The sequence below is a fragment of the Streptomyces sp. NPDC058279 genome (genome assembly GCF_042881255.1).
Taxonomy (GTDB): domain Bacteria; phylum Actinomycetota; class Actinomycetes; order Streptomycetales; family Streptomycetaceae; genus Streptomyces.
The window spans coordinates 114003-170956 of the sequence record NZ_JBHVYA010000009.1 but is presented as its reverse complement, the minus strand read 5'-3'; the positions used below and the strand labels follow the sequence as shown (position 1 = coordinate 170956).

47 protein-coding genes (2 of these 47 cut by a window edge) are annotated in these 56954 nt (G+C 71.7%); 25 read left to right on the top strand and 22 right to left on the bottom strand.

Annotated elements, in window-relative coordinates:
- Both scy and mce read right to left on the bottom strand, forming a co-directional pair.
- Window positions 1-3021 carry the 5' portion of a polarized growth protein Scy gene (scy, locus tag ACFVXJ_RS19265; protein ID WP_389663070.1) on the bottom strand. 1515 nt of this gene lie to the left of the window's left edge, so the window shows 3021 of its 4536 coding nt (coding positions 1-3021); its start codon is at window positions 3019-3021; the stop codon falls past the left edge of the window.
- 181 nt (window positions 3022-3202) lie between these two features.
- On the bottom strand, window positions 3203-3631 hold the full coding sequence (mce, locus tag ACFVXJ_RS19260; protein ID WP_389663069.1) for a methylmalonyl-CoA epimerase: 429 nt from the start codon (window positions 3629-3631) through the stop codon (window positions 3203-3205).
- Between the two features lie 137 nt (window positions 3632-3768).
- On the opposite strand from mce, the gene ACFVXJ_RS19255 reads away from it, so the two are divergent.
- The 3 genes from ACFVXJ_RS19255 (at window position 3769) to ACFVXJ_RS19245 (ending at window position 6126) form a co-directional block, all read left to right on the top strand.
- Window positions 3769-4983, top strand: coding sequence for an acetyl-CoA C-acetyltransferase (locus tag ACFVXJ_RS19255; protein WP_389663067.1), 1215 nt, complete (start codon window positions 3769-3771; stop codon window positions 4981-4983).
- Window positions 4984-4994: 11 nt separating this feature from the next.
- Complete coding sequence (meaB, locus tag ACFVXJ_RS19250) at window positions 4995-5981, top strand: methylmalonyl Co-A mutase-associated GTPase MeaB (protein ID WP_389663066.1); 987 nt, start codon at window positions 4995-4997, stop codon at window positions 5979-5981.
- A 70-nt stretch (window positions 5982-6051) separates the two neighbouring features.
- On the top strand, window positions 6052-6126 hold the full coding sequence (locus tag ACFVXJ_RS19245) for a 50S ribosomal protein bL37 (protein ID WP_099895366.1): 75 nt from the start codon (window positions 6052-6054) through the stop codon (window positions 6124-6126).
- Between the two features lie 64 nt (window positions 6127-6190).
- Here ACFVXJ_RS19245 and ACFVXJ_RS19240 read toward each other — a convergent pair whose 3' ends face one another.
- The 5 genes from ACFVXJ_RS19240 to ACFVXJ_RS19220 form a co-directional block, all read right to left on the bottom strand.
- Window positions 6191-6748 carry a PepSY domain-containing protein gene (locus ACFVXJ_RS19240; protein ID WP_389663064.1) on the bottom strand — a complete coding sequence of 186 codons (558 nt, stop codon included), beginning with the start codon at window positions 6746-6748 and terminating at the stop codon, window positions 6191-6193.
- A 110-nt stretch (window positions 6749-6858) separates the two neighbouring features.
- Window positions 6859-7335, bottom strand: coding sequence for a MarR family winged helix-turn-helix transcriptional regulator (locus ACFVXJ_RS19235; protein WP_389663254.1), 477 nt, complete (start codon window positions 7333-7335; stop codon window positions 6859-6861).
- A 106-nt stretch (window positions 7336-7441) separates the two neighbouring features.
- Complete coding sequence (locus ACFVXJ_RS19230) at window positions 7442-8245, bottom strand: AIM24 family protein (RefSeq protein WP_389663252.1); 804 nt, start codon at window positions 8243-8245, stop codon at window positions 7442-7444.
- 11 nt (window positions 8246-8256) lie between these two features.
- On the bottom strand, window positions 8257-8907 hold the full coding sequence (locus ACFVXJ_RS19225) for an AIM24 family protein (protein WP_361309304.1): 651 nt from the start codon (window positions 8905-8907) through the stop codon (window positions 8257-8259).
- Window positions 8907-9545: an AIM24 family protein gene (locus tag ACFVXJ_RS19220; protein WP_389663062.1), complete on the bottom strand. Its 639-nt coding sequence runs from the start codon at window positions 9543-9545 to the stop codon at window positions 8907-8909. The genes ACFVXJ_RS19225 and ACFVXJ_RS19220 overlap by 1 nt, the downstream gene beginning before the upstream one ends.
- A gap of 151 nt (window positions 9546-9696) precedes the next feature.
- On the opposite strand from ACFVXJ_RS19220, the gene ACFVXJ_RS19215 reads away from it, so the two are divergent.
- Together ACFVXJ_RS19215 and ACFVXJ_RS19210 are read left to right on the top strand one after the other, a co-directional pair.
- Window positions 9697-10038 (top strand): DUF3817 domain-containing protein, encoded by a 342-nt coding sequence (locus ACFVXJ_RS19215; RefSeq protein WP_389663251.1) that lies wholly within the window; start codon window positions 9697-9699, stop codon window positions 10036-10038.
- Complete coding sequence (locus ACFVXJ_RS19210) at window positions 10035-10331, top strand: MTH1187 family thiamine-binding protein (protein ID WP_361309296.1); 297 nt, start codon at window positions 10035-10037, stop codon at window positions 10329-10331. Before ACFVXJ_RS19215 ends, ACFVXJ_RS19210 begins: the two co-directional genes overlap by 4 nt.
- Window positions 10332-10518: 187 nt before the next feature.
- Here ACFVXJ_RS19210 and ACFVXJ_RS19205 read toward each other — a convergent pair whose 3' ends face one another.
- A complete protein-coding gene (locus ACFVXJ_RS19205; RefSeq protein ID WP_389663060.1) occupies window positions 10519-11505 on the bottom strand; it encodes a DUF5937 family protein in 987 nt (328 codons plus the stop codon).
- Window positions 11506-11602: 97 nt separating this feature from the next.
- Between ACFVXJ_RS19205 and ACFVXJ_RS19200 the strand changes: the two genes are divergently transcribed.
- The 5 genes from ACFVXJ_RS19200 to ACFVXJ_RS19180 all read left to right on the top strand — a co-directional run bounded on the left by ACFVXJ_RS19200 (window position 11603) and on the right by ACFVXJ_RS19180 (window position 16145).
- Window positions 11603-12829, top strand: a complete 1227-nt coding sequence (locus ACFVXJ_RS19200; RefSeq protein ID WP_389663058.1) for an MFS transporter — start codon at window positions 11603-11605, stop codon at window positions 12827-12829.
- A 43-nt stretch (window positions 12830-12872) separates the two neighbouring features.
- Window positions 12873-13382: a MarR family transcriptional regulator gene (locus ACFVXJ_RS19195; RefSeq protein ID WP_361309289.1), complete on the top strand. Its 510-nt coding sequence runs from the start codon at window positions 12873-12875 to the stop codon at window positions 13380-13382.
- Between the two features lie 83 nt (window positions 13383-13465).
- Entirely contained in the window at window positions 13466-13795 is a 330-nt protein-coding gene (locus ACFVXJ_RS19190) for a DUF3817 domain-containing protein (protein ID WP_389663055.1), read from the top strand.
- Between the two features lie 119 nt (window positions 13796-13914).
- Window positions 13915-15615 carry a methylmalonyl-CoA mutase gene (locus tag ACFVXJ_RS19185; RefSeq protein ID WP_389663054.1) on the top strand — a complete coding sequence of 567 codons (1701 nt, stop codon included), beginning with the start codon at window positions 13915-13917 and terminating at the stop codon, window positions 15613-15615.
- A gap of 74 nt (window positions 15616-15689) precedes the next feature.
- The gene (locus tag ACFVXJ_RS19180; RefSeq protein WP_389663052.1) at window positions 15690-16145 is read left to right on the top strand and encodes a hypothetical protein; all 456 of its coding nucleotides are present in this window, start codon (window positions 15690-15692) and stop codon (window positions 16143-16145) included.
- Window positions 16146-16162: 17 nt separating this feature from the next.
- Here the strand turns inward: ACFVXJ_RS19180 and ACFVXJ_RS19175 are convergent, their stop codons facing one another.
- A complete protein-coding gene (locus tag ACFVXJ_RS19175) occupies window positions 16163-16801 on the bottom strand; it encodes a TetR/AcrR family transcriptional regulator (RefSeq protein WP_361309280.1) in 639 nt (212 codons plus the stop codon).
- Between the two features lie 254 nt (window positions 16802-17055).
- On the opposite strand from ACFVXJ_RS19175, the gene ACFVXJ_RS19170 reads away from it, so the two are divergent.
- The 4 genes from ACFVXJ_RS19170 (at window position 17056) to ACFVXJ_RS19155 (ending at window position 21292) form a co-directional block, all read left to right on the top strand.
- On the top strand, window positions 17056-18054 hold the full coding sequence (locus ACFVXJ_RS19170) for a tetratricopeptide repeat protein (protein WP_389663049.1): 999 nt from the start codon (window positions 17056-17058) through the stop codon (window positions 18052-18054).
- A gap of 603 nt (window positions 18055-18657) precedes the next feature.
- Complete coding sequence (locus ACFVXJ_RS19165; RefSeq protein WP_190183474.1) at window positions 18658-19308, top strand: DUF6230 family protein; 651 nt, start codon at window positions 18658-18660, stop codon at window positions 19306-19308.
- A gap of 108 nt (window positions 19309-19416) precedes the next feature.
- A complete protein-coding gene (locus ACFVXJ_RS19160; protein ID WP_389663048.1) occupies window positions 19417-19989 on the top strand; it encodes a DUF6114 domain-containing protein in 573 nt (190 codons plus the stop codon).
- Complete coding sequence (locus ACFVXJ_RS19155) at window positions 19979-21292, top strand: hypothetical protein (protein ID WP_389663046.1); 1314 nt, start codon at window positions 19979-19981, stop codon at window positions 21290-21292. Before ACFVXJ_RS19160 ends, ACFVXJ_RS19155 begins: the two co-directional genes overlap by 11 nt.
- Window positions 21293-21467: 175 nt before the next feature.
- Here ACFVXJ_RS19155 and pyk read toward each other — a convergent pair whose 3' ends face one another.
- The 3 genes from pyk to pta form a co-directional block, all read right to left on the bottom strand.
- Entirely contained in the window at window positions 21468-22898 is a 1431-nt protein-coding gene (pyk, locus tag ACFVXJ_RS19150) for a pyruvate kinase (RefSeq protein ID WP_389663044.1), read from the bottom strand.
- Between the two features lie 62 nt (window positions 22899-22960).
- Window positions 22961-24175 (bottom strand): acetate kinase, encoded by a 1215-nt coding sequence (locus ACFVXJ_RS19145; protein ID WP_389663043.1) that lies wholly within the window; start codon window positions 24173-24175, stop codon window positions 22961-22963.
- A 66-nt stretch (window positions 24176-24241) separates the two neighbouring features.
- Window positions 24242-26332, bottom strand: coding sequence for a phosphate acetyltransferase (gene pta / locus ACFVXJ_RS19140; RefSeq protein ID WP_389663041.1), 2091 nt, complete (start codon window positions 26330-26332; stop codon window positions 24242-24244).
- A gap of 308 nt (window positions 26333-26640) precedes the next feature.
- Here pta and ACFVXJ_RS19135 point away from each other — a divergent pair, with 308 nt between their 5' ends.
- Window positions 26641-27666, top strand: coding sequence for an ATP-dependent 6-phosphofructokinase (locus tag ACFVXJ_RS19135; RefSeq protein WP_136214478.1), 1026 nt, complete (start codon window positions 26641-26643; stop codon window positions 27664-27666).
- A 73-nt stretch (window positions 27667-27739) separates the two neighbouring features.
- Here the strand turns inward: ACFVXJ_RS19135 and ACFVXJ_RS19130 are convergent, their stop codons facing one another.
- Entirely contained in the window at window positions 27740-28468 is a 729-nt protein-coding gene (locus ACFVXJ_RS19130) for an XRE family transcriptional regulator (RefSeq protein WP_389663039.1), read from the bottom strand.
- A gap of 287 nt (window positions 28469-28755) precedes the next feature.
- Between ACFVXJ_RS19130 and ACFVXJ_RS19125 the strand changes: the two genes are divergently transcribed.
- A complete protein-coding gene (locus ACFVXJ_RS19125) occupies window positions 28756-29148 on the top strand; it encodes a MerR family transcriptional regulator (RefSeq protein WP_389663037.1) in 393 nt (130 codons plus the stop codon).
- Between the two features lie 77 nt (window positions 29149-29225).
- Here ACFVXJ_RS19125 and glgB read toward each other — a convergent pair whose 3' ends face one another.
- The 4 genes from glgB to ACFVXJ_RS19105 all read right to left on the bottom strand — a co-directional run bounded on the left by glgB (window position 29226) and on the right by ACFVXJ_RS19105 (window position 36823).
- Window positions 29226-31517 carry a 1,4-alpha-glucan branching enzyme gene (gene glgB / locus ACFVXJ_RS19120; RefSeq protein WP_389663035.1) on the bottom strand — a complete coding sequence of 764 codons (2292 nt, stop codon included), beginning with the start codon at window positions 31515-31517 and terminating at the stop codon, window positions 29226-29228.
- The gene (locus ACFVXJ_RS19115) at window positions 31514-32965 is read right to left on the bottom strand and encodes a maltokinase (protein WP_389663034.1); all 1452 of its coding nucleotides are present in this window, start codon (window positions 32963-32965) and stop codon (window positions 31514-31516) included. Before ACFVXJ_RS19115 ends, glgB begins: the two co-directional genes overlap by 4 nt.
- A 172-nt stretch (window positions 32966-33137) precedes the next feature.
- Window positions 33138-34832 (bottom strand): maltose alpha-D-glucosyltransferase, encoded by a 1695-nt coding sequence (treS, locus tag ACFVXJ_RS19110; protein WP_389663032.1) that lies wholly within the window; start codon window positions 34830-34832, stop codon window positions 33138-33140.
- On the bottom strand, window positions 34829-36823 hold the full coding sequence (locus ACFVXJ_RS19105) for a maltotransferase domain-containing protein (RefSeq protein ID WP_389663030.1): 1995 nt from the start codon (window positions 36821-36823) through the stop codon (window positions 34829-34831). Before ACFVXJ_RS19105 ends, treS begins: the two co-directional genes overlap by 4 nt.
- Window positions 36824-37319: 496 nt before the next feature.
- Here ACFVXJ_RS19105 and glgP point away from each other — a divergent pair, with 496 nt between their 5' ends.
- Window positions 37320-39965 (top strand): alpha-glucan family phosphorylase, encoded by a 2646-nt coding sequence (glgP, locus tag ACFVXJ_RS19100; RefSeq protein WP_389663028.1) that lies wholly within the window; start codon window positions 37320-37322, stop codon window positions 39963-39965.
- A 35-nt stretch (window positions 39966-40000) separates the two neighbouring features.
- On the opposite strand, the gene ACFVXJ_RS19095 is transcribed toward glgP, so the two are convergent.
- Window positions 40001-41002: an Lrp/AsnC family transcriptional regulator gene (locus ACFVXJ_RS19095; protein ID WP_389663027.1), complete on the bottom strand. Its 1002-nt coding sequence runs from the start codon at window positions 41000-41002 to the stop codon at window positions 40001-40003.
- Between the two features lie 127 nt (window positions 41003-41129).
- Here ACFVXJ_RS19095 and ACFVXJ_RS19090 point away from each other — a divergent pair, with 127 nt between their 5' ends.
- On the top strand, window positions 41130-42650 hold the full coding sequence (locus tag ACFVXJ_RS19090) for a DHA2 family efflux MFS transporter permease subunit (RefSeq protein WP_389663026.1): 1521 nt from the start codon (window positions 41130-41132) through the stop codon (window positions 42648-42650).
- A gap of 238 nt (window positions 42651-42888) precedes the next feature.
- Window positions 42889-43875: a hypothetical protein gene (locus ACFVXJ_RS19085; RefSeq protein WP_389663025.1), complete on the top strand. Its 987-nt coding sequence runs from the start codon at window positions 42889-42891 to the stop codon at window positions 43873-43875.
- Window positions 43876-44030: 155 nt separating this feature from the next.
- On the opposite strand, the gene ACFVXJ_RS19080 is transcribed toward ACFVXJ_RS19085, so the two are convergent.
- Window positions 44031-46298, bottom strand: coding sequence for a M4 family metallopeptidase (locus ACFVXJ_RS19080; protein ID WP_389663023.1), 2268 nt, complete (start codon window positions 46296-46298; stop codon window positions 44031-44033).
- Between the two features lie 380 nt (window positions 46299-46678).
- On the opposite strand from ACFVXJ_RS19080, the gene ACFVXJ_RS19075 reads away from it, so the two are divergent.
- Window positions 46679-48163: a sugar transferase gene (locus tag ACFVXJ_RS19075; RefSeq protein ID WP_389663021.1), complete on the top strand. Its 1485-nt coding sequence runs from the start codon at window positions 46679-46681 to the stop codon at window positions 48161-48163.
- A 28-nt stretch (window positions 48164-48191) separates the two neighbouring features.
- On the opposite strand, the gene ACFVXJ_RS19070 is transcribed toward ACFVXJ_RS19075, so the two are convergent.
- A complete protein-coding gene (locus tag ACFVXJ_RS19070; protein ID WP_389663019.1) occupies window positions 48192-49145 on the bottom strand; it encodes a GDP-L-fucose synthase family protein in 954 nt (317 codons plus the stop codon).
- Window positions 49146-49507: 362 nt separating this feature from the next.
- Between ACFVXJ_RS19070 and gmd the strand changes: the two genes are divergently transcribed.
- The 4 genes from gmd (at window position 49508) to ACFVXJ_RS19050 (ending at window position 54664) form a co-directional block, all read left to right on the top strand.
- Window positions 49508-50521, top strand: coding sequence for a GDP-mannose 4,6-dehydratase (gene gmd / locus ACFVXJ_RS19065; protein ID WP_389663017.1), 1014 nt, complete (start codon window positions 49508-49510; stop codon window positions 50519-50521).
- Between the two features lie 246 nt (window positions 50522-50767).
- Window positions 50768-53551 (top strand): LamG-like jellyroll fold domain-containing protein, encoded by a 2784-nt coding sequence (locus tag ACFVXJ_RS19060; RefSeq protein ID WP_389663015.1) that lies wholly within the window; start codon window positions 50768-50770, stop codon window positions 53549-53551.
- 97 nt (window positions 53552-53648) lie between these two features.
- A complete protein-coding gene (locus ACFVXJ_RS19055) occupies window positions 53649-54326 on the top strand; it encodes a hypothetical protein (protein WP_389663013.1) in 678 nt (225 codons plus the stop codon).
- Window positions 54327-54445: 119 nt separating this feature from the next.
- Window positions 54446-54664: a hypothetical protein gene (locus ACFVXJ_RS19050; protein WP_329198438.1), complete on the top strand. Its 219-nt coding sequence runs from the start codon at window positions 54446-54448 to the stop codon at window positions 54662-54664.
- Between the two features lie 21 nt (window positions 54665-54685).
- Here ACFVXJ_RS19050 and ACFVXJ_RS19045 read toward each other — a convergent pair whose 3' ends face one another.
- Together ACFVXJ_RS19045 and ACFVXJ_RS19040 are read right to left on the bottom strand one after the other, a co-directional pair.
- Window positions 54686-55813: a glycosyltransferase gene (locus tag ACFVXJ_RS19045; RefSeq protein WP_389663250.1), complete on the bottom strand. Its 1128-nt coding sequence runs from the start codon at window positions 55811-55813 to the stop codon at window positions 54686-54688.
- Window positions 55814-55821: 8 nt separating this feature from the next.
- Window positions 55822-56361, bottom strand: coding sequence for a WcaF family extracellular polysaccharide biosynthesis acetyltransferase (locus tag ACFVXJ_RS19040; protein ID WP_389663011.1), 540 nt, complete (start codon window positions 56359-56361; stop codon window positions 55822-55824).
- 108 nt (window positions 56362-56469) lie between these two features.
- Here ACFVXJ_RS19040 and ACFVXJ_RS19035 point away from each other — a divergent pair, with 108 nt between their 5' ends.
- Window positions 56470-56954: the 5' portion of a hypothetical protein gene (locus ACFVXJ_RS19035; protein ID WP_389663010.1), read on the top strand. 1027 nt of this gene lie beyond the right edge of the window; the window shows 485 of its 1512 coding nt (coding positions 1-485); the start codon lies at window positions 56470-56472; its stop codon lies beyond the right edge, outside the window.

Genomic DNA, 56954 nt, shown 5'->3' with positions numbered 1-56954 from the left:
TTCCGCCTCGGAGATCGCCTCCGTGACCAGTCGGTCCGCCTGTTCCGCCGCCCCGGTACGCAGCCGGCCGGCCTCCACCCGCGCCTCGTCCAGCGTGCCCGCCGCCTCGGCGCGGATCCGCTCGGCCGCCTCCTCGGCGTCGGCGCGCAGCCGCTCCGCCTCCGCGGTCGCCTCGGTCACCGTCGCCGTGTTGGCCGCGAGGGTCTCCTCGGTGAGCCGCTCGGCCTCGGCCGTCGCCTCGGCGAGGATCCGGGCGCCTTCGGCGCGGGACGCCTCCAGGGACTCCGCCGCCTCGCCGCGGATCCGGTTCGCGTCGTCCCGGGCGTCCGCCCGGGTCCGGGCCGCGTCCCGCTCGGAGGCGGCCAGCGCGTCCGTCGCCTCCGTACGCACCCGCTGCGCGTACTCGGCGGTGTCGGCGCGCAACTGCTCGGCCTCGGCGATCGCCTCGGCCACCGTGCGTTCCGCCAGCGCCTTCGCCGCGTCCGTCTCCACCCGGGCCTCGCCGCGGACGCGGGCGGCGTCCTCCGCGGCCCGCTCCCGCTCCGCGTGCGCGTCGGCGCGGATCCGGTCGGCCTCGGCCTGCGACTCCGTCTTCGTGCGTTCCGCCGCGTGCTCGGCCGCGCTGCGCAGCCCGGCGATCTCCTCCTCGGCCTGCTCGTGCAGCCCGGCCACGGCGTCCCGGACCTGCTGCGCGGTGGTCTCCGCCGCCGCCACCAGCTCCGACGCGCGCCGCTCGGCCTCCTCGGTGAGCCGGGCCGCCTCGGCCTGCGCCTCCTCCGAGCGCTTGCGGGCCTGCGCCAGCAACTCCTCGCTCTGCTCGCGGGCCTGGGCCCGCTCGTTCTCGGCGTCGGTACGGGCCGACGTGAGGGTCTCCTCCGCCTCCCGGCGACGCCGGGCCGCTTCCTCCGCGGCGGCCGACAGCGCCTCCGCGGCCTCCTCGGAGACCCGCTCGGCGGCGGCCTTCGCCTCCGCGCGCAGCCGGTCGGCGGTCTCCTGCGCCTCGGTGCGCACCCGTTCCGCCTCGGCCTCGGCCTCGCCGCGCAGCCGTACCGCGACCTGCTCGGCCTCCGCCCGGACCCGGCCCGCGTCCTGCGCCGCCTCCGTGCGCAGCCGCTCGGCCTCCGCCTCCGACTGCGTCTGCAGGGTGCGGATGCGCTCCGCCGACTCGGCGCGCAGCCGGTCGGTCTCCTCCGTCGTCTCCCGGCGGATGTTCTCCGCCGCCGCCCGGGCGTCGCGCAGCGTCGACTCGGCCGTGGTCAGCCGGTTCTCCGCGTCCGAGTGCAGGCGGACCAGTTCCTCGTCGGCCTCCGCACGCTTCGCGGCGAGCGCCTGATCGGTCTCCTCGCGCCGGGCCAGGGCCGCGGCCTCCGCCTCGGCGCGTACGGCCTCGGCCCGCTCCTCGGCCTCCGCGCGCAGCCGTTCGACCTCCGCGCGGGTGCGCTCCAGGGTCTCCTCGGCCTGCTTGCGCAGCGTGCCGGCCCGCTCCACGGCCTCCGCGCGGACCCGCTCGCTCTCGGCGGCGGCCCCGCCGCGCAGTTCGTCCGCGTCCGCCTTGGCCTTGCCGAGCAGCGCCTCGGCGGTGCGGGCCGCCTCCTCGATCTGCTGGACCGCCTCGCGGCGGGCCTCGCCGCGGATCCGCTCGCCCTCGGCGACGGCCTCCGCGCGCAACTGCTCGGCCTCGCCGCGCAGCCGCCGGGCCTCCTCCTGGAGTTCGACCGTACGGGCCCGGTACTCCTCGGTGTCGTCCTTCGCGGCGCCCTTGAGCTCGTCGGCCGTGGCCGCGGCCTGGGCACGCAGCCGCTCGGCCTCCGCCTCGGCCTCGCGGCGGATCCGCTCGGCCTCCTCGGACGCGGCGCGGGTGGTGGCCCGCGCGTCTTCCGAGGCCTTGTCCAGCACTTCCTCGGCGGTCCGGGCCGCCTTCGCGAGCTGCGCCGCCATCTCCTCGGCGGCGGCCGTACGGGCCTGCGCGCCGGCCTCGGTACGCAGCCGCTCCGCCTCCGCGCGGGCATCGGCGAGGGCCTGCTCGGCCTCCGCCTTGAGGACCTCGGCCTCCTTGGACGCCTCGCCGACCAGCCGGGCGACCTGCTCCTTGGCGGTGCGGGTGCGCTGCTCGTTGACCGACTCCGCCGACGCGAGCTGTCGGGCGGCGCTCTCCTTGGCCTCCGCCAGCACCCTCTCGGCCTCGGCGCGCGCGGTGCGCAGCGCGTTGTCGGCCTCCTGGACCCGGGACTCGGCGACCCGACCCAGGTCGAGGGTCTGCTGCCGGGTCTGCTCGGCCTCGGCGCTGGTGCTCGTACGCAGCCGCTCGGCGTGCTCGGTGGCCTCCTGCGCCTGCGCGGAGGCGGCGGCCAGCAGCCGTTCGGCCTCCTTGCGGGCGCGCAGCAGCGTCGCCTCGGCCTCGGCGCGGGTGGTCTCGGCCTCGGCGGCGAGCCGGCGGGTGGCCTCGGCGGCGAGCCGGGCGGCCTCGGCGCGCGCGGCGTTCAGGGTCTGTTCGGCCTCGGCGCGGGACTCGTCCATGAGCCGGCGGGCCTGGGACTCGGTGCGGGCCCGCAGCTGTTCCGCCCAGGCGACGTTCTCGTTGACGTGCGCCTCGACCGTCTGGCGGCGCTCGTTGAGTTCCTGGTCCAGCCGTTGGCGCCGGTTGACGGCCTCGGCGTGCAGCTCGGCCTGGAGGCGCGCCTGGTGCTCGGCGTGCTCCTGGAGGATGCGCTGGGTCTGCGCCCGGGCATCGCGCAGTTCGCGCTCGGCGTCGGAGCGCATCTGGTCGGCCTGGATCTGGGCATTGCGGAGCAGTTGCTCCGCCTGGTAGCCCATGTCCGCACCGTCGTAGGCGGGGCGGGACGCGAGATTGCGGCGTACCTCATGGAGCTTGGCGCGCAGCACCTCGACCTGGTACCCCAGGTCTTCGGCGTGCTGGACGGCCTTCCCGCGCTCCTTCTTCAGCCGCTCCATCTCGGCCTCGAAGCGCGAGAGATGGTCGGCCTCGGCCTGATGGCTCTCCTGGCTTTCGTAGCCCCGCACAGCGCGGTCCCATCCGTCCCCTGGTCGCAAGCTCACTCCCAATTGAGCATCGCTCGCCCGCTGAACGACGCCCCCGGGGAATGGTGTCAGATACCGGGGCAGGGGTCACAGGCCCCGACCCCGTCTCCGCACCGAACCCCGGCCGAGCCATGGCCACTGTACCGGCCGGGGAAAGGGGCATTCAGTGGTCGGGGTTCGAGGTGACCAGTTCGGTGAGGACGCCGTGGCAGTCCTTGGGGTGCAGGAAGGTGATCCGGGAGCCCATGGAGCCGATGCGGGGCTCGTCGTAGAGGACGCGGACGCCCTTGCCGCGGATGGCCTCGGAGTCCCCGTCGACGTCGGCGGTGCCGAAGGCGATGTGGTGGACGCCCTCGCCGTTCTTGGCCAGCCACTTGCCGACCGCCGAGTCCTCGCGGGTGGGCTCCAGGAGCTGGAGGTAGGAGGCACCGCCGTCCGAGGTCTCGTTGATCTTGAGCATGGCCTCGCGCACCCCCTGCTCCTCGTTGACCTCGGTGTGGAACACCTCGAAGCCGTACGTGGCACGGTAGAACTCGACGGTCTTGTCGAGGTCGAAGCAGGCGATCCCGATGTGGTCGATTCTTGTCAGCATGGGAACAGTGCACAGCCGAGGAGGGTGGTCACGCAACGTGCCAGCGATCACACCGACAGCCCGGTGACGGGGCGGGTACCGCTCAGTACATTCGGGTAAACCCTCGTTCACTCCTCTCATCCAAGGGGCTGTGCCTCATGTCCGGAACGAACAACACCACGTCCGTGATCGTCGCCGGGGCCCGCACGCCCATGGGGCGTCTGCTCGGCTCGCTGAAGTCCTTCTCCGGCGCCGACCTCGGCGGCTTCGCCATCAAGTCCGCGCTGGACCGGGCCGGGATCTCGGGCGACCAGGTCCAGTACGTGATCATGGGCCAGGTGCTCCAGGCCGGCGCGGGCCAGATCCCCGCCCGCCAGGCCGCCGTCAAGGCCGGCATCCCCATGAACGTGCCCGCGCTCACGATCAACAAGGTGTGCCTCTCGGGCCTCGACGCCATCGCCCTCGCGGACCAGCTGATCCGCGCCGGGGAGTTCGACATCGTGGTCGCCGGCGGCCAGGAGTCGATGACCAACGCCCCGCACCTGCTGCCGAAGTCCCGCGAGGGCTTCAAGTACGGCGCCATCGAGATGCTCGACGCCATGGCCTACGACGGCCTCACCGACGCGTTCGAGAACATCGCGATGGGCGAGTCGACCGAGAAGCACAACACCCGCCTGGGCATCGAGCGCGCCCCGCAGGACGAGTTCGCCGCCGCCTCGCACCAGCGGGCCGCGGCCGCGCAGAAGAACGGCGTCTTCGAGGCCGAGATCACCCCGATCGAGATCCCGCAGCGCAAGGGCGACCCGGTGATCTTCGCGCACGACGAGGGCATCCGTCCCGAGACCACCACCGAGTCCCTCGGCAGGCTGCGTCCCGCCTTCGCCAAGGACGGCACGATCACCGCCGGCACCTCCTCGCAGATCAGCGACGGCGCCGCCGCCGTGGTCGTGATGAGCAAGGCCAAGGCCGAGGAGCTGGGCCTGGAGTGGATCGCCGAGATCGGCGCCCACGGCAACGTGGCCGGACCGGACAACTCGCTCCAGTCGCAGCCCTCGAACGCCATCCTGCACGCCCTCAAGAAGGAGGGCCTGGAGGTCTCCGACCTGGACCTGATCGAGATCAACGAGGCGTTCGCGGCGGTCGCCGTGCAGTCAATGAAGGACCTCGGCGTGACCCCGGAAAAGGTGAACGTCAACGGTGGCGCCATTGCCCTGGGGCACCCGATCGGCATGTCCGGCGCCCGTGTGGTGCTGCACCTGGCCCTGGAGCTCGCCCGGCGCGGCGGCGGGGTCGGCGCGGCAGCCCTGTGCGGCGGCGGTGGTCAGGGTGACGCCCTGATCGTCCGCGTGCCCGGCAACGGCACGAAGGCGTAGGTACCGCGAGGATGACGACGGTGGACGTCCCCACGCTCGTGGCCCAGGCCCGCGAAGGCCGCCCGAGGGCCGTGGCCCGGCTGATCTCCCTGGTCGAGGGGGCGTCCCCGCACCTGCGCGAGGTGATGGCCGCCCTGGCCCCGCTGACCGGCGGGGCGTACGTGGTGGGCCTGACGGGCTCCCCGGGCGTGGGGAAGTCCACGTCCACGTCGGCCCTGGTGTCGGCGTACCGCAAGGCCGGCAAGCGGGTCGGCGTGCTCGCCGTGGACCCGTCCTCGCCGTTCAGCGGGGGCGCGCTGCTCGGGGACCGGGTGCGCATGTCGGACCACGCCTCCGACCCGGGGGTCTACATCCGGTCCATGGCCACGCGCGGGCACCTGGGCGGTCTCGCCTGGGCGGCGCCGCAGGCGATCCGGGTGCTGGACGCGGCCGGCTGCGAGGTGATCCTGGTCGAGACGGTCGGGGTCGGGCAGTCGGAGGTGGAGATCGCCGCGCAGGCCGACACCTCGGTGGTGCTGCTGGCGCCGGGCATGGGCGACGGGATCCAGGCCGCGAAGGCGGGCATCCTGGAGATCGGCGACGTGTATGTGGTCAACAAGGCGGACCGGGACGGCGCCGACGCGACCGCCCGCGAGCTGAACCACATGCTCGGCCTCGGGGAATCCCGCGGGCCGGGCGACTGGCGGCCGCCGATCGTCAAGACGGTGGCCGCGCGCGGCCAGGGCATCGACGAGCTGGTCGAGGCGCTGGAGAAGCACCGGGCGTGGATGGACGAGTGCGGGGTGCTGGCCGAGCGCCGGACCGCCCGCGCCGCCCGCGAGGTGGAGACCATCGCGGTGACGGCCCTGCGGGCCCGGATGGCGGATCTGCACGGTGACGCGCACCTCGGGGCCCTCGCCGCCAAGGTCGCCGCCGGCGAGCTCGACCCGTACGCCGCCTCCGACGCCCTGCTGGCCACCCTCACCGAAGCGCAGGCGCCGGACCCGCTGCGCCCCTAAGCTGGCGGCGTCCGGAATGCCTGAAAGGCGCCCCGGCGGTTTCGGGGTGCCCCGCGAAGGGAGTGGCGTCATGGCCAAGCGCGGCAACAAGAAGCGGGCCCGCAAGAAGAAGAAGGCGAACCACGGCAAGCGTCCCAACGCCTGACCGAACGAGGAAGCCGCGCCCCCCGGGAAGGAGGCGCGGCTTCCGCGCGTTCGGCCGAGCGCTGCTAGCCGTTGCCGTTGTCGTCGCCCGAGTCCGCGGGCGCCGTGGTGACCTTGCCCGACGTGGGGTCGACGTGCACGCTCTTGGTGCTGCCGCCGCTCCCCTTGATCTGCACGCTCCAGTACCGGGCGCCGCCGTTGTCGCCGTCGTCCCAGTCGACGGTCGTGACCTTGCCCGGACTGGCGGCCAGGGCCGCCTTCATCGCCTGCTTGGCGTTGACCTTCGCGGCGATCAGCGGCGCGTACTCGTTGCCGTTGTTGTCGTTGTCGGAGTCGCGGGTCGTCGCCTTGCCGGCGCCGGTGACATCGACCTCGGCCTGCTTGCCGTTCTTGGCGACCACACTGACGTGCCACACGGAGCCGTCCTGGTCGAGGGACTCGACGACCCCGGGATAGTGCTTGAGGGCCGCGTCCACGGCGCTGTCGGCGGTCACGTCGGCGCGGGCGGCGACCGTGGTCACGGCTCGGGCCGCGTCGTCCGTCGCCGCGGCGGCCGCGGCGACGGGGCCGCCGGCCATGAGGGCGACGGCTGCGGCTGTGGAGATGATCACGTTGCGCTTCATCGGCAGAACCTCCTCGGGCCGGCCGCGGCGCCCGGGATTGCGCGGCGGGCGGCCGGCGGGCGTCACGGACCATTGTCCGGGCGCCCGCCGGATCCGGCGCGGGGAGCCCCTCAGCCCTTGCCGCGCTGGTCGCGCAGGTGGTCGGCCACCGGGCCCAGGGAGGCGCGCAGCGCCGCCAGGTCCTGCGGGCCGAGCAGGTCGATGAAGTGCTGTCGGACGGACGCCACGTGGTGCGGGGCCACCTTGCGCATGGTCTCCATGCCCTCGTCGGTGAGCACCGCGTACAGGCCGCGACGGTCGGACTCGCAGTTCACCCGGGTGACCAGGCCGGCCGCCTCCATTCGGGTGATCTGGTGGGAGAGCCGGCTCTTCGACTGGAGGGTGGCGGTCGCGAGGTCGCTCATCCGCATCCGGTGGTGCTCCGACTCCGAGAGGTTCACCAGGATCTCGTAGTCGTTGTTGGTGAGTCCGAAAGGCTGGAGATCCTTTTCCAGCTGGTGCATCAGCAGCCTGCTGACGTCCAGATGGGTGCGCCAGGCGCACTGCTCGGCTTCGGTCAGCCAGCGCGTGGCCGTCTCGGTCTCCATGGTCTCCATGATTGAACTCTACCTAAGAAGTTGAATTACGTACAAAAATAGGACGATCGTGGAAGACGGTCCCGGTCGGCTCCCGTCGGGAGGTGCCCCGGGGCCGTCACAGTCCGAGGCGCCGTTGCAGATCACCCAGCTGTCCGGGCATCCGTGGCACGCCCAATTGTCCCAGCGGTCCCTGGCCCGCGCCCGGTACCCCGTTGTTCTGGCCGGCGCCGGCGCCCGTGCCCACCGCCCCGACCGCCTGCTCCGCCATCAGCGTCTCCGAGGACTGCATCAGCACCGTCCCGGCCCCGACGAACTCGAACTGGTGCTCCTCGCCCGAGGAGCCCCCGATGCCCGTCAGCGAGCGCAGGCCCCCGATCACCCCGGACATGTACCGGTGGTCGTAGTGGTGGCACGGTGAGGGGCAGTCCGCCCAGCCCACCAGCGCCTGCGGGTCCACGCGCAGCGGCGGCTCCATGAACACCACCGGCCCGTTGGACGCCGCCACGAACTTCCCCGTCCCGATCAGGGTCAGGAAGCCGGGGACGATCGACTGCTTGAGCGCGAGGGTGGGCTGGAAGGCCAGCAGGTTCCCCGACCGGATCGTCAGGTTCCCGTCGTCCAGGTCGAAGGAGTTCACGTCGAACGCCCGGTCGGCCAGCAACATCTTGCCCTGGCCCTCGGCCACCACCCAGTCGCTCGCGTGCAGGGGCGAGTGGAAGCTCGTGCGCAGCAGCCGGTCGAAGCGGCCGTTGCCGACGCCGGTGAACTCGATGCTCCCGTAGTAGGAGATCATCTTGCCCTTCTGCAGGAACCACTGGCTCCCCTTGAGCTCCACGCAGAAGGTGTACGCGTTCACGTTGTCGTCGGAGGGCAGGGTGTACGGGTCGTGGACCGTTGGACCGCCGGGGCCACCGGTCACGGGGCCGAAGCTCACAGTTTCTCCTCCGAAGCCTGTACGTATACCGCGCCCTGGCCGGACAGCTCCAGCTGGAACGCCTCGCCCGAACCGCGTCCGACCATGTCCCGCCAGCCGAGCGCCGTGGACAGCTTGTTGCGCACGTCCCCGTGGTGGGCGACGTACGCCTGCGGGTCCACGTGGACCGGCCGCTGGGGCGTGATGGGCAGTTCGATGACTCCGCCGTGGGCCATCACGGCGACCGAGCCGTGGCCCTTGAGGGTGGTGGTGAACAGGCCCTGCCCGGTGACCTGGCCGCGCACCATGCCCATGACCCCGCCCTGCGAGCCCATGAACATGGTGCCCTGCTGGAGGGTCCCGTCGAAGGCGAGCAGTCGGTCGGCCTCCACGTAAAGGGTCTCGCCGGACAGGTTGATCACCTGGATGTGGTGGCCGCCGTGGCCGAACATCACGGTGCCGCTGCCCTCGACCGTCATCAGGGGGGTCTGCTCGTTCGCCACCCGGCGCCCGATCATGCCCATGACCCCGCCCTGACCACCGGTCACGCTCGGGGTGAAGGACACCTCACCGCGGTAGGCGAGCATCGCCCCGCGCTGGCTGTACATCGTCTGCCCCGGCACGACCTGCGCCTCGACCATCTTCGAGTTGATCTCGCGGAACGGCATCAGAGGTCGCCCCCGATGGTGTTGCGCTCGCTGGGCTGCACGTAGACCAGGCCCTCGCCCTCGAAGCGGATCTGGAAGGACTCGCCCGAGCCCTCGCCGATCAGGGTCCGGAAGTTGATCCCCGACTGGAACGACTGCCGCAGGTCGCCGGTGTGGGCGATGTACGCCCCCGGGTCCACGGAGAGGGGGTACTGGCCGCTGACGCGCAGCACCACCGCCGGGCCGTCCGACATGATCGCGGCCTGGCCGGAGCCCTCGACGGTGGTGGTGAACAGGCCGTTGCCCGTCGCCCCGCCGCGCAGGCCGGTAAAGGTGGTGCCGGTGCGCAGCCCGGCGTCGGTGCACAGCAGGTTGCTGGCCTCGACGTGCAGTTTCTCGCCGCGCAGGTTGACGAGGTTGATCTCGCTCGCGCGGTCGGCGAAGAAGCAGGTGCCGTGCCCCTGGACCTCCATCACCGTCATCTGTTCGCCGGTCAGCCGGCGGGTCACCATGCCGCGCAACCCTTCACCGCCGCCGGTCATCTTCTTGAAGGCCATCTGGCCGTCGTACGCGACCATGGAGCCGTTCTTCGCTTTCACGGCGTCCCCGGTCAGGTCGACGGCGAGCACCTTGCTGCCTTGGAGTCGGAACTGAGCCACGGGGAGACGTTATCCGTAGCGGGCCTGGCGGAACAGGGCGCCCGGACCGATATGCGCCACACCTCCGGGGCGGCCGGGGGCCCGGTCAAGATCTCCGCGACCGGCTGAGACACTGGTTCGGACCATGGCCTCGACCCCCCGAAGGTTCCTCGTGGACATCAAGACCGCCTCCGCCCTCCACCGGCTGCGCCTCGTCTCCGTACCGGAGGCGCTGTCGTTCCCGGCCCTGCTGATCTTCGGCTCGCTGCTCAGCCGGATCTCGGACATCAACCTGGTGATGCCGCTCGGCGCCCTGCACGGCATCCTCTTCCTCCTGTACCTGGTCTTCCTGCTGGACGTCTGGAACCGGGCCAAGTGGCCGAGGAAGAAGGTCGCGCTGTTCTTCCTGCTGGCCCTGGTGCCCTTCGGCGGTCTCTACGGCGACCGGGTGCTCAAGCGCGACGAGGCCCGAAGCGTGATCGCGGCCCGTGCCCGCGAGGCGGCGAAGGCATGATCGTCGCGTTCTCGGTGACGCCGCTGGGCGTGGGGGAGGAGGTCGGCGAGTACGTCGCCGACGCGGTCCGCGTCGTACGGGAATCCGGGCTGCCGAACCGCACCGACGCGATGTTCACCACCGTCGAGGGGGAGTGGGACGAGGTGATGGACGTGGTCAAGCGGGCGGTCGCGGCCGTCGAGGCGCGTGCGCCCCGGGTCTCCTTCATCCTGAAGGCAGATGTCCGCCCCGGCGTCACCGACGGCATGACCTCGAAGGTGGAGACGGTCGAACGGCACCTCGCCGGAGGCTGATCCCGCCTCCGGCCCCTGCCCGTACCGAACGCCCCCGACCACCGGCCGGGGGCGTTCGCATGCCCTCGGGGCCGCCGCCCCCGCATCCCCGTACGGCCCCGAGCCGGCCGACCGGGCCGAACCGCCCTGTCGGCGGGGCCCCGTTCGACACGGCGCGAGGCCGACGTCGCGACACCTCCGCAGCCGATCAGGTCGGGTCGCCTCCGGTCAGGGCGATGGCCAGGGGGGTGCGTTCGTAGAGCACCTGCCGGCCGTGGCGGGCCGCGATCAGCAGGCCCGCCGCCCGCAGGGTCCCGAGGTGCGCCGAGACGGTGGAGGGCGCCAAGGACAGCCGGGCGGCGAGGGCCGTCGTCGAGGCGGGTTCGGTGAGGGCGCACAGGATGTCGGCCCGCGCCCGGCCGAGCAGGGCGGCCAGGGGGCGCGGCGTGACCTCCGTGGGGGAGGTCCACAGCGCGCCGATCCCCCGGGCGGGGTAGACGAGCGTCGGCTGCCACGGCGGGTCGTAGCCGCCGATCACCTCCGGCCAGACGAACGCGCTCGGCATCAGCAGCAGGCCCTGCCCGTCCAGCCGGCGTTCGTGGTGCCCGGCGCGCTCGACGGTGAGGGTGTCGTCCGCCCAGCTCAGGTCGGGGTGCAGCCCGTCGAACAGCGCCTCCAGGCCGCCCGCCGCCAGCCGCCGCGAGTGGAAGAGGATGTCGGCCTCCAACAGGGCCCGCAGGCGCGGCCAATGGGGGGCGATCAGCGCCTCCCAGGCCCGCTCGTGCAGGTCGGCCAACTCCGCCACGGCCCGCGCGGGATCCTCCAGCATCCGCCGCCCGAGCTCGCTGTCCAGGGCGCCCGGGGTGCAGGCGAGGGAACGCCGCAGTTCTTCGCCCGCCGCCTCGGGGTCGGTGGCGCGGACCCGGGCCAACTCCTCGCCGATGGTGACCGAGGGGCCGAGCGGCGGCGGACTGAGGAAGTCCGGATGGTGTCCCTTGCGGGGCATCAGCAGCCACAGCGGCCGTAGGTCCAACGCGTCCGCCGCCGCCCGGATCCGCCGCAGCCAGGGCAGGTGGTACGCCTGGCGGCGCGCGTCGCGCAGCACCCGCACCGCCTCCTGCGTCTCCCAGCGGGGGGACAGCGAGAACCGGCAGCGCAGCAGGTCCACGGGGTCGAAGCGGAAGCGGTAGGCCATCCGCCCAGTGTCCCGGTTCCCCGCCCGGGACCTCCCAGGGATTCGGACGGGGCCGAATCCCTGTCCGCGCGGGCCCCCTTCGACCAGGGTCCCCGGTATGGCTTCCGTCGACCAGAACACCGCCACCGGCTACCGCTCCGTCCTCGCGGGCGGGGAGTTCCGCGCCGTCTTCGCCGCGCACCTGATGTCCGTACTCGGCCTCGTCGTCGCCGAGATCTCGCTGACCGTCCTCGTCTACCGCGTCACCGGCTCCCCGTTGCTGAGCGCGCTCACCTTCGCGCTCGGCTTCCTGCCCTACGTCCTCGGCGGCACCCTGCTCGCCGGGATCGCCGACCGCCACCCCGCCCGGCGGGTGCTCGTCACCTGCGACCTCGTCTGCGCGGCCTGCGCGGCGGCCATGGTCCTGCCGGGGACCCCGGTCGCGGGACTGCTCGTCCTGCGCTGCGCCATGGCCTTCGTCGCACCGCTGTTCCAGGGCACCCGCAACGCCTCCCTCGCCGATGTCCTCGGCCCCGGCGAGGCGTTCGTCCTCGGCCGCTCGCTGCTGCGCATGGTGGCGCAGAGCGCGCAGCTCGTCGGCTTCGGGCTCGGCGGGCTCCTGCTCACCGTGCTCGCCCCGCGCGGGGCGCTCGCCCTCACCGCCGCCGGACTGCTGGCCTCCGCGCTGCTGCTGCGCTTCGGCACCGCGGACCGGCCCGCCCGCACGGGTGCCGGCACCTCCCGCGGCACGCCGCTCGCCGGACTCGGCGCCGTCTTCGCGGACCGGCGCAGGCGGGTGCTGATCCTGCTGTTCTGGCTGCCGCCGGTCTTCGTCGTCGTGCCCGAGGCGCTGCTCGCCCCCTACGCCGACGGCATCGGCGCCTCCACGGCGCTGCTCGGGCTGATGCTGTGCGCGCTGCCGGTCGGCACCATCGCCGGTGAACTGTGGGCGGGCTCCGCGCTCACCGCCCGAACGCGTTCGCGGATCGTGGCGCCGCTCGCCTCCGTCGGGATGCTGCCGCTGCTCGGGTACGCGCTGCGGCCGGGCGTGGTGGGCGTCCTGGTCGCGCTGCTGTCGGCCGGGCTGGCGCACGCGTACACCCTCGGCCTCGACCGGATGTACCTCGACGCGGTCCCCGAGGAGCTGCGCGGCCGGGCGATGACCCTCCTCAGCACCGGGCTGATGACCCTTCAGGGCGTGGGCATGGCGCTGGCCGGGGTCGCCGCCGAGTTCTGGCCGGTGCACGTCGTCGTGACCGGCTCGGGCGTGCTCGGCACGGCCGTCGTCCTGCTGCTCCTCGCCCGGTTGCGGGCGACGACGGAACCCGTGGCGGCCGAAGCGTGAGACGGGGCTGACCGTCAAATGACCGCCCGGTAGGGTCTGCCGGGTGTCCAAGCCGCTCAGCCTTCCCTTCGACCCCATCGCCCGCGCCGACGAACTGTGGCAGCAGCGCTGGGGGCCGGTGCCCTCGATGGCCGCCATCACCTCGATCATGCGGGCGCACCAGATCCTGCTCGGCGAGGTCGACGCCACGGTGAAGCCGTACGGATTGACCTTCGCCCGCTACGAGGCGCTGGTGCTGCTCACCTTCTCGCAGGCCGGAGAGCTGCCGATGTCGAAGATCGGCGAGCGGCTGATGGTCCACCCGACCTCGGTGACCAACACCGTCGACCGCCTGGTGCGCTCGGGGCTGGTGGACAAGCGCCCCAACCCGAACGACGGTCGCGGCACGCTCGCGTCCATCACGGACAAGGGGCGCGAGGTCGTCGAGGCCGCCACCCGGGACCTGATGGAGATCGACTTCGGGCTCGGCGCGTACGACGCCGAGGAGTGCGCCGAGATCTTCGCGCTGCTGCGCCCGCTGCGGGTGGCGGCCGGGGACTTCGACGAGAAGTGACGCCGGGCGGGGTGCGCGGCGTCACAGCGCCGGCGCCGGGCCCCCGTCAAGATCGCGCATTTCGGACGGCTAGTCTCGATGGCATGAAAAAGAGCGTGCTGACCCGGTACCGGGTGATGGCCTTCGCCACCGCCGTCATGCTGCTGGTGCTCTGCACCTGCATGATCTTCAAGTACGGATTCGACAAGGGCGCGGACCTGACCCTGGTGGTCTCCCAGATCCACGGCGTGCTCTTCATGATCTATCTGGTCTTCGCCTTCGACCTGAGCTCCAAGGCGAAGTGGCCCTTCGGCAAGATGATCTGGGTGCTGGCGAGCGGCACGATCCCGCTGGCCGCGTTCTTCGTCGAGCGCAAGGTCCGCGCGGAGATCGAGCCGCTGGTCACCGACGGTCTGGCCGCCGCCCGCGCCTAGCGCCCCGGCAGGCTCCGCCCGGCGTTCGGCTCGCGCCGCGCCTGATCCATCCGCCCCCGGGAGGACTCCCGGGGGTTTGCCATCGACATTTACTAGGACGTCCTAGTAAATTCATGGGTATGGACGCTGACGCCATCGAGGAGGGCCGCCGTCGCTGGCAGGCCCGGTATGACAAGGCCCGCAAGCGCGAGGCCGATTTCACGACGCTCTCCGGAGATGACGTCGACCCCGTCTACGGGCCCCGGCCCGGCGACACGTACGAGGGATTCGAGCGCATCGGCTGGCCGGGGGAGTACCCCTTCACCCGGGGTCTGCACGCCACCGGCTACCGGGGCCGCACCTGGACCATCCGGCAGTTCGCCGGGTTCGGGAACGCCGAGCAGACCAACGAGCGCTACAAGATGATCCTGGCCGCCGGCGGTGGCGGGCTCTCCGTCGCCTTCGACATGCCCACCCTGATGGGACGCGACTCCGACGACCCCCGCGCGCTCGGCGAGGTCGGCCACTGCGGGGTCGCCATAGACTCCGCCGCCGACATGGAGGTCCTGTTCAGGGACATCCCGCTGGGCGACGTCACCACCTCCATGACCATCAGCGGGCCGGCCGTGCCCGCGTTCTGCATGTACCTGGTCGCCGCCGAGCGGCAGGGCGTCGACCCCGCCGTGCTCAACGGCACGCTCCAGACCGACATCTTCAAGGAGTACATCGCCCAGAAGGAGTGGCTCTTCGAACCGGAGCCGCACCTCCGCCTCATCGGCGACCTCATGGAGTACTGCGCGAACGGCATCCCGGCCTACAAGCCGCTGTCCGTGTCCGGCTACCACATCCGCGAGGCCGGGGCGACGGCCGCGCAGGAACTGGCGTACACCCTCGCCGACGGCTTCGGGTACGTGGAGCTGGGACTCTCCCGCGGGCTCGACGTGGACCACTTCGCGTCCGGGCTCTCCTTCTTCTTCGACGCGCACCTCGACTTCTTCGAGGAGATCGCCAAGTTCCGGGCCGCCCGCCGGATCTGGGCCCGCTGGATGAAGGAGGTGTACGGGGCGAAGTCCGACAAGACGATGTGGCTGCGCTTCCACACCCAGACCGCCGGTGTCTCCCTCACCGCCCAGCAGCCGTACAACAACGTCGTCCGGACCGCCGTCGAAGCCCTCGCGGCCGTCCTCGGCGGTACCAACTCGCTGCACACCAACGCCCTCGACGAGACCCTCGCGCTGCCGAGCGAGCAGGCCGCCGAGATCGCCCTGCGCACGCAGCAGGTGCTGATGGAGGAGACCGGCGTCGCCAACGTGGCCGACCCGCTGGGCGGTTCCTGGTACGTCGAGCAGCTCACCGACCGCATCGAGGCCGACGCGGAGAAGATCTTCGAGCAGATCCGCGAGCGCGGGCTGCGCGCCCACCCGGACGGGCAGCACCCGATCGGGCCGATCACCTCCGGCATCCTGCGCGGCATCGAGGACGGCTGGTTCACCGGCGAGATCGCCGAGTCGGCCTTCCGCTACCAGCGCTCGCTGGAGAAGGGCGACAAGCGGGTCGTCGGCGTCAACGTCCACCACGGCTCGGTCACCGGCGACCTGGAGATCCTGCGGGTCAGCCACGAGGTCGAGCGCGAGCAGGTCCGCGTCCTCGCCGAACGCAAGGCCCACCGCGACGACGCCAAGGTGACCGAGGCGCTGACGCGGATGCTGGACGCCGCCCGAGACGGCTCGAACATGATCCCGGCGATGCTCGACGCGGTGCGCGCCGAGGCAACGCTGGGCGAGATCTGCAACGCGCTGCGGGACGAGTGGGGCACCTACACCGAGCCGCCGGGCTTCTGAGACGAGCGGGCCCGGCCCGGGCCCGCTCGTAAAGGTGTGGAACGGCCGGTCGTGATCGCCCTACGGTGGCGGACATGACCGGCCTTCCTGTTCCCGTACGGGGTGTCAGCGCGCGCGTGGTGATGAACAAGGGCGGCTGCGGGGGGTATTACGCGTACCTCCGGGCCGACTTCGAGCCGCCCGGCCCCGACGGCCGGACGGAGGTGCTGAACGTGGTTCCGGAGAAACGGCTGCCCGCGGAGTTCCTCCCGGCAGTCCGGGCGGGCATCGAGCTGGGGCTGGACGGGGTCGCGGCGGCGGTGCTGCTCACGGACGGCGGCGTGTACGAGGCGGACGCCTGGGACATCGGCTACCGGACGGCCGGTGCGGAAGCGGCCCGGGGTGCCCTCGTCGCGGCCGGCCTGCGGCCCGCCGCGGAGGCGGACGCCCTGCGCTGGGCGACCTGGCCCGGCCGGCGGCGGCCCTGGCCCGGCCACAACCCCCGGTCGCAGGAGCTGTCCGAGCGGATCCGCCGGGCGGGGCCCCGCTGAGGCAAACGGCGGGGCGGTCAGTCGCCGGACGGGCCCCGGAGGCCGTGCATCAGGAGGGCGGTGAAGGTGGCCACCCACAGCTCGTCCACCGGTTCGCAGCTCACCAGCGCCCGGTGCACCACCGTGCCCGCGATCACGTCGAAGATCAGGTCGGTGGTGTGCCCGGTGAGGGACTCGTCCTCCTCGTACGGGAGTTCCCCGCGGGCCTGCGCGCGTTCGCGGCCCAGTACGACGAGACGTTTCTGCCGATCGACGATCGCGGACCGGATGCGATCGCGCAGCGCCGCGTCCCGGGTGGACTCGGCGACGACCGCCATCAGGGCCGTACGTGCCTCCGGCCGTCGCAGCAGCTGCGCGAACTGGAGCACCACGTACTCGATGTCGGCTTCCAGCGAGCCCCGGTCGGGGAGTTCGAGCGCGTCGAAGAGTTCCGCGACCGCGTCCACCACCAGTTCGTTCTTGCCCGCCCAGCGCCGGTAGAGGGTGGTCTTGGCGACCCCGGCCCGGGCCGAGACGTCCCCCATCGTCAGCTTCGACCAGCCCAGCTCCACCAGCGCCTCCCGGGTCGCCGCCAGGATCGCGGCGTCCGCCGCCGCGCTGCGGGGGCGGCCGGTGCGACCGGGCGGGGGGCTGGTGCCGGGGCTGGGGTTGCGCATGGCCGAGACCATACCCGCCAGTAGCGGAACGGCCGGGCCCCCTGACGCTGTGGTTCAGATCACGACCCCCGGACGGTCGACAGGGCGTGGCGGGGAGTTACGCTACGGCTCGTAGCGTAAGAGCGACAACCACGCGAAGCTACAGGCGCCAGGTGGGGACCCGGCGCCGCACGACGGAACACCGGCGCGGGAATTTCCGGGCCGGCTTGTCCGATCCTTTTCGTCGGCGCGCGCACACGGGGGAGGATGTACGCATGCAGCCCAGAAACATGTCCATGAGCGGCGTCGTCGACCTCGCCGCGGTGAAGGCGGCCGCCGACGCCAAGGCGAAGGCCGAGCAGGCGCGCGCCGAGGCGGCCCGGCAGGGCGGCGGCGGGTCCGCCGCGTCCGCCGGCGCCGTACCGCCGTCCGCACTCGTCATCGACGTAGACGAGGCCGCCTTCGACAGCACCGTCATCAGTCTCTCCGACCAGGTACCGGTCGTCCTCGACTTCTGGGCCGAGTGGTGCGAGCCGTGCAAGCAGCTCGGCCCGCTGCTGGAGCGGCTGACCGTCGAGGCGAACGGCCGGCTCGTGCTGGCGAAGATCGACGTCGACGCCAACCAGACGCTGATGCAGCAGTTCGGCATCCAGGGCATCCCGGCGGTCTTCGCCGTGGTGGCCGGTCAGGTCCTGCCGCTGTTCCAGGGCGCCGCCCCGGAACAGGAGATCCGCGCGACGCTGGCCCAGCTGGTCCAGGTCGCCGAGGAGCGCTTCGGGCTGATCGGCCTCCAGGTCGACCCGGCCGCCGAGGGCGCCCCGGCCGCGACCGCGGCGTCCGCCGGTCCCGTCGCCGGTCCGTACGACGCGCTGCTGGAGGCGGCCGTCGTGGCGCTGGACGCCGGTGACCTCGCCGGAGCGGTGCAGGCGTACAAGAACGTACTGGTCGACGACCCGGGCAACACCGAGGCGAAGCTGGGTCTGGCCCAGGCCGAACTGCTCTCCCGGGTGCAGCACATGAACCCGCAGGCGGTGCGCGCGGCGGCGGCCGAGAACCCGAAGGACCCGCAGGCGCAGATCGCCGCCGCGGACCTCGACCTGGTCGGCGGTCACGTGGAGGACGCCTTCGCGCGACTGGTCGACACCGTGCGCGTCACGTTCGGTGACGACCGGGACGCCGTGCGCGTGCGGCTGCTGGAGCTGTTCGAGGTGATCGGGGCGGACGACCCGCGGGTCTCGGCGGCCCGCACGGCGCTGGCCCGGGTGCTCTTCTAGGCCGGTCCGGACGGCCTTGTCGTGGGTGGCGTCAGGTCCGGGCGCCACCGACGATTTGTTGACACGGAGATAAACAGCGACCGCGCTTTGCCAAAACTTGGCAATCGCGGCTGCTGTTACTCCCAGTAAATCGAACCCCGTGTTCTGTCCGGTTGGTTCCGCTTCCTCCTCATTGTCGTGGCCCTGGGTAACACCCTGTGTTGCCGCCCGACGACGGCGCGACCCACTGTGGTTATCCAGCCGTTACCCGCCAGTAACGAACCCCCTTGTGTACCGGCCTGGAATGGACCACGATCGGCGACGCTCGGTCCTTCCCGCAGAACCGCTCATCCGGAGCCGCGGTGAGGGTCCCCACCGAGCCGGCCGGTGGCAGTGGCACCGGCCGTGGGACAGGGGGGTCTTCGCCGCACCGGCGGAGCCTGTCCTCCTGGTTGCGCGAACGCGTGGCCCAGTGGTTGTCGCTCGGGGGTGAACGCCGGTGTACGCGACGCGGCTCCGCCGCGGCGGGGCCGCCTGCGCTCCTTCCCGAGGACGTAGCACTTCTCCCATCCCAGGACGGGCACGGCCCGGACCGGAGATGTACGTCCGAGAAGGAGGAACAAGATGAGTTCTCAGGTTCGTGGCGGGACCAGATGGAAGCGCTTCGCGCTCGTCATGGTGCCGAGCATCGCGGCCACGGCCGCGGTCGGTGTCGGTCTGGCGCAGGGTGCCCTCGCGGCGTCCTTCAGCGTCTCCGGCCAGGACTTCAAGGTCTCGGCCGACAAGCTGGACGGTGACGACCTGCTGCAGTACGGCAGCGTCGCCAAGGGCAAGGGTCTCGACGGCAAGGACGCGGCGCACCCGGTCACCATCTCCGGGTTCCGTCACGCCGAGATCACCAACATGTGCCAGTCGCTGGTCACGCCGATCCCCGGGCTCGGCGCCATCACGATGAAGCTCCAGACCGGCAACAAGGGCAAGCCGGCGGTCGCGGAGAACATCTACCTGGATGTCGCCGAACTCGACACCGACGCCACGTTCACCAACCTTGACATCGGTGTCGCGGTTGACGCGGCGGCCGACAAGGACCACCCCACCGCGCCGCAGGCCGGCACGGTGGCCAACGGTGCCCTGTTCTCGCAGCGCGCCAAGAAGGCCGTGCTGACGAACGTGCGCCAGAAGGCGTGGGCGACGACGGCGGGCACCTTCACGCTGCCCGACCTGAAGCTGCGTCTGCTCAGCGGCGACCAGCCGTGCTACCAGGACGAGAAGTAGCCACTCCTGGCCGGTGACCGGTAGAGGCGGGCGGTGGCGGCCGTCGCCGCCCGTCCCTCCGCGCACCACAGAGTTCTCCGTACCACCGTTTCCAGGGAGCTGTTGTCCATGAACCCCCAGGCCCCGGTTCGCGCCGCAGACGACGCTTGGCTCACCGTGGTGTACTACCGCTTCCGCGCCTGGAGGGGTGGCCGGCCCTTCTGGGCGGGCCTCTTCACTCTCATCGGCGGCTTTCCCATCGCGTACTTCCCCTACGCGGACCTCCGGCTGGGCAACATCACCATCGCCATGGCGACCACCGCGGGCGCGGGCTCGCTGATCATCGGCATCCTGCTGATGACCCTCGGCGTGGCCCTCTGGTTCCAGCAGGGCATCCGGGTCTTCGCCGGTGTGGCGTCGATCCTCCTCGCCCTGGTGTCCCTGCCGGTGTCCAACCTCGGCGGTTTCTTCATCGGCTTCCTGTTCTCGCTGCTCGGCGGCGCGCTCGCCCTGTCGTGGGTACCGGGCAAGCCGACCGAGCCCGAGGCCGACGGCCTGACGGACCACGAGGAGGCGTTCGCGGACGCCCCCGTGGGCGGCGTCCCCGGCCCCCGCGGCACGGAGACGGCCTACCCGAGCTACCCGAGCTACCCGAGTGAGACGACTGCCCACGCCGATGGCGGGAGGAACAGTGCGGGGTGACGAGACGCAGCAGGGCGTGGTCCCTGACGCGCAGTCCCGCGAAAGAAGGGGTCCGCGCCACGCGGCGCCCCGGAAGTCGCTGCTGAACAAGATCCAGATACCCGTCGGCAAGACGATGGCGCTGGCGGCGATGCCGACGGCCGTGTTCGTCGGGATGGGCCTCGCCCCGAAGCTGGCCCTGGCCGACGACAAGGACATCCCCTTCGCGCCCGGCCCGTGCGTGACCCGCTCCGACGAGCCCACGCCGTCGGCGTCCGCGTCGCCGTCCGACTCGGCCTCCCCCACCGCTTCCGCCTCGCCGTCGCCCGGCGCGTCCGCCTCACCCGGCGCCGGCGCCGTGCCGAAGCCCGGGCCCACTCCGTCGGCGTCGAAGCCGGCCGCGGAGGCACCGAAGTCGGTGCCGAAGCAGAGCACCCCGCAGTCCTCTTCTCCCTCGCCCTCGGCCTCCGCGCCGACGAAGCCGAAGAACCCCCTGGACCCGCTGGGTGTCGGGGACGCGCTCTCGGGCCTCGTCGGCGGACTCACCAAGCCCCTCCAGGACGCGAAGCAGCCGGCCACCCCGGCGACGCCGGCGCCCACCAAGACGGCCACGCCCACCCCCGACCCCTCCGCGGACGCGATCCGCGAGGCGGCCAAGAAGGCGGGCGCCTCGGTCCAGGAGCTGCCGCAGGACGTCAAGGACACGGCGAAGAACCCGAAGGACGAGACGGGCACGACAGGTACGAAGGGGAAGACGGCCGACGACGAGTCGACGGCCTCGCCCGCTCCGTCCGGCTCGCCCACGGCGACGAAGGACGCGGACGGGAAGGAACCCTTCCCCTGTCCGACCTACGACGCCAAGGCCCTCGCCGACGCCTCCCTGGAACAGGGCATCCCGCTGCTGCCGGACGAGCCGTGGTACCTCGACAGCTCCCTGCTGACCCTCTACGGCCTGGACTACGCGGGCATCGTGGAGGTGAAGACGGCGGGCGGCAAGACCAAGAAGGTCCTCAAGTTCACCGCGGACTCGCTGGACATCAAGGACCTCTACCAAACGGTCGGCAAGACGGGCAACGTCGCCCACCTCAAGTCCCGCCCCGGCTCGACCTCAACGATCCGCGGCGGCAAGGTGACGATGTACACCGAGAGCCTCAAGGGGAACCTCTTCGGGCTGATCCCGATCGAGTTCACCCCGAACTCCCCGCCGCCCCTGAACGTCCCCTTCGCGTTCTTCACGAACGTCAAGGTCGTCCAGGCCGGCCAGTTCGGCGGCAACCTCACGGTCCCGGGCCTGCACAACTACGTCGGCCCGCCCGAGCGGTAGCCCGACCCGTGTCGTACCCGACCGCGGCCCGCACCCCCCTTCCGGGAGGTGCGGGCCGCGGTCTTTCGTGGGCCGGCGCCCACGGTGCGCCCCGTACACCGAGGGCGGCGCCCTGCCCCCGGAGGGGTGTGGGCGCCGCCCTCGGTCTCTGTGCGGCAGAGGTGAGCGGGGTGGGTCAGGCGGCGGGGTTGCCGCCGAGGTGGTGGACGCGGACCATGTTGGTCGTGCCCGGGACGCCGGGGGGCGAGCCGGCCGTGATGATCATGGTGTCGCCGGGGTTGTGGCGGCCGAGCTTGAGCAGCTCACCGTCCACCAGGTCGACCATCGCGTCCGTGTTGTCCACGTGCGGGACGATGTAGGACTCGACGCCCCAGCTCAGCGTGAGCTGGTTGCGGGTGTTCTGGTCCGTGGTGAAGGCCAGGATCGGCTGCTGCACGCGATAGCGGGAGAGCCGCCGGGCCGTGTCGCCGGACTGGGTGAAGGCGATCAGTGCCTTGCCGCCGAGGAAGTCGGCGATCTCGCAGGCCGCGCGGGCCACCGAGCCGCCCTGGGTGCGGGGCTTCTTGCCCGGGACCAGCGGCTGGAGGCCCTTGGAGAGCAGCTCCTCCTCGGCCGCCGCGACGATCTTCGACATCGTCTTGACGGTCTCGATCGGGTAGGCGCCCACCGAGGACTCCGCCGAGAGCATGACCGCGTCCGCGCCGTCCAGGATCGCGTTGGCGACGTCGGACGCCTCCGCGCGGGTCGGGCGGGAGTTCGTGATCATCGACTCCATCATCTGGGTCGCGACGATCACCGGCTTGGCATTGCGGCGGCACATCTCGATGAGCCGCTTCTGCACCATCGGGACCTTTTCGAGCGGGTACTCGACGGCCAGGTCGCCACGGGCCACCATGACCGCGTCGAAGGCGTCCACCACGGCGGCCATGTTCTCGACGGCCTGCGGCTTCTCCACCTTGGCGATGACGGGGACCCGGCGGCCGACCTCGTCCATCACCTTGTGGACGTCCTTGACGTCGTTGGCGTCGCGCACGAAGGACAGGGCGACCATGTCGCAGCCCATCCGCAGCGCGAAGCGCAGGTCGTCGATGTCCTTCTCCGACAGGGCCGGCACGTTCACGGCCGCACCGGGCAGGTTGATGCCCTTGTGGTCCGAGATGACACCGCCCTCGATGACGATGGTCTTGACGCGCACGGCGTCGACCTCGGTCACCCGGAGCTCGACGTTGCCGTCGTTGATCAGGATCGGGTCGCCCTTGGCGACGTCGCCCGGCAGGCCCTTGTAGGTCGTGCCGCAGATGGACTTGTCGCCCGGGACGTCCTCGACGGTGATGGTGAACTCGTCACCGCGCACCAGCTCGACGGGACCCTCGGCGAAGGTCTCCAGTCGGATCTTCGGGCCCTGGAGGTCGGCGAGGACGCCGACCGCGCGCCCGGTGTCCTCGGAGACCTTCCGGACGCGGTCGTACCGCTCCTGGTGTTCTGCCTGGGATCCGTGGCTGAAGTTGAATCGGGCCACGTTCATGCCTGCCTCGATGAGCGCTTTCAGCTGCTCATACGAGTCGACGGCGGGGCCCAGCGTGCAGACGATTTTGGAACGGCGCATGGAGCGGATCCTATCGGTTTGTTTCGTAGCGGAATATTCCGTCTGGTGGAAAGTCCAAGTGACTACCGGGTAACCAGCGCGTAGACCTGAGTGGCGATCTCCAGCTCCTCATCCGTCGGGACCACGGCCACGGCGACCCGGGCGTCCTGCGCCGAGATCAGCCGCGGCCGCGACGAGCGCACCGCGTTGGCGTCCGGGTCGAGCGCCAGGCCCAGTTCGGCCAGCCCGTCCACCGCAGCTTCCCGGACCTGGTGGGCGTTCTCGCCGACCCCGGCCGTGAACGTCACCGCGTCCACCCGCCCGAGCACCGCCGAGTAGGCGCCGATGTACTTCTTCAGCCGGTGGACGTAGGTGGCGAACGCCATCGAAGCCGCCTCGTCCCCCTCGCCCGCGCGCCGCAGCACCTCGCGCATGTCGTTGTCCCCGCACATGCCCAGCAGACCGCTCTTCTTGTTCAGGAGCGAATCGATCTCATCCACCGAGAGGTCGCCTACCCGCGCCAGGTGGAAGATCACGGCCGGATCGAGGTCGCCGGACCGGGTTCCCATCACCAACCCCTCCAGGGGGGTCAGCCCCATCGACGTCTCCACGCACACCCCGCCCCGGACGGCCGAGGCCGAGGCGCCGTTGCCCAGGTGCAGCACGATCACGTTGACGTCCTCCACCGGCCTGCCCAGCAGGGCGGCCGTCGCCCGCGACACGTAGGCGTGGGACGTCCCGTGGAACCCGTACCGCCGGATGTCGTACTTCCGCGCCGTCTCGGCGTCTATCGCGTACCGGGCCGCGTACTCCGGAATCGTCGAGTGGAACGCCGTGTCGAAGACGGCCACCTGCGGGAGGTCGGCGCGCAGCGAGCGGGCCACCTCGATGCCGGTGACGTTCGCCGGGTTGTGCAGCGGGGCCAGCGGGATCAGGCTGCGGATCTCCGCCAGCACCTCGTCGTCGATCACCGTCGGCCGGGTGAACCGGGTCCCGCCGTGCACCACCCGGTGGCCCACGGCGGCGAGTTCGGGGGAGTCCAGCCCCGTCCCGTCGGCGGCCAGCTCCGCCGCGACCGCCTTCAGCGCGACCTCGTGGTCGGCGATCGCCCCGACGCGTTCCCGCTTGCCCCCCTCGGCGCCGGGTCCGGTCAGCGGCTCGTGCACGAGCCGGGACCGCCCCTCGCCGATCCGCTCGACCAGGCCCACCGCGAGGCGGGAGGAGTCGGCCATGTCGAGGAGCTGGTACTTGAGCGAGGAGGAGCCGGAGTTGAGGACGAGGATGCGTGATGCGGTCACAGGTGCGGATGCCTTCTCTGGTGAGGGTGGTGGAAGGGGGACGTACGGGCCGGCCGACGGCGGCGGCTACGGCCGGGACGGCGAGGGGGCGGGCGACTGGGCCTGGATCGCGGTGATCGCCACCGTCGTGACGATGTCCTGGACCAGGGCCCCGCGCGACAGGTCGTTGACCGGCTTGCGCAGCCCCTGGAGCACCGGACCGACCGCCACGGCGCCCGCCGAGCGCTGGACGGCCTTGTACGTGTTGTTGCCCGTGTTGAGGTCCGGGAAGATCAGCACGCTCGCCCGTCCGGCCACCTCCGACCCCGGCAGCTTCGTCGCGGCGACGGAGGGCTCGACCGCGGCGTCGTACTGGATCGGCCCCTCGATCAGCAGGTCGGGCCGCTGCTCGCGGACGATCTCGGTGGCCTTGCGGACCTTCTCCACGTCCGCGCCGGTGCCGGACGTGCCGGTGGAGTACGAGAGCATCGCGATCCGCGGCTCGACACCGAAGGCGGCGGCGGTGGCGGCGGACTGGACGGCGATGTCGGCGAGCTGCTCCGCGCCCGGGTCCGGGTTGACCGCGCAGTCCCCGTAGACCAGCACCTGGTCGGCCAGGCACATGAAGAAGACGGAGGAGACGATGGACGCCTCCGGCTTGGTCTTGATGATCTCGAAGGCGGGGCGGATGGTCGCGGCGGTGGAGTGGACGGCGCCGGAGACCATGCCGTCGGCCAGGCCCTCCTGGACCATCAGGGTGCCGAAGTAGTTGACGTCGGTGACCACGTCGTTGGCCAGCTCGACGGTCATGCCCTTGTGGGCGCGGGCCTGGGCGTAGTACTCGGCGAAACGTTCCCGCAGCGGGGAGGTGGCCGGGTCGATCAGCTGGGCGCCGGAGATGTCGATGCCCAGGTCGGCGGCCTTCTTGAGGATCGCCGGCTCCTCGCCGAGCAGGGTCAGGTCGCAGACCCCGCGCCGCAGCACCACGTCCGCGGCGCGCAGCACGCGCTCCTCGGTGCCCTCGGGCAGCACGACCCGGCGGCGCTCGGAGCGGGCGCGCTCCAGCAGCTCGTTCTCGAACATCATCGGCGTGACCCGCTCGGAGCGGGCCACCGACAGCAGGTCGCGCAGCTCGGCGGTGTCCACGTGCCGCTCGAACAGGCCGAGCGCGGTCTCCAGCTTGCGCGGGGTGGCGGAGTTCAAACGGCTCTGGAGCGAGAAGAGTTCCGCGGCGGTGGGGAAGCTGTTGCCGGCCACCGACACCACGGGCGTACCGGGCGCCAGCTTCGAGGCCAGCGTCAGGATGTCCCGGCCCGGGCGTTCGTTGAGCGTCAGCAGGATCCCGGCGATCGGCGGGGTGCCGGAGGTGTGCGCGGCCAGCGCGCCGATCACCAGGTCGGAGCGGTCCCCGGGGGTGACGACCAGGCAGCCGGGGGTCAGCGCGCCCAGGAAGTTCGGCAGCATCGCGCCGCCGAAGACGAAGTCGAGGGCGTCGCGCGCCAGCCCGGCGTCGTCCCCCAGCAGCACCTCGCCGCCGAGCGCCCGGGTGATCTCGGCGACCGTCGGGGCGGAGAGGGACTTCTCGTCGGGCAGCACGTAGCAGGGCACGGGCAGGCGGGCGGCCAGCCACTCGGCTATGACGTCCCGGTCCTCGGCGGCGACCCGGTTGACCGCCATCGCGACCACGTGACAGCCCAGGCCCTCGTACGCCCGGTAGGCGTTGCGGGCCTCCGCGCGGACGGCCTCGGCGGAGTGCTTCGTACCGCCCACCACGGGCACCACCACGGCCCCCAGCTCGTTGGCGAGGCGGGCGTTCAGCGCGAGCTCGTCCGGCAGGTTCGTGTCGGCGTAGTCGGTGCCGAGCACCAGCATGACCTCGTAGTCGCGGGCCACCCGGTGGTAGCGGTCGACGAGCCGCGAGACCAGCTCGTCCGTTCCCTTCTCGGCGAGGACGGCCGACGCCTCCTGGTACTCCATGCCGTGCGCGGACGCCGCGTCCTGGTCTATCCGGTACCGGGCCTTCAGGAGGTCGAAGAGCCGGTCGGGACCGTCGTGCAGCAGCGGACGGTAGACGCCCACCCGGCCCGTCTGCCGGGCCAGCAGCTCCATGATCCCCAGCTCGACGACCTGTCGGCCGTCCCCCCGCTCGATACCGGTCACGTACACGCTGCGCGTCACGCGTGCTCTCCGTCCATGTGTCGCCCCCGGGGCGGCTCAGACGGCCCCCGGCGGATCTCCGAGTCGGTTGTCCCAGTTGGTGTGGGCTTGACCTCTTGACAATACCTCTGCGTGTAGCTAAGGCGCAGGCCGGGAAAGGGCCCGGCCGGGAGGGCCGAAAGACCCGACGGGGCCGGGGGCGCGATGAGCGCCTCCCCCCGCCCGCGTGGAAGAATCGGACAAGGCTTCAGTAATACGTCCTTCACATGTACGGCCGTCCGCCCGCACGCGTACGGCCAGGTACGACCAGGAGCAGGAGACACAGCACGATGCGTATCGGAGTTCTCACCGCAGGCGGCGACTGCCCGGGGCTGAACGCCGTCATCCGTTCGGTCGTACACCGCGCGCTGGTCGGACACGGGGACGAAGTCATCGGCTTCGAGGACGGCTTCAAGGGTCTGCTCGACGGCCACTACCGCCCCCTGGACATCAACGCGGTCAGCGGCATCCTGGCCCGCGGCGGGACCATCCTCGGTTCGGCCCGCATGGAGCGCGCCCGACTGCACGAAGCCGCCGAGCACGCGCAGGAATTGTCCACGCGGTACGGTCTGGACGCGCTGATCCCGATCGGCGGCGAGGGCACGCTGACCGCCGCCCGGATGCTCGCGGACGCCGGGATGCCGGTCGTCGGGGTACCGAAGACCATCGACAACGACATCTCCTCCACCGACCGCACCTTCGGGTTCGACACCGCCGTGATGGTCGCCACCGAGGCCATCGACCGCCTCAAGACCACCGCCGAGTCCCACCAGCGGGTCATGGTGGTCGAGGTCATGGGCCGGCACGCCGGCTGGATCGCCCTGGAGTCCGGCATGGCCGGCGGCGCCCACGGGATCTGCCTGCCGGAGCGCCCGTTCGAGGTGGACGCCCTGGTGAAGATGGTGGAGGAACGCTTCTCCCGTGGCAAGAAGTTCGCGGTCGTCTGCGTCGCCGAGGGCGCGCACCCGGCCGAGGGTTCCATGCCGTACGAGAAGGGCGCCATCGACGCGTACGGGCACGAGCGCTTCGCGGGCATCGGCAACCGCCTGGCCGTCGAGCTGGAACACCGCCTGGGCAAGGAGGCCCGCCCGGTCATCCTCGGCCACGTCCAGCGCGGCGGCACGCCGACGGCGTACGACCGCGTCCTCGCGACCCGGTTCGGCTGGCACGCCGTCGAGGCCGTGCACCGCGGCGACTTCGGCAACATGACCGCCCTGCGCGGCACCGACATCGTGATGGCCCCGCTGGCCTCGGCCGTCACCGAGCTCAAGCGGGTCCCCGACCACCGGATGTACGAGGCCGAGTCGGTCTTCTGACGGCGCGGACCGCAGGGGAAGAGGGGCGGGGGCAGGGGACGGGCGCGGGGGCGGTGGGAACACGCGCGGCGTCCTACCCGGCGCCCCCGGCCACCGCCCAGAACCGGTCCACGATCTCCGCGAGGTACTCCCGGCCGGCGTCCCCCGTCGCCCCCGCGCCCCCGCCGCCACCCCAGCTCAGGGTGGCGACCATCCGCGACTGGTACTCGCCGTGCATCTTCTCCAGCACCCGGTCCAGGTTCGCCCGGGGTACCGGCAACAGCTTCGCGAGCGGCTTCCCGTACGCCTGCCAGCGCGTGGTCACCGCGCTGCGCAGCATCTCGGCCAGCTCCTGCTCCTTGCCGGTCGCCGTCACGAACTGGGCCAGCGTCAGTCCCAGTGTCGCGGCGAGGGCGGCCGACTGTCGCTCGTTGCCCTTCCAGCGGCCGGAGTCCTCCATCTTCTGGTACGCGTTCGTATCCAGTCCGATCCGCCGGGCCAGGTCGTCGGGGGCCAGACCACGGGCGATCCGGTGCTCCCTCAAGGTCACGGGCTCGGCGAGCAGTTCGCCGGGGGCGCACCACAGCACGCCGGCGAGCGCCGTGAGTTCGGCGGACGAGGGCGAGATCTCGCCGCGCTCCCACGCCATCACGGTCTCGGGCGCGACCGTCAGGCCGTACTGGGCGCGCAGGCCGTAGGCGACATGACCGGGAGCCATGCCCAGGGCCGCGCGGAGACGACGCGCGGCGGGGGCATTGAAAGGGGGGCTGGAATGCACAGGCCACACGGTAGGAGTCACCAAGGGGTGGCGACTACAGACCATTCAAACAAGCCCATAACTCGTAGGAATGTCCTATGGAGTTCGGCGCTTTGGGCGGGTTTCCCGGCGACCGTCCGGTAATCGGAGCGGGTAAAGATCCAATTTCAGCGTACGGATCAGGCCACTCGATTTCAGCGGTATCGGAACAACGGACGAGTGATACCCGTCACAGGTCGTGAACCGGCCGACGCTCTCCTGCGTGATCCATACCGGGGCCCTCGCATACGGGGGTGGCGAGGGCCCCGAAGGCCCCTTGCCCTGACGTCGGCGTCAAGGCTTACGGTCTCGGCATGCGAATCGGTGAACTGGCGGAACGGGCCGGAACCAGCACGCGGACCCTGCGCTACTACGAGGCCCGCGGCCTCCTCCCGGCGCGGCGCGGTGCCAACGGCCACCGCACCTACGACGAGGACGACCTGCGCCTGCTGCGCCAGATCCGGGTGCTCCAGGACTTCGGCTTCGAGCTTGAGGAGACCCGGCCCTTCGTCGACTGCCTGCGCGCCGGCCACCCCGCGGGGGACTCCTGTCCGGCCTCCCTCGCCGTCTACCGGCGCAAGCTCGCCGAGCTCGACGAGCTGATCGGCCGGCTGGCCGACGTGCGCGAACAGGTCGCGCGGCAGCTGACCGACGCCGAGGCCGCCGCCGGGGGGACCGATCGGCCCGCGTGCGAGCTGAACCCGTAAGGGATCGACGCGGACGGCGGCCCCACCACCGTCACCGGTACGGGGTGCCGGCCGCGCCGACCGTACTCGTCCGACCGTTACGGCCTGAGCCAGATCGTCGCCATCGGCGGCAGCGTGAGGCGCAGGCTCACCGGGCGGCCCTGGGCCGGGACCGGCTCGGGGCGCATCGGTTGCAGGTGACGCACCCCGCTGCCGCCGTACGCCTCGGAGTCGGTGTTGAGCACCTCGTGCCACTGCGCCACCTGCTCCGGCACCCCGATCCGGTAACCGTGCCGCACCACCGGGCAGAAGTTGGACACCGCGAGGAGCGGCGAGCCGTCCTCGGCGTACCGCAGGAACGCGAAGACGTTGTCGTCCGTCGCGTCCGCCTCCACCCAGGCGAAGCCCTCCGGCACGGTGTCCCGCTCCCACAGCGCGGGCGTCGCCGTATACGTGTGGTTCAGGTCACGCACGAGGTCGCGCACCCCCCGGTGGTCACCGGCCGCCGAGTACCCCGGGTCCACCAGCCACCAGTCCGGCCCGTGCTCCTCCGACCACTCCGCGCCCTGGGCGAACTCCTGCCCCATGAACAGCAGTTGCTTGCCCGGGTGGGCCCACATGAAGCCCAGGTACGCGCGGTGCGAGGCCCGCTGCTGCCACCAGTCGCCGGGCATCTTCGACACCAGCGCCCGCTTGCCGTGCACCACCTCGTCGTGCGAGATCGGCAGCACGTAGTTCTCGCTGTACGCGTAGATCATCCCGAAGGTCATGTCGTGGTGGTGGTACTTGCGGTGCACCGGCTCCTTGGCCATGTAGCGCAGCGTGTCGTGCATCCAGCCCATGTTCCACTTGAGGCCGAAGCCCAGACCGCCCGCGTCCGTGGGCCGGGTCACCCCCTCCCAGGCCGTGGACTCCTCCGCGATCGTCACCACCCCCGGGCAGCGCCGGTAGACGGTCGCGTTCATCTCCTGGAGCAGCGCCACCGCGTCCCAGTTCTCCCGGCCGCCGTGCTCGTTCGGGACCCACTGGCCCTCGTCGCGCGAGTAGTCGAGGTAGAGCATCGAGGCCACCGCGTCCACCCGCAGCCCGTCGATGTGGAACTCCTGGCACCAGTACACCGCGTTGGCGACGAGGAAGTTGCGCACCTCCTTGCGCCCGTAGTCGAACTCCAGCGTTCCCCAGTCCGGGTGGGCGGCCCGCCGCGGGTCGTGGTGCTCGTACAGCGGCCGGCCGTCGAACTCCGCCAGCGCCCACTCGTCGCGCGGGAAGTGCGCCGGCACCCAGTCGACGATGACGCCGATCCCGGCCCGGTGCAGCGAGTCCACGAGGAACCGGAAGTCGTCCGGGGTGCCCATCCGCGAGGTCGGCGCGTAGTAGCCGGTGACCTGGTAGCCCCAGGAGCCGCCGAAGGGGTGCTCGGCGACGGGCATCAGCTCCACGTGCGTGAAGCCGAGTTCCCGCACGTATGCCGGGAGCTGCTCGGCGAGCTCGCGGTAGGACAGCCCCGGCCGCCAGGACGCCAGGTGCACTTCGTAGATCGACAGGGGCGCCAGGTGCGCCGGCCGGGCGCCGCGCGTGGCCATCCACTCGGCGTCCTGCCACGCGTAGTGGGAGTCGGTGACGACCGAGGCGGTGGCCGGCGGGACCTCGGCGTACCGCGCCATGGGGTCGGCCCGAACCGTGTGGCCGCCGTCGGGGCGGGTGATGTCGTACTTGTAGAGGGTGCCCTCGCCGATCCCCGGCAGGAACAGCTCCCACACCCCCGTCGAACCGAGCGAGCGCATCGGGTAGGCGCCCGAGTCCCAGTACGAGAAGTCGCCCGTGACCCGCACGCCCTGCGCGTTCGGCGCCCACACCGTGAAGCGGGTGCCGGACACGCCCTGGTGTTCCATGACGCGGGAGCCGAGGGCCGTCCACAGCTCCTCGTGCCGGCCCTCGCCGATCAGGTGCAGGTCCAGCTCGCCCAGCGCCGGGAGGAACCGGTAGGGGTCGTGGACCTCGATCTCGTCGCCGTCGTACCCGACCAGCAGGCGGTACTCCGGCACCTCGGGCAGCGGCAGCAGCCCGGAGAACAGCCCGTCCCCGTCGTCGTGGAGCTCGGCCCGCAGCCCCTCGGCGACCACGGTGACGGATCTCGCGTACGGGCGCAGCGCGCGGAAGGTGACCCCGCCCGGCTCGGGGCGGGCCCCCAGCACGGCGTGCGGATCGTGGTGGCGGCCCTCCAGCAGCCGGGCCCGTTCCCCGGCGTCGAGCGCGGGGGCGGGGGCGGCGGCGACGCCCCGGGGCGCGGCGGGCCGCCGGGCCCGTGGCGTACGGGCCTTCGGCGCCGGCTCGGGTGCGGTGGCCGATTTGTCGCGGACGGTCGATGACGGCTGTCGTGCGGCGCTCACGCGAGCGGCCTCCTCGGGGGCTTCGGGCGGGGTTGGGGATGGGCGGCGGCGCCCGGGGCCGGCGGCAGCCGGTGGGCCGGTCGCTGCGGCTCCGAGAGCCGTCGGATCGCCGCCATCGGGACGTGCAGCCAGTCGGGGCGGTGCCGGGACTCGTAGCGGGCCTCGTACACGGCCTTGTCGGTCTCGTACGCGCGCAGCAGGACGGGGTCCTCGCGCGGGTCGCGCCCGGTGGTGCGGGCGTAGCCCTCGCAGAACGCGGCCCGGCAGTCGTCGGCCCACGCGGGGGCGAACGGCCGGTGCGAGCGGGCGGCGTAGTCGAAGGAACGCAGTATCCCGGCGATGTCGCGCACCGCCGGTTCGGGACGGCGGCGGTCGGCCAGCGGCCGGGCCGGTTCGCCCTCGAAGTCGATCAGTGCCCAACTCCCGTCGGGCGTCCGCAGGGTCTGCCCCAGGTGCAGGTCCCCGTGGATGCGCTGGACGGCGACCCCGGCGCCCCGGGAGGCGGCCAGCGCGTCGAACGCCCCGCGCAGCCCCGCCTCGTAGGGCAGCAGCGCGGGCACCTCCCGGGCGGTGGCGGCCAGCCGGGCCGTCATCCCGGCGGCGAGCCGGGCGGTCTGCTCCGGGTCCAGCGCCAGGGTGGGCAGGGCGTCGGCGAGCGCGCTGTGCACCTCGGCGGTGGCCCGGCCCAGCGCGTGCGCCTCGGCGGTGAAGTCGGCCCCCGCGCCGAGCCGGCGCAGCGCGAGCTGCCACCCGTCGTCGGAGCCGCGCAGGTACGGCTGGAGCACGCCCAGGGTCAGCGGTTCGGAACCGGGCAGCTCGGCCTCATACCAGGCGACGGGCGCGGGCACCCGCGCACAGCCGACGGCGGCCAGCGCCCGGGGCAGCTCCAGGTCAGGGTTGACTCCGGGCCCGACCCGGCGGAACACCTTGAGGATGTGCGAATCGCCGTAGATCAGCGAGGAGTTGGTCTGCTCGCCGGAGAGCGGCCGGGGCGCGGGCGCCGCCGGGATCATCGCGTGCGGGTCCCGCTCGAAGCGCAGCGGGCCCAACGCGCCCGGGGAGCGCAATCGTTCCAGCAACAGCGCCGCGAGCCGCGGATCGCCGAGGCCTTCGTACACGGCGTGCCCGGCGTACGGGCCCTGTTCGGCGTACCCGATCAGCGCGGGAGCCAGCCCCGGGGGCAGGTTGGGGCGGACCCCGAGCAGCAACTGGTAGCAGTCCGAACTGCCTTCGGCGTCCACCCCGACGAGCAGGTGGAGCAGGCCGGGCGAGGCGCCGGGCGGCAGCAGTTCGACGGCCGAGACCAGCCGGAGCCGGGTGATGGGGCGTCCCTTGCCGGCGAACCAGCGCTGTCTCGGCAGCCAGGCTCGCAGCATGGGCTCCAGCGGTCCGAGCGGGACTCCGGCCAGGCTTCCCTGGCGGCTCCGGGCGGATGCAGCCTCCGACATGGCGTCGCGTCCTTTCCCCGGGCCGTCACAGAATGCGCAGAGTGTCCCGGATGGCGATGGTTGCTGTCCGGCGGTGGGCGAGTGTCGGGTCAGGATGATCCGTACAGGGGCGGGCGATTGACCCATTCGCGCGCCCGCCCCGTACCGCCGTTACCCGCTATTCGAAGCCGGACTACTCACTGCGCAGGCGGAACCACAGAAAGCCGTGGCCCGCGAGCGTGAGCAGGTACGGCCACTCGCCGATCGGCGGGAACCGCACATCGCCCGTGAGTTCCACGGGCACCCGCCCGTTGAACGAGCGCAGGTCCAGCTCGGTGGGCTGGGCGAAGCGCGAGAAGTTGTGCACACAGAGCACCAGGTCGTCCCCGTACTCGCGCAGGAAGGCGAGCACCGCCGGGTTGGTCGACGGCAGTTCGGTGTACGACCCCAGCCCGAAGGCGGGGTTCGCCTTGCGGACTTCGATGAGCCGGCGCGTCCAGTGCAGGAGCGAGGAGGGCGATGCCATCGCCGCCTCGACACTGGTGACCTGGTACCCGTAGACCGGGTCCATGATGACCGGCAGGTTCAGCCTGCCCGGATCGCAGGAGGAGAAACCGGCGTTGCGGTCCGGGGTCCACTGCATGGGCGTGCGCACGCCGTCGCGGTCGCCGAGCCAGATGTTGTCGCCCATGCCGATCTCGTCGCCGTAGTAGAGCACCGGCGAGCCGGGCAGCGACAGGAGCAGGGCGGTGAACAGCTCCATCTGGTTGCGGTCGTTGTCGAGGAGCGGGGCGAGCCTGCGCCGGATGCCGATGTTGGCCCGCATCCGCGGGTCCTTGGCGTACTCGGAGTACATGTAGTCGCGCTCTTCGTCCGTGACCATTTCGAGGGTGAGCTCGTCGTGGTTGCGCAGGAAGATGCCCCACTGGCAGCGGTCCGGGATCGCCGGGGTCTTGGCCAGGATCTCGGAGACGGGGTACCTGGACTCTCTTCGCACCGCCATGAAGATGCGCGGCATGACGGGGAAGTGGAACGCCATGTGGCACTCGTCCCCGCCCTTGGTGAAGTCGCCGAAGTAGTCGACGACGTCCTCGGGCCACTGGTTGGCCTCGGCGAGCAGGACGGTGTCGGGGTAGTGCGCGTCGATCTCGGCCCGGACCCGCTTGAGGAGGGCGTGGGTGCGCGGGAGGTTCTCGCAGTTGGTGCCCTCCTCGGCGAACAGGTAGGGCACGGCGTCGAGGCGGAAGCCGTCGATGCCGAGGTCCAGCCAGAAGCGCAGCGCCGAGATGATCTCCTCGACGACGGCCGGGTTCTCGTAGTTCAGGTCCGGCTGGTGCGAGAAGAAGCGGTGCCAGTAGTACTGCTTGCGCAGCGGGTCGTACGTCCAGTTGGAGGTCTCGGTGTCGACGAAGATGATGCGGGCGTCCTGGTACTGCTTGTCGTTGTCGGCCCACATGTAGTAGTCGCCGTACGGTCCGTCAGGGTCCTTGCGCGACTGCTGGAACCACTCGTGCTGGTCGCTGGTGTGGTTCATGACGAAGTCGATGATCACCCGCATACCGCGTTGGTGGGCGGCGTCCACGAACTCCACGAAGTCGGCGAGGTCGCCGAACTCCGGCAGGACGGAGGTGTAGTCGGAGACGTCGTAGCCCCCGTCGCGCAGCGGGGAGGCGAAGAACGGCGGAAGCCAGAGGCAGTCCACGCCCAGCCACTGGAGGTAGTCGAGTTTGGAGGTGAGGCCCTGTAGGTCGCCCACGCCGTCGCCGTTGCTGTCCTGGAACGAGCGGACGAGGACTTCGTAGAAGACCGCCCGCTTGAACCAGTCGGGGTCGCGGTCCTTGGCGGGGGTGTCCTCGAACGTGTCGTGGACGGGATCGTTGATCATCATGTGATGGGTGACCCTCCGGTGGGCGGGGACGGTCGCAGAGCGGCCAGTACGTGCGCGGGCGTCCGACCCGGCTCTAGGCGCACGTAGTTCGCCCTGCCCCAGTGATAGGTCTCGCCGGTGAGCTCGTCGCGCACCGCGAGGGACCCGTGCCAGTCGAGGCCGAGTACCGGCATGTCCAACGAGACGGTCGCCTCCTGGGTGTGGTGCGGATCGAGGTTGACGACCACCAGTACGGAATTGGCCCCGGAGTGCTTCGAATAGGCGATCACCTGTTCGTTGTCGGTCGAATGGAAGTGGAGGTCGCGCAGCTGCTGGAGGGCGGGGTTGCGGCGGCGGACCCGGTTCAGGGTGGTGATCAGCGGGGCGATGGTGCGGCCCTCGCGGTCGGCGGCGGCCCAGTCGCGTGGCCGGAACTCGTACTTCTCGGAGTTCAGGTACTCCTCGCTGCCCGGCTTGACCGGCTCGTTCTCGCACAGCTCGTACCCGGCGTAGATCCCCCAGGTGGGGGAGAGGGTGGCGGCGAGCACCGCCCGCACCTCGAAGGCGGGACGTCCGCCGTGCTGAAGGTACTCGTGCAGGATGTCCGGCGTGTTGACGAAGAAATTCGGCCGCATGACGGCGGCGGAACGGTCGTCGGTGAGCTCGGTCAGGTACTCGGTCAGCTCCGCCTTGGTGTTGCGCCAGGTGAAGTACGTGTAGGACTGCTGGAAGCCCACGGAGGCCAGGGCGCGCATCATCGCGGGGCGGGTGAACGCTTCCGCCAGGAAGATCACGTCCGGGTCGGTCTTGTTGATGTCCGCGATCACCTTCTGCCAGAAGACGACGGGTTTGGTGTGCGGGTTGTCGACGCGGAAGATCCGGACGCCGTGGTCCATCCAGTGCCGAAGGATCCTGACCGTTTCCTCGACGATGCCGGCCATGTCGGTGTCGAAGTGGATCGGGTAGATGTCCTGGTACTTCTTCGGCGGGTTCTCGGCGTACGCGATCGTCCCGTCCGCCCGGTGGCGGAACCACTCCGGCCGCTTCTCCACCCACGGGTGGTCGGGCGAGCACTGGAGCGCGAAGTCGAGGGCGATCTCCATCCGCAGCTCCCGGGCCCGGGCCACGAACGCGTCGAAGTCCTCGATCGTGCCCAGCTCGGGGTGGACGGCGTCGTGCCCGCCCTCGGTGGACCCGATGGCCCATGGCACGCCCGGGTCCCAACTGCGCGCCGAGAGCGTGTTGTTCGGGCCCTTGCGCCAGGTGCTGCCGATGGGGTGGATGGGTGGGAGGTACACGACGTCGAAGCCCATCGCGGCGATCGCGGGCAACCGCTCGGCGGCGGTCCGGAAGGTCCCGCTCACCGGGGCCGAGCCCGGCTCCACCACGGCTCCCTCGGACCGGGGGAACATCTCGTACCAGGAGCCGAAGAGGGCGCGCTTGCGCTCGACGAGCAGCGGCAGCGGCTTCGCGGCGCTGACCAGCTCCCGGTACGGGCGCCGGGCGAAGGCCTCGGTCACCGGCGCCGCGAGGGCGGCCGCGTACCGCACCGAGACCTCCCGATCCTCGTCGCGCATCGCCTCGGCGGCGGCCAGTACGTGCGCCCGCCCGTCCTTCTTGGGGATCTTGCCGCCGGCGCGCGCGTACAGCTCCGCGCCCTCCAGCAGCATCAGCCCCGTGTCGATGCCCGCGGGGATCTTGATGGCGGCGTGCGCCCGCCAGGTCGCGATCGGGTCGCTCCACGCCTCGACGGTGTACGTCCACCGCCCCTCGGTGTCGGCGCAGACCCGCGCCCCCCACCGGTCCGTACCGGGGGCCAGCTCGTACATGGGCACGGGCGGCCGCAGCCGTCCGCTCGGATCTCGCAGCACGACGTGGGCCGACACCGCGTCGTGGCCCTCGCGAAACACGGTGGCCGAGATCCGGAAGACCTCGTCCACGACCGCCTTGGCGGGTCTGGCGCCGCAGTCGACGGCAGGGCGGACGTCCAGCACGGGAATGCGACCGATCATGATGGGATCACCTGGAGGCAGTTCGCGGGGCTCGGTGGCAACGGTCCGGCTGACGGGGCAGCCGGCAGTGCACGCTCTGTTCGCTCTGTTTCTAGCCGTTCAGAAGACGGCTGGGCTGCGGGCATGGCCGCTCCTGTCCGCGTTCACTCGGGTGGCGGGAGGTGGTGGGCGGTGTGCGCCGTGCGTGTACCCGGGGAGCCCTTCCCACTCTCGTCCCGCCCAATCCGCGTGCTTGGTTAACTACTCGTACGTAGTGGCACGCCGATAACCAAGCCCCGGCTCGACATTCACCGAGGCTCCGTCAAGTCGGCTGAGGACTCCCGGACCTACACCGGTATACCGCGTTCGCGGCCCGCGCGCCCGTCGGCGCCGTGGCGGTGCGAGCCGGTCGCCGGCTAGTCTCGTGGCTCCGGAAGTGGACCGAAGTGGACGGATGCGCGGCCGCACAGCGTGGTGCGGCCGCTCCGATCCGCGATCCCCTGCGAAGGTGGAACACGTGAAGGCTATCCGTCGATTCACCGTGCGCCCCGTCCTCCCCGAGCCGCTGCTGCCACTGGCCGACCTCGCGCGCAACCTGCGCTGGTCTTGGCACGCGGAAACCCGCGAACTCTTCCAATCCGTCGACCCCGAGGGCTGGCAGGCCGCTGCCGGCGACCCCGTGCGACTGCTCGGCGCCGTGTCCGCCGGCCGTCTGGAGGAGCTCGCCGGCGACCGGCGGTTCCTGCGGCGGCTGGCCGTGGCCGCCGCCGACCTCGACGACTACGTCCACGGCGGGAGGTGGTACCAGACCCACGAGAACAGTGGGGACCTGCCCGCCGCCATCGCCTATTTCTCCCCCGAGTTCGGCATCACCGCAGCCCTCCCGCAGTACTCCGGCGGGCTCGGCATCCTCGCCGGCGACCACCTCAAGTCCGCCAGCGACCTCGGCGTCCCGCTCATCGGCGTGGGACTGCTCTACCGCCACGGCTACTTCCGCCAGTCGCTCTCCCGCGACGGCTGGCAGCAGGAGCACTACCCCGTCCTCGACCCCAACGAGCTCCCCGTCGCCCTCGTCCGCGAGGCCGACGGTACGGCCGCCCGGGTGACCCTGAGCCTCCCCGGCGGGCGGTCGTTGCACGCGCACATCTGGCAAGCCCGCGTCGGACGGGTCCCGCTGCTGCTGCTCGACTCCGACGTGGAGGACAACGACACCGCCGCCCGCGAGGTGACCGACCGGCTCTACGGCGGCGGCAGCGACCACCGGCTGCTCCAGGAGATGCTGCTCGGCATCGGCGGGGTCCGGGCGGTACGGACGTACTGCCGGCTCACCGGCCATGCCGACCCCGAGGTGTTCCACACCAACGAGGGACACGCCGGTTTCCTCGGCCTCGAACGCATAAGGGAACTCGAAGGCGAACAGGGCCTGGGCTTCGACGCGGCCGTCGAGGCCGTCCGCGCCGGCACCGTGTTCACCACCCACACCCCCGTCCCCGCCGGCATCGACCGCTTCGACCGCGCCCTGGTCGCCCGCCACTTCGGCGACGGCGGCGAACTGCCCGGCGTACCCGTCGAGCGGATCCTCGAACTGGGCGCGGAGTCCTACCCCGGCGGCGACCCCGGGGTGTTCAACATGGCCGTCATGGGCCTGCGCCTCGCCCAGCGCGCCAACGGCGTCTCCACCCTGCACGGCGCCGTCAGCCGGGGCATGTTCGCCGGCCTGTGGCCCGGCTTCGACCCGGTCGACGTGCCGATCACCTCCATCACCAACGGCGTGCACGCGCCGACCTGGGTGGCGCCCGAAGTGGTCCGGCTCGGCGCCCGCCAGATCGGGGCCGGCCGCACCGAGGACGCCCTGTCCGTCGGCGGCTCCCCGCGCTGGGACGCCGTGGCGGGCATCGCCGACCAGGAGGTCTGGGACCTGCGCCGGGTGCTCCGCGAAAAGCTGGTGCAGGAGGTGCGCGACCGGCTGCGCGCCTCGTGGAAGCAGCGCGGGGCCGCCGACGCCGAACTGGGCTGGGTGGACTCCGTACTCGACCCCGACGTGCTGACCATCGGCTTCGCCCGCCGGGTCCCCTCCTACAAGCGGCTCACCCTGATGCTCCGCGACCCCGAGCGGCTGCGCCGGCTGCTGCTCGACCCCGACCGGCCGGTGCAGATCGTGGTCGCGGGCAAGGCACACCCCGCCGACGACGGCGGCAAGCGCCTGGTGCAGGAGCTGGTGCGGTTCTCCGACGACCCCCGGGTACGGCACCGGATCGTCTTCCTGCCCGACTACGGCATGGCCATGGCCCAGAAGCTCTACCCGGGCTGCGACATCTGGCTGAACAACCCGCTGCGCCCGCTGGAGGCCTGTGGGACGAGCGGGATGAAGGCCGCCCTCAACGGCTGCCTCAACCTCTCCGTGTTGGACGGCTGGTGGGACGAGTGGTTCGAGCCCGACTTCGGCTGGGCCATCCCCACCGCCGACGGCGCCGGGACGGACGTGGAACGGCGTGACGACCTGGAGGCCAACGCCCTCTACGAGCTGATCGAGAGCCGGGTCGCGCCCCGCTTCTACGACCGGGCCGGGCGCAGCGGACTGCCCGAGCGGTGGATCGAGATGGTCCGGCGCACGCTGGTCTCCCTCGGCCCCAAGGTGCTCGCGGGGCGGATGGTGCGCGAGTACGTGGAACGGCTCTACGCCCCCGCGGCCCTCGCGCACCGCGCCCTCGGACCCGAGCCGGCGCGGGACCTCGCCTGGTGGAAGGGCCGGGTCCGCGCGGCCTGGCCGGGGGTCGCCGTCGAGCACGTGGAGGCGCTCGCCGCCGCCCCCGTCGGCGGGACCGCCGAGCTGGGGGCCACCCTCACCCTGCGGGTACGGGTGGCGCTCGACGCGCTCGCGCCGGAGGACGTCGAGGTGCAGGCCGTGGCGGGTCGGGTGGACGCCCAGGACGTGATCCAGGGCGCCCGGACCTTCCCGCTGAAACCGGCCTCCGGGCCGGACCTGGAGGGCCGCTGGGTCTACGAGGGCCCGCTCGCCCTCGACCGTACGGGGCCCTACGGCTACACCGTACGGATCCTGCCCGCCCATCCGCTGCTGGCGAGCCCGGCCGAACTCGGGCTGGTGGCCGGGCCCCCGGACGCCGCCGGCACCGACGCGGTGGGCGGGGTCCTGCTGAGGTGAGGTGAGGCACGGGAGGGCGGGCGGCGGCCCGGACCTCAGGGGTCGATCAGCCGCCCGTCCTCCACCAGCATCCCGGCCCGCTTGATGTTCCGCAGGGTCGGGATCACCTCGACCCGCTCGATGCCCGGCACGGCGCCGATCCGCTCCGTCAGGTACGTGTAGAGCGCTTCCGTGTCCCGGCAGACCACCACGGCCAGCAGGTTCGCCGCCCCGGTCACCGCCGCCGCGAAGGGCACCTCATCGTGCCGGGCGACCGCGGCGCCCGCCTCCGCCAGCCGGGACGGCGCCGTGGTCAGCATCAAGGTCGCCTCCGCCTCGTAGCCGAGCCGGGTGGGGACCAGCTCCACGTCCAGGTACAGCGCCCCCAGCTCCCGCAACCGTTCCAGGCGGCGGCGCGCGGTGGACTCCGACAGGCCCGTGGCGCGGGCCAGTTCGGGGTAGCCGGCCCGCCCGTCCCGGCCCAGCACCGACAGCAGCGCCAGCTCGACCTCGTCCAGGGTGTGCCGCTCCCGCCCCGGGAGGACCGGCGGCCGCTCCAGCGCGGCCACCTGCTCGGGCCGCAGCACGTCCAGCCCGCACCACCGCTCCGGGCCCCCGACGAAGATCCGCAACAGGGTGTGCGCGCTGACCCCGGTCACCCGGCGGGTGCGCGGAAGCTTCTCCAACAGCAGGCCGTCGCGGTCGGCGCGGGTGCGCGCTTTGGTCAGGCAGTGGATCTCGGTCCCACCGGAGCCGAGCTTCACCCAGGAGATGTCCGGCCGCCGGGCCAGCGCCTCGGCCACCACCAGCGCCGCGTCGGGCGCGCACTGCACGCGCAGCCACGACTCGAACAGTCCGACGCGGCGGCCCTGGGGGAGGGCGATCACCCGGATCATGCCGCCGGAGCGCATCCGCCGGTAGCGGCGCACCACGGTCTGGTCGGAGACCTCCAGCACTTCCGCGAGCCGGCTGAAGGAGGCCCGTCCGTCGATCATCAGCGCCTGGATCAAGGAGCGGTCGAGGAGGTCGAGCTCCTCGGTCGGTGGGGTGCGGTTCATGGTTTCCATCATTCCAGGGCCGTCGATGACGGAAATCCGGCGGCAGACGGGTGACGGGTGGGGGACCGGGCGTGCCGGCTGGGACCGTGGGCCCACCGAACCACCACCCCCGACGAGGAGAGATTTCATGCGCAAGTGGCTGCCGTTGACGGCGGTCTGTCTGGGGGCCTTCATGCTCCTGGTCGACGTCACGATCGTGACCGTCGCCCTGCCGGACATGGCCGCCGACATGCACACCGGGTTTTCCTCCCTCCAGTGGGTGATGGACATATACGCCCTGGCGCTGGCCGCCCTGCTGCTCGGCGCGGGCTCCCTCGCCGACCGGATCGGCCGCCGCGGCGTCTACCTCGGCGGCATCGTGGTCTTCGCCGCCGCCTCGCTCGCCTGCGGCCTGGCCACCGGCCCCGCCGCGCTGATCGCCTTCCGCGCCGTACAGGGCTTCGGCGGCGCGGCGATGTTCGCCACCACCATGGCCCTGCTCAGCTCCGCCTACCAGGGCCGTGACCGTGGGATCGCCTTCGGCGTGTGGGGCGCCGTCAACGGCGCCGCCGCCGCGGCCGGCCCGATCATCGGCGGGCTGCTGACCGAACACTTCGGCTGGCGCTGGATCTTCTACATCAACCTGCCCGTCTGCGCCCTGGCGGTGTACGTCACGCTCAAGGCCGTCACCGACTCCCGCGACCCGCACGCCAAGGGCCTGGACCTGCCCGGCATGGCCGCCTTCACCGCCGGGGCGGGCGCCGTCACATACGCGCTGATCCGCGCCGGCGAGAACGGCTGGACCTCCGCCGCCACGCTCGGCCTCCTCGGCCTGGGCGCGGTCGCCTTCGCCGTCTTCGTCCTCGTCGAACTGCGCAGCGACCACCCCATGCTGGACCTCTCGCTGTTCCGCAGCGGGACCTTCGTCGGCGTCATGGCCGCCGCGTTGCTGCTGTCCGGGGCGGCGTTCTCGTACCTGATGTACGTCTCCCTCTGGCTCCAGTCCGTCGAGGGGATGAACCCGATCGGCGCGGGCCTGGTACTGGTGCCGATGAGCCTGGCCGCGTTCCTCGTCTCGGCCCTGGCCGGGCGGCTCCTGCACGGGGCCCCGGCGCGGCTGACGATCGGCGGCGGAGGGGTGCTGATCGGGGTGGGCGCGCTGCTCCAGGCATGGATGCTGGACACGGGCGACGGCTGGCCGGCGCTGGTCCCGGGGCTGCTGGTGACGGGCGCCGGGGTGGGAGCGGCGATCCCGGCGCTGGCCGCCACGGTGATGGGGGCGGTGGCCCCGGCCCGGGCGGGCATGGCCGGCGGCGCCCTGAACACGGCGCGGCAACTGGGCATGGCCTTCGGCATCGCGGTGCTCGGCTCCCTCTTCCACTCCGGGCTGGCGGACGGACTGGCCGACGCCGGTCGGCCGCGCGGGACCGCCGAGGCGCTGGCGTCGGGCGGGGCGGGGCGGTTGTTGGCGACGGCCCCGGAGGCGAAGTCCTGGGTGGAGGCGGCCTTCGTGAGCGGGCTGCGCGAGACCTTCGTCGCCTCGGGGGTGATGGGGCTGGTGGGAGCCTTCGCCGTCGTCCTGTTGATCCGTTCGGCGGGACGGAGCGGGGACGCGGCGAAGGCCGGGGCCCGGGCGGCCGGGGCCGTCGCGGTGTCTGACCGGGTCTGAGGGGGCCGTCGCCCGGACCGGATCGCGGCGGAAGCGGGTCGGGTCGGGTCGGGGCGGTCGGGTCGGGTTTCGGGGGCCGGCGCGGGGACTGCCGTATGGGCCCCGCCGACCGATCCAGGAGGGTGAACCTTCGAACGCGCCGGCCATGCTGAATCGTTTCGCCTGATCCGTCCGCTCCTACGCTGCCGGCTGGATGCCACCGGACCGGTATTCCAGCCGACCAGAGAACGGACTCTTCATGCGTGCTCGTACCACCGCCGCCGCACTCCTCGGTGCTCTCGCCCTCGTTCTGCCCACCGCCGGTACGTCCCTGGCGGTCGACCACGACGATGATGACGGCCGCCGCTCACTGGGCCGGCTGGAGTACCTCGTCGACGATGACGACGAGGGCGGCGACGAGCACCGCCAGATCCGTCCGGCGGACAACGACACCTGCTACCGGCTGACGGGCACCTCGTGGGAGAACCCGGCGACCACCGTGCGCAACGAGACGGAGTCGCTGGCGGTGTTGTTCCGGGACCGCGACTGCGGCGAGCGCGCGGAGCGCGTGCTGGAGCCGGGGCAGCGGGTGCACGGCGTGCAGGTCCGCTCGGTGCTCTTCAAGCCGGTGGACGACGACAACGAAGGCCGCCACGAGGGTCGCCAGGACGGGCGTGGCGACGAGCGCGGCGACGAGCGTGGCGACGGGTGGGGCGACGGTCGGGGTGACGGGCGGGGCGACGACTTCGGCAACGGGGACGAGGACCGCGGCCGTCACGACGCCCGGCCGGGCCTGCCGGGTGCGCCGCACCACAACGCCACCAAGCCGGCCGTGCGCCCGTCGGTGAAGCCGCGGACGGACGAGCCCGGCTCGCAGCAGGCCCGTGACGAGCAGCCCCGTGACGAGCAGGCCCGCGAGGACCAGCCCCGTGACGAGCAGGCCCGTGACGAGCAGGGCCGCGAGGACCAGCCCCGCGAGGACCAGCCCCGCGAGGACCAGGCCGGTGACCAGCAGGCCCGTGACGAGCAGGCCCAGCGCGAGGACCAGGCCCGGCAGGACCAGATCCGGCGCGAGGAGCAGGCACGCCAGGAGGAGGCCCGCCGGGACGACCAGGCCCGGCAGGACCAGCAGGCCGGCGACGAGCAGCGGATGCGCGACGAGCAGGCCCGGCAGGAAGAGGAGCAGGGTCGGCCCGCCGAACAGGGTCCCGACATGTTCGACCGTATCTTCCGCTCCATCGGCTGACCCGCCACGCACGACGGGAGAGCCCGGCACCCCCGTGGGTGCCGGGCTCTCCCGCGTCGTGGAACAGGGCCGCCCGGGGAGGTCGTCTCCCGGGCGGCCCCGCGATCAATCGGTCGAGCCGTCGAACGGCTCGGCCCCCGTCACCCCGTCAGGGGTCAGAACGTGAGCTTCCAGCTGTTGATGTAGCCGGTGTCGGCGGCGGCGAGGTCCGCCACCCGCAGCTTCCAGACACCCTGGGCGACCTCGGAGGAGGCGTTCACGGTGAAGCTCTGGACGATGTTGTCCGCGCTGCCGCCGGTGCGGTTGCGCAGGTTGTAGACGGAGCCGTCGGGGGCGACCAGGTCGACCCTCAGGTCACCGACGTAGGTGTGGACGATGTTGACGTCCACCTTGAGGGTGCTCGGGGCGTTGCCCGTGCGGGTCACCGTGATCGGGGATTCGACGGTCGAGTTGTCCGCGATCTGGTAGTCGTTCGTGTTCTCGAACACGTTCTGCTGGGACGTGCCGACGGTCCAGGTGAAGGATGCCGTGCCCGTCTTGCCCGCGGAGTCGGTCACCGTGACGGTCACGTTGGACGTGCCCGCGGTGGTGGCGGTACCGGAGATCAGACCCGTCGAGGAGTTGATCGACAGGCCGGCCGGCAGACCGGTCGCCGCGTAGCTCAGCGCACCCGCGTTGGTGCTGGTCGCCTGGACCTGAAGGCTCACGGCGGTGTTGACCTGGGTGGTCTGGTTGGCGATCGGGGTGACCGAGACGCCGGAGGTGATGCGCGCCCCGACGTTGATGCCGGCCCAGGCGTTGGCCACGTTGTTGTACGTGGTCGAGCCCTGGCCGTACAGGTCGGCGGCGGCCTGGAGGGTCGCCGTACGGGCGGCCGCGTAGTTGGTGTTCGACTTGAAGTAGCCGACCGTCAGCGCGCGGAACCAGATCTTCGCGGCGGCGTCGCGGCCGATCGCGGTGACCGGGAGGTTGTCCGAGGTCGGCGAGTTGTAGCTGACGCCGTTGATGACCTTGGCGCCGGAGCCCTCGGACATCAGGTAGAAGACGTGGTTCGCCGGGCCCGAGGAGTAGTGGACGTCGAGGCCGCCGAGGCTGGAGGACCAGTAGTCCTTGGAGCCGCCGTCCTTGCTGGGCTTGTCCATGTAGCGCAGCGGCGTGCCGTCGCCGTTGATGTCGATCTTCTCGCCGACCAGGTAGTCGCCGACGTCCTGCGGGTTGTTGGCGTAGAACTCGACGTTCGCCGCCATGATGTCGGAGGTCGCCTCGTTCAGACCGCCCGGCTCACCGCTGTAGGTCATGTTGCCGGTGACCGAGGTCAGACCGTGCGTCATCTCGTGCGCGGCCACGTCGATGGACGTCAGCGGGTGCGTGTTGCCGGTGCCGTCGCCGTAGGTCATGCAGAAGCAGCTGTCGTCCCAGAACGCGTTGACGTACGCGTTGCCGTAGTGGACCCGGCTGTACGGCGCGACGCCGTCGTTGCGCAGGCCATTGCGGCCGTGCACGTTCTTGTAGTAGTCCCACGTCAGCTGGGCGCCGTAGTGGGCGTCCGCGGCCGCGGTCGCCCGGTTGGAGGCGGCCCCGTTGCCCCAGACGTCGGTGGTGTTGGTGAAGAGGGTGCCGGTGCCGGAGCTGCCGCCGTTGAGGTCGTAGGTCTTGTGACCACCGCGGCCGGCGTCGGTCAGCGTGTAGTTGCTGCCCGACTGCGAGGTGCCCAACGTGACCTGGCCGCTGTACATGGTGTTGCCGGTGCCGGTCTCGATGGCCTGCCACTGGGTGATCTTCGCGCCGGTCTTGGCGTCGGTGACCACGTGCAGTTCGCTCGGGGTGCCGTCGTCCTGGAGGCCGCCGACGACGGTCTCGAAGGCGAGGACGGGCACGCCTTCGGCGGCCCAGATCACCTTGCGGGCGTTCTTGGAGGGCTTGGCCTGCTTGGCGCCGGCGGCGTTGGCGGAGGAGACGGCCTGGCTCTCGGCCGCCGAGGGGGCGACGGAGGGGCTGGTGTCCGCCACCTTGATCTCGTGGTTGGTGGCCTTGGTCACGCTCTTGGTGACACCGCCCTTGGCGTGGACCGTCAGGTCTCCGCCGAGCACGGGTATGCCGTCGTACGTGCGCTCGTACGTCGTGTGGGTGGTGCCGTCGGCGTCCTGGACCACATCACGGACGACCAGGCGCTCCTTGGCGTCGAGGCCGAGGGCCTTCGCCGCCTGCACGGTGGTCGAGTTGGCGTCGGCGAGGAGCGTCGCACGCTCCGAAGCGCTGAGTAGGCGTGCGGCCGCGCCCGGGTTGGGCTGAGCCGCCTTGGTGGACTGCGACGCGGTGGCGTCGGCGGTGGCGGTTCCGGCCTGAATGCCTACGGCGAGCAGGGCTGTGGCGGCAACGAGAGCGCCGGCCGCGGTGGCACGCCGCTGAGGGGTGAAACTCAACGCAAACTCCTTCTGCGAGGGGGGTTCCGGACGCTGGGTGGGCCTCCGGGCAGATCAGGGTTGGTGCGATGAACGGTCGAAGAGTGTCACCTGCGGACGTTGATGTCAGGGCCACATCAAAAGGTTGGCTGGAAACAGTCCGTTGTCCGAAGAGACGTATCCGGTATCCGAACCATTCACTTTTGTGTGAGAGAGAAGGATGAAACGCCCGGAACAACAGATACCGCTTGGTGAAACTTGAGCAACGAGGAGTCCCGTTAACGCAAACGGCACCTAGCGTACGGGGGTTTGTCGTACTGTTTGCCGGTGCGTCAGACGCCCGTCGCCAGGGGAAGCCACGGGCCTACGCCACTGTCATAGACCACGTGCCAGGGGGGCCCATGAGGCATGTCCATTTTCCTGCGCAAAGAGTGGCCGGGACGGCCGTTGAACCGACCGGGCCGACGTCCGCGCCTTCGCGCCGACTCGGCGACAAGGCGCGCTGGTACCTTCCCGCGGCGGTCACGGCCGACTTCTTCGGCGCCGCGGTTCCCGTCGGCCTCGTCTTCGACGCGGCGCAGCAGACCCGGCCGGTCTACTGCGCGGTCGGCGCGGCCCTGGCCTGGACCGTGGTCCAGGCACTGCGTCGACGTTACGCGACCCGCGTGCTCGGGGAATCCCGCGGGGTGCTGCCCGTCGTCCACGACTGGCTGATTCTGATCGGTGTCCTCGCCGTCGCCCGGGTGGTGACCGGTGAGAGCACCCCACGACTGGCGGCGCTGGGGGCGCTGCTGCCCGCCCTGCTCATCACCGTCGCCTGCCGCAAACTGACGTACCATCACCTCGCCGCCGCCCGCCGGGAGGCCCAGGCGGTCAGCCGAGTCCTGGTCGTCGGTGAACCCGAGGCGGCCGAAGGCGTGATCGCACACCTCGCCTCGCGCACCGACCACCCCTACGTCGTCGTCGGCGTCGTCCCGGTCGGCGAGGGGCAACTCGACAGCGGCGTACCCGTCGCGACCCGGCTGGACGCGACCCCGCTCGGCCCGAACGCGGACGCCACCGCTGTACTGGCCGCCGTCCGCGGCCACCAGGCCGACCTGGTGCTCGTCGCCCCCGGGGTGCGCATCACCGGGGAGCGGCTGCGCCGGGTCGCCTGGGCCCTGCACGACGCCGGTCTGGAACTGGCCGTCTTCCCCGGTCTGGTGGAGATATCCGTCAAGCGGCTGGAAACCCTCTCCGCCGGCGGCCTCGCCGTACTGCGGATCGCGCCGCCCGTGAGCCGGGGTGTGCAGACGCTGCTCAAGTCGGCCCTGGACCGCACGGGGGCCGCCGTCGGACTGCTGCTGCTGTCGCCGCTGTTCCTCGCCCTGGTCCTGGCGATACGTTTCAGCTCACCCGGCCCCGCCTTCTACAGCCAGCGCCGGATCGGGCGCGACGGGGTCCCGTTCGTCATGTGGAAGTTCCGCACGATGGTCGTGGACGCCGACCGGCTCAAGCCCGGGCTGGAAGGGGCCAACGAGAACGACGGCCTGATGTTCAAGATGCGTCGCGACCCGCGGGTGACCCGGGTGGGACGCCTGCTGCGCCGCACCTCCCTGGACGAACTGCCCCAGCTCCTCAACGTGCTGACGGGCAGCATGTCGCTGGTGGGACCGCGCCCGCCGCTGCCGGACGAGGTGGCCCGGTACGACGAGGTGGAGCTGCGCCGGTTGAGCGTGCGCCCCGGGATGACGGGCCTGTGGCAGATCAGCGGACGGTCCGACCTGTCCTGGGACGAAACGATTCAGCTTGATCTGCAGTATGTCGACAACTGGTCCTTCACCAGCGATGTCGACGTCATGGGCCGTACGCTCCGCGCCGTCGTCGACGGCCGCGGAGCGTACTGAGGGGCCGGCCTTGCGATCAGCCTCGGGGTCAGCGCGACGTCAGGGAGTCGAGCCACCAGCGGTAGGTGGACGCGATGCCGTCGCGCAGCGGGATGCCGGGCTTCCAGCCCAGCGAGGTCAGGCGGGTGACGTCCAGCAGCTTGCGGGGCGTCCCGTCGGGCTTGGCGGTGTCCCAGGCGAGCCGGCCCTCGAAGCCGGTCACCTCGGCGACCGTTTCGGCCAGGGCCTTGATGGTGAGGTCCTCGCCGCAGCCGATGTTCACGGGCTCGTCGCCGTCATAGCTCTCCAGCAACACCGCGCAGGCCGCCGCGAGGTCGTCGACGTGCAGGAACTCGCGGCGCGGCGTGCCCGATCCCCACAGCGTGACCTCCTCCCGCCCCTCGGCCGCGGCCTCGTGGAAGCGGCGGATCAGCGCGGGCAGGACGTGCGAGGACTCCAGGTCGAAGTTGTCCCCCGGACCGTAGAGGTTCGTGGGCATGGCCGAGATGTACGAGGCGCCGTACTGCTTGCGGTACGACTGGACCTGCACGATCCCGGCGATCTTGGCCAGGGCGTACGCCTCGTTGGTCGGCTCCAGCGGGCCGGTCAGCAGCGCGTCCTCGCTGATGGGCTGCGGGGCCAGCTTCGGATAGATGCACGAGGAGCCGAGGAACAGCAGCCGGCCCACCCCGGCGGCGTGCGCGCCGGCGATGACGCTCAGTTGGATCCGGAGGTTGTCCTCCAGGAACTGCACCGGGTACGTGCTGTTGGCCATGATCCCGCCGACCTTGGCGGCGGCGAGCACCACGGCGTCCGGGCGGACGTCGCGCAGGTACGCCTCGGTGGCGGCGCCGTCGCGCAGGTCGAGCTCGGCGCGGCTGCGGGTGAGCACCTCGTGGCCGTCGGCGGTCAGTCGCCGGGCGACCGCGGACCCCACGAGGCCGCGGTGGCCGGCGACGAAGACCCGGGCGTGTGGGGGCAGGAGCGGCAGCGAACTTGTCATACCGCCGATGATGCCAGTCCGCCGCCGCGGGCTTACGGGGCAGGGGCCGCCCCCGCCCGCGGGCCGCGGTCCCGAAGTGGCGGGGCTTTCCGGGGCGGATGCCGTGCGGACCGCGGCGCTAGGGGGCGAATGTGGGGGAGGCCGTTCCGGAACGGGCGTGTACGGTACCCATCCGGCCCCCTGGGGCCGGGTCGGCGGCTTGAGGCGCGCCGCAGCCGCGGGCCCTCCCGCCCCGCACTCCGGGCCGCCGCCCTCCACGGCGCGGCGGACCCGCCACACACCATGAGGCGCAGCCTCGACAGAGCCGGTGGAAGACCGCCGGCCGGCACGACAGACCGCAACGACACCCAGGGGGACCCCACATGGGCAAGACCGCATTGATCACCGGCGTCACCGGGCAGGACGGCTCGTACCTCGCCGAGCTCCTGCTCTCCAAGGGCTACACGGTGCACGGGCTCGTGCGGCGGTCCTCCAGTTTCAACACGGAGCGGATCGACCACATCTACCAGGACCCGCAGACCGAGAACCGCTCCCTCGTCCTGCACCACGCGGACCTGTCCGACGGCGTCGCCCTGGTGAACCTGCTCCGCGACATACGCCCCGACGAGGTCTACAACCTCGGTGCCCAGTCCCACGTCCGCGTCTCCTTCGACGCGCCCCTCTACACCGGCGACGTCACCGGCCTCGGGGCGCTGCGCCTGCTGGAGGCCATCCGGGCCAGCGGTGTGGACACCCGTATCTACCAGGCGTCGTCCTCGGAGATGTTCGGCTCCACCCCGCCGCCGCAGAACGAGCTGACCCCGTTCCACCCGCGCAGCCCGTACGGGGCCGCCAAGGTCTTCGCGTACTGGACCACGGTGAACTACCGCGAGGCGTACGACATGTTCGCGGTGAACGGCATCCTCTTCAACCACGAGTCCCCGCGTCGCGGCGAGACCTTCGTGACCCGCAAGATCACCCGCGCGGTCGCCCGGATCAAGGCCGGTCTCCAGGACCACCTCTACCTCGGCAACCTCGACGCCGTCCGCGACTGGGGCTACGCGCCGGAGTACGTCGACGCCATGTGGCGGATGCTCCAGCAGGACGAGCCCACCGACTACGTGGTCGCCACCGGTGTCGCCGCGACCGTGCGGGAGTTCGTCGAGTCCTCGTTCCGGCACGCCGGCCTCGACTGGAACGAGCACGTCCGCTACGACCCGAAGTACGAGCGCCCCAGCGAGGTCGACGCCCTCATCGGCGACGCCTCCAAGGCGCAGCGGATCCTCGGCTGGAAGCCGACGGTCCTGGTGGCGGACCTCGCCCGGATCATGGTCGAGGCCGACATCCGCCAGGTCGAGGACCAACTGGCGGGCGTGACGGTCCGGATCGACCGCTAGACGCCTTATATTTCGGCTATTGATTTGCCGTGTCCCGGTCATGCCGTGCAGATCCCTGCCGGGTGACCGGGGCGAACCGCCGTATGTCCGCCGCGCACCCTCCCTGTGGAACCCGTTGATTCCAAGTTGGTATGCAATGGGTCAAGTGAGGTGAGCGGGCTCTCGCGTGAGCCCTACTCTGCGCCAGTACATATGGCTGATCGGATAGTTCCAGCCATCAAACCGGGCGATTGCCCTGGGGGGCTCATGCGTAGATCCAGAGGGCTGACTGCTGCCCTCGTCCTGTCACTGGCCGGTGCCGGCACCGGTATAGGGCTGGTGCTGATGCCCGAGGCGTCCGCCATCACGCCTCCGGTGGCATTCACCGCCGACGAGTTGCCCACCTGGCAGCCCAACGGCATCGTCTGGGCGATGGCCCAGGCCAACGGCACGGTCTTCGCCGGCGGCACCTTCTCGGCGGTCCGCCCGCCCGACGGCAGCGGCAGCGGCACGGAGCAGGAAGCGGTGAACTTCGTGGCGCTCGACGCCGCGACGGGCGCCCCGACCTCCTGCAAGCTCGCCTTCACCGTCGGCGACGGCAGCGCGACCGTCCGCGCCCTGGCCGTCTCGAAGGACAAGAAGACCCTGTACGCGGGCGGCTACTTCGGCGCCGTCAACGGCACGCCGGTCTCCAGCGTCGCCGCGATCGACATCGACACCTGCACCCCCAAGGCGTCGTTCCACCCGAGCTTCCCCGCCACCGTGCGCGCGTTCGCCGTCACCGACGACACGCTGTACGCCGCCGGTGACTTCAGCACCGTCGAGGGCCAGACCCGCGAGCGGTTCGCCGCGGTCGACGCCGGCTCCGGTGCGCTCAAGCCCTTCACCGCCAACGCCGACGAGCCCGGCCGGGCGGTCGCGGTCACCCCCGACGGCAAGAACGTGATCCTGGGCGGCGACTTCTTCACCGTCAACGGCCAGAACACGCACGCGCTGGCGGTCGTGAACTCCGCGACCGGCGCCGTCGCCAAGACCTACGGCACCATCCCGTCCAACTCGGTCGTCAAGTCGATCGCCACCGACGCGACCGGCTTCTACACCGGCAACGAGGGCTCCGGCGGCGGTGTCTTCGACGGCCGCATCGGCCTCAACCTCAGCGACTTCAGCGAGAAGTGGCGGGACCGCTGCCTCGGCGCGACCCAGTTCGTGCTGCCGTACGACGGAGTGCTCTACAGCTCCTCGCACGCCCACGACTGCACCCTCAACGGCGAGTACCCCGACGGCCGCCGGCACCACCTGCTGGCCGAGCCCACCGACTACCAGGGCACGCCGCCCGCGCCGGTGGACGGGTTCGTGGCCAGCCCCCGCAAGCTCGGCTGGTTCCCCGACACCAACGACGGCCTCGGCGAGGGCATCGGCCCGCGCGTGATGGCCGTCGCGGAAAAGGGCGACACCAAGTACATGTGGGTCGGCGGCGAGTTCACCACCGTCAACGGCGTCGCGCAGCAGGGCCTGACCCGCTTCGCCTCCACCGGTGACGTCGGCGCGCCGACCACCCCGGTCGTCAGCGCCGCGAGCGTCAAGCCCGGCGAGGTCCAGGTCCGCTGGCGCACCAGCTACGACGAGGACGACAGCAAGCTGACGTACCGGATCTACCGGAACGGCTCGTCCACCCCGGCGCGCACCATGACCGCCGACTCCCTGGAGTTCGAGCGGCAGCAGGCGTCCTGGACCGACACCACGGTCAAGGCCGGCCAGTCCTACACCTACCGCGTGACCGCGACCGACGCCGCCGGCAACACCAGCGCCCTGTCGGCCACCGCCTCGGTGACGGTCCCCGCCTCGGTCCAGTCGTACCCGAACCAGGTCCGCGCGGACGGCGCCAACCTGTACTGGCGCTACGACGACACCGTCAGCCCCTACGTCGCCGACTCGTCCGCGGACGGCAACACCAGCGGCATCCAGCTGAACGCCCCGGCCCTGCGCCAGACGCCCGGCGCCGTCTCCGGCGCCAGTACCGCCATGGGCTTCAACGGCACCAGCCAGCAGGTCTACAGCGACCACCGCCAGACGGTCGGCAGCAGCTACACCATCGAGACGTGGTTCAAGACGAACACCACGCGCGGCGGCAAGCTGATCGGCTTCGGCAACAACACCGACCGCAGCAGCGGCTCGTACGACAAGCAGCTGTACATGACCAACACGGGCCGGCTGGTCTTCGGCGTCTACAACGGCTCGACCCGGACCATCTCCACCGGTCTGTTCGAGACGTACAACGACAACAAGTGGCACCACGTCGTCGGGACCCAGGGCCCCTCGGGCATGGCGCTGTACGTGGACGGCCAGAACAAGGGCACGCTGAACGTCACCAACTTCCAGCCGTACGCCGGTTTCTGGCACGTGGGCGGCGACAACCTGAGCAGCTGGCCGAACCGTCCGACGAGCAACTTCTTCGCCGGACAGATCGACGAGACGGCCGTCTATCCGACGGTGCTGACCCAGGCCCAGGTCAAGAACCACTACGACCTCGCCAAGGCCCCCACCGACACGGTCTCCAAGGTCGTCACGACCGAGGACACCTACATCAACCAGGGCGCCCCCGGCCAGGCCTACGGCACGTCCACCTCGCTCGCGGTGCGCGGCACCTCCGCGTACGAGACGTACCTGCGCTTCAACGTCCCGGCCGCCCCGGCCGGGACGGTCCTGAAGGCGGCCTCGCTCCAGGTCAAGACCACGACGCAGACCGGTGCCGGTACGGCCGACACCGTGTCCGTGGTACCGGTCACCGGTACCTGGAGCGCCGCAGGCACGACGTTCAACACCAAGCCGACGCTCGGCACCACCCCGCTCGGATCCCTCGCGGGCGTGCCGGACGGCTCGGCGATCCAAAACGTCGAACTGGACACCACCGCCGTCTCCGCGGTGCTGGGCACCAACGGCTACAGCATGGCCCTGACGAGCACCGGCACCGACCCGCTGTGGCTCTGGTCCTCGGAGGCGACGGCCGCGGACGCGGCGCCGCAGCTGATCCTCACCTTCGGCCCCAAGTAACGGCCGAGGCACCACCCGCCTGACGGAGTACGGGGCCTGCCCGGGCGGCAGGCCCCGTACTCCTTTGTCCACCACCGGCAAGTACGGGAGCCCCCTGATGTACCGACGCTCCGCAGCGGCTGCTGTTCTGCTGGCCGCCGCCCTGACCCTGACCGCCTGCGGTTCGGGCGGTGACGGGAAGGCCGACTCCGCGGCCGACAAGCCGAAGCCGCCGGCCTCCTCCTCGGTGCCGGACCCGGCCGACAGCCCGGCGGCGCCGACCCCCGCCGGGGGCAAGCCGACCGGCCCGGTCCTGCCCGACGCGAAACTCGTCCCCAAGACGGGCAGTTTCACCGAGACGGAGAAGAAGTACCTGAGCGGCCGGGTCCCGGAGAAGATGGACCCCGCGGCCGTCCTCCAGACCGGCCAGGAGTCCTGCCAGCGGGTGGAGCGCACCGCGAAGCACGACAAGGACGCGGCGATCGGGGCCGTCGTCGCCGGGGAGATCCCCGGCGCCAAGGACGCCATCCCGTTCCTGTGCCCGGAGCAGAAGCCGATCCTGGACGCGGCCGAGAAGGGCTTCGGCGACGGCCGCCGGCAGTCGCCCGCCCCCGGCACCTACCGGGCGCTGACCCAGAGCACCACCTGCGCCTGGGAGGCCAAGGGCAAGGACGGCTCCGTCCTCGCCTCGGGCCCCGAGACCGCGCCGAAGGCCGGAGACAAGATCACGGCGACCATCCCCGCGGGCACCGCCGAGTTCACCTCGACCGCCTGCTACGCCTGGGTCCCCGCGTAGGGCCCGCCGTCGTACCTCCACGCCCCCGCGGGCGGTGACGCTACCCGCGGGGGCGTTTCCATGTCCCGGCCCGGGGTACTCGCGCCGTCACAAGACCACGAACGTGGAGGCGAGTTGACATGCGAGGCATCGGCGGCTGCATAGCCCTGATCGTGGTGGGGGCGATCCTCACCTTCGCGAGCGATTGGCGGATGGAGGGCGTCAACCTCCCTCTCGTCGGCCTGATCATGATGGCGGCGGGCGCGATCGGCCTGGCCGTGTACTCCAGCGTCCTGCGCCGTCGTCGGGCCGCCGGGGTGCTCCCGGTGGTCGAGGAACGCGGCCGCGACATCATCTGACCCGTCGGGGCGGGGGAGCGGCTACGCCCCCGCGCCGCGGGCCGACGCGTACACCGGCAGGAGGGTGTCCACCACGGCGTCCATCGAGAACGACTGCGCCGCCAATTTCCGGGCGGCGGCCGAGGCCGACCGGTTCGCGTCCGGGTCCAGGAGGGCGAGGACGGCCTCCGCGACCCCCGCCGCACCCGGGTCCACCGCGCGCCCGGCCCCCGCCGCGGCGATGTCCCGGGCCAGGCCGTTGGAGTGGGTCACCACCGAGGGCACGCCCACCGCCAACGCCTCCAACACCGACATGGGGAACGGCTCCGCCACCGACGGCAACACGTACACGTGGGCCCGGCGCAGCTCCGCCAGGACCTCCGCGCTCGACAGGGCCCCGGTGACCGTGAAGCGCGCGCCCAGCCCCAGCGACGCGATCCGGGCCCGGACCGCCGCCAGTTCGCCCTCGTCGGGCCCCGCCACCACGAATTCCGCGTCGGGGTGCGCCGCCAGCACCGCCGGCGCCGCGTCCACGAAGTCCACCGGCCGCTTACGGCCCTGCAGGCGCGCCGAGTACAGGATGCGCGGCGGACCGACCGGCGCCGGGCGTTCCTCCTGCGCCGGGGTGCCGTTGACCAGCCGCACCGCCGTGGCCAGCGCCGGCGGGCCCACCACCGCGTCCAGGCCCTCCCGTTCGTGCGGGGTCAGGTACAGCACCGCGTCCGCCCCGCGCAGCAGCCGGCGTACCGCCACCGCGTCCAGCACCTTGGCCAACAGCTTCCCGCTCGGGTCCACCATCCCGTGCGTCTGGAGCACCAGCGGCTTGCGGGCCCGCAGCGCGGCCAGCGCCACCGGCAGCGTCACCAGGTCCCGCGCCAGGTGGACGTGGACCACGTCCGCCTCCCGCACCAGCCGCCCCGCCGAGGCGAGCAGCGCCGGCGAGGTCATCCCGCTGAAGCCCAGCGGGAGCAGCCGCCGAGCCGGGAACAGCTTCGCCGGCACCCCCTCCACATCGGTCGGCCACGGATCGGGGAACCCCTCGCCGAGGGCCAGCAGGCGGGCCTCGTGACCGCGCGCCCGCAGTCCCTTGGCCAGGTTCAGCGCGACCCGGACCGGCCCGCCGAAGGCGTGCGAGGGCGAGTGCAGGGTGACGGTGTGCAGGACTTTCAGGGCGGGACTCACTTGGGCTCCTCCACCGGGCGGCGCCGCCCGTCCTGGGTTTGCAGGGTCAGGGCGGGCAGGTCCTTGTGGACCACCGCGCCCGCGCCCGCCACGGCGCACCGCCCGATCGTCACACCCGCCAGCACGGTGGCCCGTACGGCCACCCACGCACCGTCCTCCACGACGATGGGCGCGTTGCGGTAGCGGAAGTCGGCGGCCCGGTGGTCGTGCGAACCGGTGCAGAGCATCGCCTCCTGGGAGACGCACACGTTCGCACCGATGGTCACCGGCTCCAGGTTCAGCAGCCAGGCACCCTCCCCGATCCACGCGTGGTCGCCGACCGTCAGCTTCCACGGCCACAACACCCGCACCCGGTGCCGGATCAACACGCCCTCGCCGATCCGCGCCCCGAACGCGCGCAGCAACGCCACCCGCAGCCGGGCCGGACAGAACCAGGCCATGAACAGCGTGTTCAGCACGGCGAACCAGAGCGCCTGCGTCAGCAGCCCGCGCCCCTTGTCGTACCCGGCCAGTGTGAAGGAAGGAAGATCACGCAAAAGTCGCCCCCGTCGTCCGCCCCCGACAACCACCCCGCCGCGCCTCCCCGGGCACGGCCCGCTCAGACTAGACTGCGCGCGGACCAGGCACATGGGGTGGGGGCGGCAGTGGCAACGGACATACGCAGGCCGCCCGTAGCCGTCCCGGTAGCGGCGCCGCAGGACGAGGCGCGGTGGGGCCGCGTCACCACCCCGCGCACCCTGCTCTCGCGTGCGCTGTCCGTCCCGCTGATCCTCGGGTTCACCGTCTTCCTGCCGCTCTTCGTCGCCGTCCAGTCCGGCGACGGCCGGCACGACGCCGCCTTCTGGCTGCAACTGCTGCTGACGATGTACGCGGGCGCCCGCCTGTCCGCGATGGTCCTGACCAGCCGGCGCAAACTGCTCCAGGGCTCGTTCTGGCTCTTCGTCTACATGGCGATGGGGGTGGCCCCGCTCGCCCAGGCCGTCCTCGGCCGGGTCCCGACGCCCGTCGTCGGCCCCCGCTACGACCTCACGACCGCCATCGCCCTCGTCCTGCTGGGGTGTACCGCGTTCGACGTCGGCGTACTGCTGGGCCGCCACCGGCCGACGGGCCGCGCGGGCGGCTCGCAGAA

Excerpts from the sequence above, each read along its gene's own strand:
- mce (WP_389663069.1), bottom strand. The coding sequence starts at position 3,631 with ATGCTGACAAGAATCGACCACATCGGGATCGCCTGCTTCGACCTCGAC.
- ACFVXJ_RS19255 (WP_389663067.1), top strand. The coding sequence starts at position 3,769 with ATGTCCGGAACGAACAACACCACGTCCGTGATCGTCGCCGGGGCCCGC.
- meaB (WP_389663066.1), top strand. The coding sequence starts at position 4,995 with ATGACGACGGTGGACGTCCCCACGCTCGTGGCCCAGGCCCGCGAAGGC.
- ACFVXJ_RS19240 (WP_389663064.1), bottom strand. The coding sequence starts at position 6,748 with ATGAAGCGCAACGTGATCATCTCCACAGCCGCAGCCGTCGCCCTCATG.
- ACFVXJ_RS19235 (WP_389663254.1), bottom strand. The coding sequence starts at position 7,335 with ATGGAGACCGAGACGGCCACGCGCTGGCTGACCGAAGCCGAGCAGTGC.
- ACFVXJ_RS19225 (WP_361309304.1), bottom strand. The coding sequence starts at position 8,907 with ATGCCGTTCCGCGAGATCAACTCGAAGATGGTCGAGGCGCAGGTCGTG.
- ACFVXJ_RS19210 (WP_361309296.1), top strand. The coding sequence starts at position 10,035 with ATGATCGTCGCGTTCTCGGTGACGCCGCTGGGCGTGGGGGAGGAGGTC.
- ACFVXJ_RS19205 (WP_389663060.1), bottom strand. The coding sequence starts at position 11,505 with ATGGCCTACCGCTTCCGCTTCGACCCCGTGGACCTGCTGCGCTGCCGG.
- ACFVXJ_RS19200 (WP_389663058.1), top strand. The coding sequence starts at position 11,603 with ATGGCTTCCGTCGACCAGAACACCGCCACCGGCTACCGCTCCGTCCTC.
- ACFVXJ_RS19190 (WP_389663055.1), top strand. The coding sequence starts at position 13,466 with ATGAAAAAGAGCGTGCTGACCCGGTACCGGGTGATGGCCTTCGCCACC.
- ACFVXJ_RS19185 (WP_389663054.1), top strand. The coding sequence starts at position 13,915 with ATGGACGCTGACGCCATCGAGGAGGGCCGCCGTCGCTGGCAGGCCCGG.
- ACFVXJ_RS19180 (WP_389663052.1), top strand. The coding sequence starts at position 15,690 with ATGACCGGCCTTCCTGTTCCCGTACGGGGTGTCAGCGCGCGCGTGGTG.
- ACFVXJ_RS19175 (WP_361309280.1), bottom strand. The coding sequence starts at position 16,801 with ATGCGCAACCCCAGCCCCGGCACCAGCCCCCCGCCCGGTCGCACCGGC.
- ACFVXJ_RS19170 (WP_389663049.1), top strand. The coding sequence starts at position 17,056 with ATGCAGCCCAGAAACATGTCCATGAGCGGCGTCGTCGACCTCGCCGCG.
- ACFVXJ_RS19165 (WP_190183474.1), top strand. The coding sequence starts at position 18,658 with ATGAGTTCTCAGGTTCGTGGCGGGACCAGATGGAAGCGCTTCGCGCTC.
- ACFVXJ_RS19160 (WP_389663048.1), top strand. The coding sequence starts at position 19,417 with ATGAACCCCCAGGCCCCGGTTCGCGCCGCAGACGACGCTTGGCTCACC.
- pyk (WP_389663044.1), bottom strand. The coding sequence starts at position 22,898 with ATGCGCCGTTCCAAAATCGTCTGCACGCTGGGCCCCGCCGTCGACTCG.
- ACFVXJ_RS19135 (WP_136214478.1), top strand. The coding sequence starts at position 26,641 with ATGCGTATCGGAGTTCTCACCGCAGGCGGCGACTGCCCGGGGCTGAAC.
- ACFVXJ_RS19130 (WP_389663039.1), bottom strand. The coding sequence starts at position 28,468 with ATGGTCTGTAGTCGCCACCCCTTGGTGACTCCTACCGTGTGGCCTGTG.
- ACFVXJ_RS19125 (WP_389663037.1), top strand. The coding sequence starts at position 28,756 with ATGCGAATCGGTGAACTGGCGGAACGGGCCGGAACCAGCACGCGGACC.
- ACFVXJ_RS19115 (WP_389663034.1), bottom strand. The coding sequence starts at position 32,965 with ATGTCGGAGGCTGCATCCGCCCGGAGCCGCCAGGGAAGCCTGGCCGGA.
- treS (WP_389663032.1), bottom strand. The coding sequence starts at position 34,832 with ATGATGATCAACGATCCCGTCCACGACACGTTCGAGGACACCCCCGCC.
- ACFVXJ_RS19105 (WP_389663030.1), bottom strand. The coding sequence starts at position 36,823 with ATGATCGGTCGCATTCCCGTGCTGGACGTCCGCCCTGCCGTCGACTGC.
- ACFVXJ_RS19095 (WP_389663027.1), bottom strand. The coding sequence starts at position 41,002 with ATGAACCGCACCCCACCGACCGAGGAGCTCGACCTCCTCGACCGCTCC.
- ACFVXJ_RS19090 (WP_389663026.1), top strand. The coding sequence starts at position 41,130 with ATGCGCAAGTGGCTGCCGTTGACGGCGGTCTGTCTGGGGGCCTTCATG.
- ACFVXJ_RS19085 (WP_389663025.1), top strand. The coding sequence starts at position 42,889 with ATGCGTGCTCGTACCACCGCCGCCGCACTCCTCGGTGCTCTCGCCCTC.
- ACFVXJ_RS19075 (WP_389663021.1), top strand. The coding sequence starts at position 46,679 with ATGAGGCATGTCCATTTTCCTGCGCAAAGAGTGGCCGGGACGGCCGTT.
- ACFVXJ_RS19070 (WP_389663019.1), bottom strand. The coding sequence starts at position 49,145 with ATGACAAGTTCGCTGCCGCTCCTGCCCCCACACGCCCGGGTCTTCGTC.
- gmd (WP_389663017.1), top strand. The coding sequence starts at position 49,508 with ATGGGCAAGACCGCATTGATCACCGGCGTCACCGGGCAGGACGGCTCG.
- ACFVXJ_RS19060 (WP_389663015.1), top strand. The coding sequence starts at position 50,768 with ATGCGTAGATCCAGAGGGCTGACTGCTGCCCTCGTCCTGTCACTGGCC.
- ACFVXJ_RS19055 (WP_389663013.1), top strand. The coding sequence starts at position 53,649 with ATGTACCGACGCTCCGCAGCGGCTGCTGTTCTGCTGGCCGCCGCCCTG.
- ACFVXJ_RS19050 (WP_329198438.1), top strand. The coding sequence starts at position 54,446 with ATGCGAGGCATCGGCGGCTGCATAGCCCTGATCGTGGTGGGGGCGATC.